The 57,671-nt window shown below is 70.1% G+C and carries 42 protein-coding genes and 1 pseudogene (1 of these 43 only partly in view); 23 read left to right on the forward strand and 20 right to left on the reverse strand.

Annotated elements, in window-relative coordinates; all coding sequences use genetic code 11:
• Nucleotides 1-427 precede the first annotated feature (427 nt).
• Entirely contained in the window at nt 428-877 is a 450-nt protein-coding gene (locus tag ACWD1U_RS09320; RefSeq protein ID WP_451105898.1) for a hypothetical protein, read from the forward strand.
• A gap of 29 nt (nt 878-906) precedes the next feature.
• Here ACWD1U_RS09320 and ACWD1U_RS09325 read toward each other — a convergent pair whose 3' ends face one another.
• The 5 genes from ACWD1U_RS09325 to ACWD1U_RS09345 form a co-directional block, all read right to left on the reverse strand.
• Complete coding sequence (locus tag ACWD1U_RS09325; protein WP_451105900.1) at nt 907-2,409, reverse strand: SDR family NAD(P)-dependent oxidoreductase; 1,503 nt, start codon at nt 2,407-2,409, stop codon at nt 907-909.
• Nucleotides 2,410-2,513: 104 nt separating this feature from the next.
• Nucleotides 2,514-3,857, reverse strand: a complete 1,344-nt coding sequence (locus ACWD1U_RS09330; RefSeq protein ID WP_451105901.1) for a wax ester/triacylglycerol synthase family O-acyltransferase — start codon at nt 3,855-3,857, stop codon at nt 2,514-2,516.
• A 414-nt stretch (nt 3,858-4,271) separates the two neighbouring features.
• On the reverse strand, nt 4,272-5,492 hold the full coding sequence (glgC, locus tag ACWD1U_RS09335) for a glucose-1-phosphate adenylyltransferase (RefSeq protein ID WP_451105903.1): 1,221 nt from the start codon (nt 5,490-5,492) through the stop codon (nt 4,272-4,274).
• 51 nt (nt 5,493-5,543) lie between these two features.
• Entirely contained in the window at nt 5,544-6,695 is a 1,152-nt protein-coding gene (glgA, locus tag ACWD1U_RS09340; protein WP_451105905.1) for a glycogen synthase, read from the reverse strand.
• A gap of 40 nt (nt 6,696-6,735) precedes the next feature.
• A complete protein-coding gene (locus tag ACWD1U_RS09345) occupies nt 6,736-7,491 on the reverse strand; it encodes a (2Fe-2S)-binding protein (protein ID WP_451105906.1) in 756 nt (251 codons plus the stop codon).
• A 210-nt stretch (nt 7,492-7,701) separates the two neighbouring features.
• Between ACWD1U_RS09345 and ACWD1U_RS09350 the strand changes: the two genes are divergently transcribed.
• A complete protein-coding gene (locus tag ACWD1U_RS09350; RefSeq protein WP_451105908.1) occupies nt 7,702-9,201 on the forward strand; it encodes a DMT family transporter in 1,500 nt (499 codons plus the stop codon).
• Here ACWD1U_RS09350 and ACWD1U_RS09355 read toward each other — a convergent pair.
• The gene (locus ACWD1U_RS09355; RefSeq protein WP_451105910.1) at nt 9,191-10,423 is read right to left on the reverse strand and encodes a transglycosylase family protein; all 1,233 of its coding nucleotides are present in this window, start codon (nt 10,421-10,423) and stop codon (nt 9,191-9,193) included. The two genes, ACWD1U_RS09350 and ACWD1U_RS09355, sit on opposite strands and share 11 nt — an antisense overlap.
• A gap of 348 nt (nt 10,424-10,771) precedes the next feature.
• On the opposite strand from ACWD1U_RS09355, the gene gndA reads away from it, so the two are divergent.
• Complete coding sequence (gndA, locus tag ACWD1U_RS09360) at nt 10,772-12,211, forward strand: NADP-dependent phosphogluconate dehydrogenase (protein ID WP_451105912.1); 1,440 nt, start codon at nt 10,772-10,774, stop codon at nt 12,209-12,211.
• A gap of 510 nt (nt 12,212-12,721) precedes the next feature.
• Here the strand turns inward: gndA and ACWD1U_RS09365 are convergent.
• A complete protein-coding gene (locus ACWD1U_RS09365) occupies nt 12,722-13,066 on the reverse strand; it encodes a GNAT family N-acetyltransferase (protein ID WP_451105913.1) in 345 nt (114 codons plus the stop codon).
• Between the two features lie 25 nt (nt 13,067-13,091).
• Nucleotides 13,092-13,511: an aspartate 1-decarboxylase gene (gene panD / locus ACWD1U_RS09370; protein ID WP_451105915.1), complete on the reverse strand. Its 420-nt coding sequence runs from the start codon at nt 13,509-13,511 to the stop codon at nt 13,092-13,094.
• 400 nt (nt 13,512-13,911) lie between these two features.
• Between panD and ACWD1U_RS09375 the strand changes: the two are divergent.
• Nucleotides 13,912-14,640, forward strand: a pseudogene (locus ACWD1U_RS09375) (DUF2625 family protein).
• 6 nt (nt 14,641-14,646) lie between these two features.
• Here the strand turns inward: ACWD1U_RS09375 and ACWD1U_RS09380 are convergent.
• Nucleotides 14,647-15,440, reverse strand: a protein-coding gene (locus ACWD1U_RS09380) for an IS5 family transposase (RefSeq protein ID WP_451105916.1) whose coding sequence is annotated in 2 segments (ribosomal slippage) — nt 14,647-15,105 and nt 15,108-15,440 — 792 coding nt in all. Because the reading frame shifts where the segments join, the coding sequence is not laid out codon by codon here.
• Nucleotides 15,441-15,563: 123 nt separating this feature from the next.
• Entirely contained in the window at nt 15,564-16,352 is a 789-nt protein-coding gene (locus ACWD1U_RS09385) for an MBL fold metallo-hydrolase (protein ID WP_451105917.1), read from the reverse strand.
• Nucleotides 16,353-16,443: 91 nt separating this feature from the next.
• On the opposite strand from ACWD1U_RS09385, the gene ACWD1U_RS09390 reads away from it, so the two are divergent.
• The 10 genes from ACWD1U_RS09390 to ACWD1U_RS09435 all read left to right on the forward strand — a co-directional run bounded on the left by ACWD1U_RS09390 (nt 16,444) and on the right by ACWD1U_RS09435 (nt 27,131).
• Nucleotides 16,444-17,043: a CGNR zinc finger domain-containing protein gene (locus tag ACWD1U_RS09390; protein ID WP_451105919.1), complete on the forward strand. Its 600-nt coding sequence runs from the start codon at nt 16,444-16,446 to the stop codon at nt 17,041-17,043.
• Between the two features lie 166 nt (nt 17,044-17,209).
• On the forward strand, nt 17,210-17,404 hold the full coding sequence (locus ACWD1U_RS09395; protein ID WP_451105920.1) for a hypothetical protein: 195 nt from the start codon (nt 17,210-17,212) through the stop codon (nt 17,402-17,404).
• 375 nt (nt 17,405-17,779) lie between these two features.
• Nucleotides 17,780-19,003: an ATP-grasp domain-containing protein gene (locus ACWD1U_RS09400; RefSeq protein ID WP_451105922.1), complete on the forward strand. Its 1,224-nt coding sequence runs from the start codon at nt 17,780-17,782 to the stop codon at nt 19,001-19,003.
• 16 nt (nt 19,004-19,019) lie between these two features.
• A complete protein-coding gene (locus ACWD1U_RS09405; RefSeq protein ID WP_451105924.1) occupies nt 19,020-20,249 on the forward strand; it encodes a lysine N(6)-hydroxylase/L-ornithine N(5)-oxygenase family protein in 1,230 nt (409 codons plus the stop codon).
• The gene (locus ACWD1U_RS09410; RefSeq protein WP_451105925.1) at nt 20,246-20,623 is read left to right on the forward strand and encodes a cupin domain-containing protein; all 378 of its coding nucleotides are present in this window, start codon (nt 20,246-20,248) and stop codon (nt 20,621-20,623) included. The genes ACWD1U_RS09405 and ACWD1U_RS09410 overlap by 4 nt, the downstream gene beginning before the upstream one ends.
• A complete protein-coding gene (locus tag ACWD1U_RS09415) occupies nt 20,616-21,719 on the forward strand; it encodes an NAD(P)/FAD-dependent oxidoreductase (RefSeq protein ID WP_451105926.1) in 1,104 nt (367 codons plus the stop codon). Before ACWD1U_RS09410 ends, ACWD1U_RS09415 begins: the two co-directional genes overlap by 8 nt.
• Complete coding sequence (locus tag ACWD1U_RS09420; protein ID WP_451105927.1) at nt 21,716-23,347, forward strand: class I tRNA ligase family protein; 1,632 nt, start codon at nt 21,716-21,718, stop codon at nt 23,345-23,347. The genes ACWD1U_RS09415 and ACWD1U_RS09420 overlap by 4 nt, the downstream gene beginning before the upstream one ends.
• On the forward strand, nt 23,344-24,591 hold the full coding sequence (locus tag ACWD1U_RS09425) for an ATP-grasp domain-containing protein (RefSeq protein ID WP_451105929.1): 1,248 nt from the start codon (nt 23,344-23,346) through the stop codon (nt 24,589-24,591). Before ACWD1U_RS09420 ends, ACWD1U_RS09425 begins: the two co-directional genes overlap by 4 nt.
• Nucleotides 24,584-25,861, forward strand: a complete 1,278-nt coding sequence (locus tag ACWD1U_RS09430) for an MFS transporter (protein ID WP_451105931.1) — start codon at nt 24,584-24,586, stop codon at nt 25,859-25,861. Before ACWD1U_RS09425 ends, ACWD1U_RS09430 begins: the two co-directional genes overlap by 8 nt.
• Before the next feature lie 70 nt (nt 25,862-25,931).
• Nucleotides 25,932-27,131 carry a threonine aldolase family protein gene (locus ACWD1U_RS09435; protein ID WP_451105932.1) on the forward strand — a complete coding sequence of 400 codons (1,200 nt, stop codon included), beginning with the start codon at nt 25,932-25,934 and terminating at the stop codon, nt 27,129-27,131.
• A gap of 182 nt (nt 27,132-27,313) precedes the next feature.
• Here ACWD1U_RS09435 and ACWD1U_RS09440 read toward each other — a convergent pair whose 3' ends face one another.
• From ACWD1U_RS09440 to ACWD1U_RS09465, 6 genes are all read right to left on the reverse strand, one after another.
• On the reverse strand, nt 27,314-28,216 hold the full coding sequence (locus ACWD1U_RS09440) for a carbohydrate ABC transporter permease (protein ID WP_451105934.1): 903 nt from the start codon (nt 28,214-28,216) through the stop codon (nt 27,314-27,316).
• A gap of 1 nt (nt 28,217) precedes the next feature.
• The gene (locus ACWD1U_RS09445; protein WP_451105935.1) at nt 28,218-29,129 is read right to left on the reverse strand and encodes a carbohydrate ABC transporter permease; all 912 of its coding nucleotides are present in this window, start codon (nt 29,127-29,129) and stop codon (nt 28,218-28,220) included.
• Between the two features lie 31 nt (nt 29,130-29,160).
• Complete coding sequence (locus ACWD1U_RS09450) at nt 29,161-31,221, reverse strand: beta-galactosidase (RefSeq protein WP_451105936.1); 2,061 nt, start codon at nt 31,219-31,221, stop codon at nt 29,161-29,163.
• 72 nt (nt 31,222-31,293) lie between these two features.
• Nucleotides 31,294-32,610, reverse strand: a complete 1,317-nt coding sequence (locus ACWD1U_RS09455; RefSeq protein ID WP_451105937.1) for an ABC transporter substrate-binding protein — start codon at nt 32,608-32,610, stop codon at nt 31,294-31,296.
• A gap of 548 nt (nt 32,611-33,158) precedes the next feature.
• A complete protein-coding gene (locus tag ACWD1U_RS09460) occupies nt 33,159-34,190 on the reverse strand; it encodes a LacI family DNA-binding transcriptional regulator (protein ID WP_451105939.1) in 1,032 nt (343 codons plus the stop codon).
• A 305-nt stretch (nt 34,191-34,495) separates the two neighbouring features.
• Nucleotides 34,496-35,824: an SGNH/GDSL hydrolase family protein gene (locus ACWD1U_RS09465; protein ID WP_451105941.1), complete on the reverse strand. Its 1,329-nt coding sequence runs from the start codon at nt 35,822-35,824 to the stop codon at nt 34,496-34,498.
• Between the two features lie 766 nt (nt 35,825-36,590).
• On the opposite strand from ACWD1U_RS09465, the gene ACWD1U_RS09470 reads away from it, so the two are divergent.
• From ACWD1U_RS09470 to ACWD1U_RS09500, 7 genes are all read left to right on the forward strand, one after another.
• Nucleotides 36,591-38,018, forward strand: coding sequence for an RICIN domain-containing protein (locus ACWD1U_RS09470; RefSeq protein ID WP_451105943.1), 1,428 nt, complete (start codon nt 36,591-36,593; stop codon nt 38,016-38,018).
• A gap of 135 nt (nt 38,019-38,153) precedes the next feature.
• Nucleotides 38,154-40,151 carry a DUF4978 domain-containing protein gene (locus ACWD1U_RS09475; protein WP_451105945.1) on the forward strand — a complete coding sequence of 666 codons (1,998 nt, stop codon included), beginning with the start codon at nt 38,154-38,156 and terminating at the stop codon, nt 40,149-40,151.
• Nucleotides 40,152-40,291: 140 nt separating this feature from the next.
• A complete protein-coding gene (locus ACWD1U_RS09480; RefSeq protein WP_451105947.1) occupies nt 40,292-41,989 on the forward strand; it encodes a substrate-binding domain-containing protein in 1,698 nt (565 codons plus the stop codon).
• Nucleotides 41,990-42,313: 324 nt separating this feature from the next.
• Nucleotides 42,314-43,441 (forward strand): Gfo/Idh/MocA family protein, encoded by a 1,128-nt coding sequence (locus ACWD1U_RS09485; RefSeq protein WP_451105949.1) that lies wholly within the window; start codon nt 42,314-42,316, stop codon nt 43,439-43,441.
• Complete coding sequence (locus tag ACWD1U_RS09490) at nt 43,434-44,357, forward strand: DUF6807 domain-containing protein (protein WP_451105950.1); 924 nt, start codon at nt 43,434-43,436, stop codon at nt 44,355-44,357. The genes ACWD1U_RS09485 and ACWD1U_RS09490 overlap by 8 nt, the downstream gene beginning before the upstream one ends.
• A complete protein-coding gene (locus tag ACWD1U_RS09495; protein WP_451105952.1) occupies nt 44,354-45,097 on the forward strand; it encodes a cupin domain-containing protein in 744 nt (247 codons plus the stop codon). The genes ACWD1U_RS09490 and ACWD1U_RS09495 overlap by 4 nt, the downstream gene beginning before the upstream one ends.
• Nucleotides 45,098-45,168: 71 nt before the next feature.
• On the forward strand, nt 45,169-46,659 hold the full coding sequence (locus ACWD1U_RS09500) for a family 43 glycosylhydrolase (protein ID WP_451105954.1): 1,491 nt from the start codon (nt 45,169-45,171) through the stop codon (nt 46,657-46,659).
• 297 nt (nt 46,660-46,956) lie between these two features.
• Here ACWD1U_RS09500 and ACWD1U_RS09505 read toward each other — a convergent pair whose 3' ends face one another.
• Nucleotides 46,957-49,332, reverse strand: coding sequence for a glycosyl hydrolase 53 family protein (locus ACWD1U_RS09505; protein ID WP_451105956.1), 2,376 nt, complete (start codon nt 49,330-49,332; stop codon nt 46,957-46,959).
• A 512-nt stretch (nt 49,333-49,844) separates the two neighbouring features.
• Nucleotides 49,845-51,083 (reverse strand): poly(ethylene terephthalate) hydrolase family protein, encoded by a 1,239-nt coding sequence (locus ACWD1U_RS09510; RefSeq protein ID WP_451105957.1) that lies wholly within the window; start codon nt 51,081-51,083, stop codon nt 49,845-49,847.
• Between the two features lie 723 nt (nt 51,084-51,806).
• Between ACWD1U_RS09510 and ACWD1U_RS09515 the strand changes: the two genes are divergently transcribed.
• Together ACWD1U_RS09515 and ACWD1U_RS09520 are read left to right on the forward strand one after the other, a co-directional pair.
• Nucleotides 51,807-54,125, forward strand: coding sequence for a rhamnogalacturonan lyase family protein (locus tag ACWD1U_RS09515; RefSeq protein WP_451105959.1), 2,319 nt, complete (start codon nt 51,807-51,809; stop codon nt 54,123-54,125).
• Nucleotides 54,126-54,676: 551 nt separating this feature from the next.
• Nucleotides 54,677-55,564 carry a helix-turn-helix domain-containing protein gene (locus ACWD1U_RS09520; protein WP_451105961.1) on the forward strand — a complete coding sequence of 296 codons (888 nt, stop codon included), beginning with the start codon at nt 54,677-54,679 and terminating at the stop codon, nt 55,562-55,564.
• 138 nt (nt 55,565-55,702) lie between these two features.
• Here ACWD1U_RS09520 and ACWD1U_RS09525 read toward each other — a convergent pair whose 3' ends face one another.
• Both ACWD1U_RS09525 and ACWD1U_RS09530 read right to left on the reverse strand, forming a co-directional pair.
• On the reverse strand, nt 55,703-56,854 hold the full coding sequence (locus tag ACWD1U_RS09525; protein WP_451105963.1) for an XdhC family protein: 1,152 nt from the start codon (nt 56,852-56,854) through the stop codon (nt 55,703-55,705).
• 137 nt (nt 56,855-56,991) lie between these two features.
• Nucleotides 56,992-57,671, reverse strand: partial view of a xanthine dehydrogenase family protein molybdopterin-binding subunit gene (locus ACWD1U_RS09530; protein ID WP_451105965.1) — the 3' portion only. Its footprint extends 1,525 nt past the window's final position; the window shows 680 of its 2,205 coding nt (coding positions 1,526-2,205); its start codon lies off the right edge, out of view; its stop codon occupies nt 56,992-56,994.

The raw sequence follows: 57,671 nt of genomic DNA on the forward strand, positions 1-57,671 counted from the left end.
GGGACGTACGCGCCGGTCCTGCTGCGCCTGACGCCCGCTCGGGCTCATGTGTCATGTGCAGTTCAGACGCGGTGGCGCCGGTCGACTCACGAGAGAGCAGGCCGTGGTGAACCGGCTTGTCCCACGACGGACCGTGGGTGTGGGTAGGACCCGTGCTGCTGTCCGTCCGCATCAGACTAACCAAATGAGCGGACACCCGCTCGATGGGGCTGAAAACAAGCGGTAACAATCACGCGTCATCTCCCGTTCGACTCACGTTTCCAAACCGGTTTGTCACTCAATAGGCGTTTTACAAATCACCCGTTCGGCGTAGGTCGGCGAGGGTCGCTTTCGAGACGGCCGCTCAGTTCAGATGCCGTTGGCCGAGTCGAAAGCTCGCCATGCTCTGCTGCCGCACGCAACGGCTGTCTCGCGAGAGGACGGGCGCATGGAGCTGCGCAGCGCCGAGGAGCTGATGGATCTGCTGTACGCCTGCCGGGGCACCCGGGACGTCCCGGACCCTGACCGCCCGCCGGTCGACCTGCACGACCACGCGCTGCGTACGGCGGCCCTGCTGCGCCGCGCGCGCCCGGCCGACAAAGAGCTCCAAGTGGCGGGCCTGGTCCAGCCGGTCGGCGGACTGCTGCGGCCCGGCGACCCGGCCGGACGCGCCGCCCACACGGCCGACGCCGTGCGCGCGCTGCTCGGCGAGCGCGTTGCCCGCCTCGTATGCCGCTGCCCCGGTCGCGACACCCGGGCCGAGGACGACCTCCTCACCCTGCGCCAGGCGACGGAGGAGGCCCGCACGGCCGGCTTCGACGCCGGGGTCCTGGAGGACTGGCGCACGGTGCTGGAACTGCTGGCGGCCCGGAACTCCCCCTTGGGGGCTGTCGACTGACGCCCCGCCGCCGGTCACGAGCGAAGGCCCTACCACTTCCCGGGCGCGTAGTCCTTCATGAAGACCCCGTACAGGTCCTCCCCCGCCTCGCCCCGCACGATCGGGTCGTACACACGCGCCGCACCGTCGACGAGATCGAGCGGCGCGTGGAACCCGGCCTCGGCGAGCCGCAGTTTGTCGTAGTGCGGCCGCTCGTCCGTGATCCAGCCCGTGTCGACGGAGGTCATCAGGATGCCGTCGGTCTGGAACATCTCCTGGGCGCTGGTCCGCGTGACCATGTTCATCGCGGCCTTGGCGGCGTTCGTGTTGGGGTGGCCCGCGCCCTTGTAGCCGCGGCCGAAGACGCCCTCCATCGCCGACACGTTGACGACGTACGCGCGCCTGCTCGCCGCCTTCCTCGCGGCCTCGGCCATCGCCGGCCGCAACTTGCTGATCAGGATGAACGGCGCCGTGTAGTTGCACAGCTGGGTCTCCAGCAGCTCCACCGGGGAGATCTGCTCGATGGTCTGCACCCAGGTGTTGCTGTCGACCACGTCGGGGACCAGCCCGCCCGCGTCGATCGCCGTGCCGTCGAGGTGCCGTTCGACGCTGGCGTTGCCCGCGACCAGGGCCAGGTCGGCGACCTGCTGCGCGTCGAGGCCGCTGGTGCCGAGGGGCAACGCGGCCAGGCCGTCGACCGCGCCGGAGTTGAACGCGCCGATGACGTGGTGGGCGGGCAGCTCCCCGGCGGGCAGCGGGGCGCTCTCGCCCTCGACCAGGGCGGCGTAGGCCGACGGCAGGCGGCGTACGGTCTGGGTCGCGTTGTTGACGAGGATGTCGAGCGGGCCCGCCTCGGCGACCTGGTCGGCGAGGGCCACGGCCTGCGCCGGGTCGCGCAGGTCGATGCCGACGACCTCCAGACGGTGCATCCAGTCCGCGGAGTCGTCCATCGCCTTGAAGCGGCGGATGGCGTCCTTGGGGAAGCGCGTGGTGATCGTGGTGTGCGCCCCGTCGCGCAGCAGCCTCAGCGCGATGTACATGCCGATCTTGGCGCGCCCGCCGGTGAGCAGCGCGCGCTTGCCGGTGAGGTCGGCCCGGGCGTCGCGCTTGGACCGGTTCGTACGGGCGCAGTCCGGGCAGAGCTGGTGGTAGAAGTAGTCGACTTCCACGTACCGGGCCTTGCAGGTGTAGCAGGAGCGCGGGCGCTGGAGTATCCCCGCGATCCTGCCCTCCTCGGTGTTCGACTGCGGCAGCAGGCCCTCGGTCTCGTCGTCGATGCGCTGGGCGGAGCCGGTCGCCGTGGCCTCCGTGACCGCCTTGTCGTGGGCGGTCTTGGCGGCCCGGCGCTCCTGGCGGCGGCGCTGCTTGACCGTGCGGTAGACGCCCGCGGTGGCCCGGCGCACGGCGATGGCGTCCGGGTGGTCGACCTCCAGCTTGTCGAGTTCCTCGAGCACGCTGAGGCAGACGGCCAGGCGCTCCGGGTCGATACCGGGTCCGTACGAGAGCCCGGTCGCCTCGTCCGTGGCCTGCGGGCCGTCTTCTGTCACCGTCATCGCCGCTGTCGTTCCCTGCTCTGCCGTCGCGGTGCGCCGGTCGCGCCCGCTTTCGAACGGCGAATTTTACGGAGCGCCGGGCCGCACCGCCAAACCCGCGCCGATCACGACCGGCAGGCCTTGATCAGCGCCGCCACCTCCTGGGAGACCGCCGCGGCGAACAGGTCCAGGTCGGGGACCGCCTCGCCGTCGGCGACGAGGCCGTAGTGGACGCTCCCCCGGTAGGTCGAGACGGCGACCGCCAGGGAGTGGCCGGGGGCCAGGGGGGCGAGGGGGAAGACGGCGGTGAGCGGGTGGCCGCCGAGCTTCAGCCCGAGGCTGGGCAGGGGCACGCTGGTCACGAGGATGTCGAACCAGAGGCGGGCCGCCTGGCCGACCAGGGGTCCGCCGAGCCGGTGGGCCAGGGCGGGGACATGGTCGGCGAGCAGGGCGACGGCGCCCGCGCCCCGGTTGGGGCCGGCGTCCTTGTTGCGGTCCATGGCGTCCCGGACCGAGGCGAGGCGGGCCAGCGGGTCCGGGTCGTCCACCGGAAGCCGTATCAGGTAACCGGAGAGCCGGTTGCCCTGGGGGTGCGCGGTGCGCGGGCGGCGCTTGGAGACGGGGATCAGGGCGCGGGGGGCGACGCCCTCGCTGCCGTCGCCGCGTTCGTCGAGCCAGCGGCGCAGGGCGCCCGCGACGACGGCGATGAGGACGTCGTTGACGGTGCCGCCGACGGTCTTGCGGACCCGGTGCACGTCGTCGAGGTCGAGCACCACTCCGGCGGTGCGGCGGGTGCCGCTGGGCTCACAGCTGAGCGCGGGGGTGGAGCGCACGTCGAGGGACGAGCGGGCGACGGCGGCGCCGATGTCCAGGGCGCGGCTCATGTCGGAGAGGGCGCCGCGCATGAGTCCGGGCAGGTCGCGCACGTCCGGGAGCAGGGCGCGCGGGGGCTCGGCGGGGCGGGGCCTGGGTGCGGGCATGTCCATCGGGTCCATGACGCCCGCGGCGAGGGTCAGGGCCCGCAGTCCGTCGGCGAGGGCATGGTGGAACTTGAACAGCACCGCGAAGCAGACCCCGTCCTCGCCCGGCAGCACGTGGGCCTCCCAGGGCGGTCGGCCGCGCTCCAGCGGGCGCTCCATGAGGCGGCCCGCCGCCGCGTGGAAGTCGGCGGTGGGCGAGTGGAGCCGGACGTGGTGCAGGGGGTCGAAGTCCGGGTCCGGTTCGCGGGCCGCGCCGCCGAAGGCGTGCGGCCGGCGCAGGGCGGAGGGCAGCGGCTGCCATACGTCGCGGATCCGCATCCGCAGTCCGGGGACACCGGCGGCGCGGGCCGCGAGCAGGTCCGCCGCGTGGGCGCCCGCGGCGGGCGAATGCGCCGAGAAGATCCCGAGCGCGCCGAGGTGCATGGGGTGTGCGGCGGACTCGATGTTCCAGAAAGCCAGGTCGAGAGGAGCGAGCAGGTCAGCAGTCAAGGGCTTGCCTCGCGTCGACGACGGGTGGGCGAGCAGTCAATCGCCCCCGGCCGATTACGGTCAAGTACGATCAGGCTACGTACAGTTAACAGCACATAAAGTCCCGCCCCGGCAAGAGGGGCGGGACTTATGGTGCATGTGCGGTCAGTCCAGCACAGGTTGCGGCGCCGGGCACTCCGTGGGAGTCACCCGGGAGGCGTCATGGATCAGCGCCTCGCGTGCGGCCTTCAGCCGGGCCCCTCCGGTTTCATCACCGCGCGGTCGTGGGCGGGGAAGCCCTTCGGCTCACCCTCGACGTCCGCGATGTGCGTGTACACCGCACCCTTGTCGTGCTCGTCCATGATGTCGCCGGTACCGCTGTCGGCGCCGAGGTTCGTTCCGGGCAGGCCCTCGACCAGGCGGGCGGAGTCCGCCTCAAGTGACCAGCTGGCCCTTCCCGAGGGCGATGACCCCGCCCTGGGAGACCGTGTACAGCTCCGCGTCCCGCTCCGGGTTGACGCCGATGGTCGCGCCCGGCGGCACCTCGACGTTCTTGTCCAGGACGGCGCCGCGCACCACCGCACCCCGGCCGATGTGCACGTTGTCGTGCAGCACCGAGCCCTGCACCACCGCCCCCGGGTCGACCACCACGCCCGGCGACAGCACGGACCGCGTGACCTGCCCGCGGATCAGGCAGCCCGCGCTGATGATGGACTCGCTGGCGATGCCGCCCGCGTTGAAGCGGGCCGGCGAGAGCTGGTACGAGTGCGTGTAGATGGGCCAGCTGCGGTTGTACAGGTTGAAGGCGGGGCGCTCGGCGATCAGGTCCATATGGGCTTCGTAGTAGGCGTCCAGCGTGCCGACGTCCCGCCAGTAGCCCTGGTCGCGGGTGGTCTCGCCCGGCACGTGGTTGGCGCTGAAGTCGTACAGCGCGGCATCGCCGCGGTCGGTGAGCTGGGGCAGGATCGAGCCGCCCATGTCGTGCACGGAGGACTCGTCCTCCGCGTCCCGCCGGAGCGCCTCGATGAGGGCCTTGGTGGTGAAGATGTAGTTGCCCATGGAGGCGAACACGCAGTCGGGGTCGTCGGCGAGGCCCGGCGGGTCGGCGGGCTTCTCCAGGAAGCGCTCCACCGTCTGGCCGTCCGAGCCCGGAGTGATCACGCCGAAGGACGAGGACTCGGTGCGCGGCACCCGGATCCCGGCCACCGTCACGCCCGCGCCGCTGTCGATGTGCTGGGCGAGCATCTGGCGGGGGTCCATGCGGTAGACGTGGTCGGCGCCGAAGACGGCGACGTACTCGGGGCGCTCGTCGTAGATCAGGTTCAGCGACTGCAGGATCGCGTCGGCGCTGCCCAGGTACCAGTGGGGGCCGAGGCGCTGCTGCGCGGGCACCGGCGTGACGTAGTTGCCGAGCAGGTTGGACATCCGCCAGGTCGTGGTGATGTGCCGGTCCAGCGAGTGCGACTTGTACTGCGTCAGGACGCAGATGCGCAGGACGTCGGCGTTGACGAGGTTGGACAGGACGAAGTCGACCAGGCGGTACGTGCCGCCGAAGGTCACCGCGGGTTTGGCGCGGTCCGCGGTCAGGGGCATCAGCCGCTTGCCCTCACCGCCCGCCAGCACGATCCCCAGAACCGAAGGACCACCACCACGCATGGCCGCTCCCCTCACGCCGATTTCCCGATGCCTGCCCCTGACCAGGACGAGCTAAGCCTCTTTGAGGATCTCCTCGTACAGACGGACCGTGCGGCGGGCCACCGCGTCCCAGCCGAAGTCGCCGACCGCGCGCTCCCGCCCGGCCTCGCCCATCCGCCGGGCGGCCTCCGGATCGCCCAGGACGGTGTCCATGGCCCGGGCGAGCCCCGCCTCGAAGCCGTCACCGGCCGGGACGAGCAGACCGGTCCTGCCGTCGTCCACGACCTCCGGGATGCCGCCGACCGCCGAGGCCACCACGGGCGTGCCGCAGGCCATCGCCTCCAGGTTCACGATGCCGAGCGGCTCGTACACCGAGGGGCAGACGAACAGCGCGGCATGCGTCAGGAGCTGGATCACCTCCGGGCGCGGCAGCATCTTCGGGATCCAGAACACGCCGTCGCGCACCCCGCTCAGCTCCGCGAACAGCTCGCGGAACTCCTGGTCGATCTCCGGGGTGTCGGGAGCGCCCGCGCACAGCACGACCTGCGCGGCCGGGTCGATGTCCCGCACCGCGCGCAGCAGGTGGGGCACGCCCTTCTGGCGGGTGATGCGGCCGACGAACAGCACGTACGGGCGGGAGCGGTCGAGGCCGACGCGGTCCAGGGCGTCGGTGCCGCGGTCGGGTCGGTACAGGCTCGTGTCGATGCCGTTGTGCACGACGTGGACCTTCTCCGGGTCCAGCGTCGGGTAGCAGCCGAGGATGTCCTCGCGCATGGCTCCGGAGACCGCGATCACCGCGTCGGCCGCCTCGATCGCGGTGCGCTCCGCCCAGCTGGACAGCTCGTAGCCGCCGCCGAGCTGCTCGGCCTTCCAGGGGCGCAGGGGCTCCAGTGAGTGCGCGGTCATCACGTGCGGGATGCCGTACAGAAGCTTGGCGAGGTGACCGCCGAGGTTGGCGTACCAGGTGTGGGAGTGGACCAGTTCGCGGCCTTCGAGGGCGGCGGCCATGGCGAGGTCGACGGAGAACGTGCGCAGCGCGTCGTTGGCGCCGTCGAGCGCGGACCAGGGCCGGTGGCGCCGCACGCCGTCGGCGCGGCCCTCGCCCCAGCAGTGCACGTCGAGATCGACGAGCGGTCCGAGTTCCCGGGCGAGGAACTCCACATGGACACCCGCCCCGCCGTACACATCCGGCGGGTACTCCCGGGTCAGCAGTCCCACTCGCACCCGCAACTCCCTGCTCTCAGCGGCCGTCCCCTTTTCATGGTCACCCAGAAGGGGCGTGCGGGGAAGAGCGCGGCGGCCGGGGGAAGCAGCAGTCGCCACACACGCCCCCGCCGGGCACCCGGTAGTAAAGGCAGCAGCTGCGGCGCCGGAAGGCCGTGCCGGCAAGGGTTCCGGCGCCGGCGAGCGCAGGGTGGGCGAGGAGTTCCGCGGCCAGGGAGCGGGCCCGGGCGCCGATCTCCGTACGGCCGTGCCGGTGCGCCCAGCGGTCGAGCTCGCGGGCGGCGCCGGCCAGGGCGGAGGCGGCGTTGCCCCGCAGCAGGCCCGGGGCCAGGCGGTGGTGGGTGCGCAGGGCCCTCGCCAGTGGTTCGAGGTGGCCGCGCAGGACGACGTCCGCGACGGTCGCCGTGTCCGCGGGGAGCGGCCGTACGTCCGTGAGCCACAGGTCGTCGGGGGCACTGCCGTCGGGGTCCCAGTACAGGTGCCGGGCGTCGAGGTCGGGGACGCTGCCGTGGAGAGCGGCGCAGGCCAGCGTGACGGACCAGAGCCGGGCGGCGAGCCCCTGGTGGGTCACGGAGGCGGCGACGCGCAGCTCCGGGACGCGCAGGGTGCTCGCCACCTTCCGTACGCGAAAAATCAGGGGATTTCCAGACATATGCGGTGACGCGGCGGCATAGGCCTGTGCGAGAGTGGGAAAGGACCGGGCCGGCGCTCCTTCGGTGCGCAGCACGAAGAAGCCGCCGAGCGGGCGGAGCGCGGCAAGGTCGGGGTCGAGGTCCACGGAGAGCAGTAATACCAAGGCCCCTAAGGGATGCGACCCGGTGGCCCCCGACCGGCGCCGCCCACCCTGGGGATGACGGGGTTCCCCTCGTACTCCATCGGCAGTAGGACCCAATGAGTGCTCAGGGACGACGACGGGAAGACCTGGACACGGCAGGGTGTTGGTCATGAAAGCCGACCTTTCGCCGCGCCGGGCCGATCGCCCCCGCCTGACGCAGAGGAACAGCCGATGAGCGCCCTCGCGTTGTCCGTCCTGCTGTCGCTCGTGTCCGCGTTCGCCTACGCGGGCGGGGCGATCGTGCAGGAGCGGGTGGCGGAGTCCTCGCCGGACGAGCAGTACGCGCCGCTGCGCCGGCCGGGCTGGTGGGCGGCGGTCGCGCTGAACGGTCTCGGCGGTCTGCTGCACGTGGTGGCGCTGGCCTACGGTCCGCTGAGCCTGGTGCAGCCGCTGGGTGCGCTGACCATCGTGGTGGCCCTGCCGATGGCGGCGCTGTTCGTCGGCCGCAAGGCGGGTGCCACGGCCTGGCGGGGCGCGATCATGGCGACGGTGGGCCTCGCCGGTCTGCTGTCCCTGGTCGCCGCGTCCGACGCGCAGTCGCTGACCACGGCGGAGCGGGTGGCCGTCGCCCTCGTCACCGGTGGGGTGGTCGTGGCGCTGATGATCGCCGGCCGGGCCGCGCACCGGCACCCGGCGGTCCGCAGCATGCTGCTGGCGACCGCCTCGGGTATCGCGTTCGGCATGTCCTCGGTGTTCACCAAGACGGTCGCGGTCGACTGGACCGGTGGCGTGTCCGCGGCCGACGTGCCGTCCCTCGCGGTGATCGGTGTCCTCGCCACGGCCGGCATGCTGCTGTCGCAGGCCGCCTACCGGGGTGCCGGCCTCGCGGCCCCGCTGGCCACGCTGACGGTGGTGAACCCGGTGGTGGCGGCCGCGGTCGGCATCACGATGTTCGGCGAGACCTTCCGCTACGGCACGACCGGTACGGCGCTCGCCCTGAGCTGCGGCGTGGTGGCGGCCGGTGGCCTGATCCTACTGACGACGGAGCGCCTCACGCACGAACAGCCCGAGCGCGAGGGCGCCGAGCCGGAGGTCGCGGGGACGGGGCTGCTTCCTGCGGACGCGGGGCTCGGGGTGACGGGTGCGGTGCCCGCCCCGGCGAAGGAAGCGCTCGGGAGCGTCCGGAACCTGCCGGAGCCGGTGGGCGGCGTGCCATGGGCCGGAGGGAGCTTGCCCGGGGTCGCGGGCGGCGCGCCCGGGGCCGGAGGGAGCTTGCACGAGACTGTGGAGGCGGTGCCCGAGCCGGTGGGTGCTGTCCCGGACGACCTGCGCGCAACCCCGGAGCCGGTGGGTGCCGTGTCCGTGGTCGGACGCGGCCTGCCCGACGGCCGAGGCCGAGTGCACGAGCCGGTCGGCGCTCCGCCCCGGAGCGTGGGCCGAGTGCACGAGCCGGTCCGGCGGCGGCCCGAGAGCGTGGGTGCGGTGCCCGAGAGTCCCGGCGGAGTCGAGGCGGAAGCCGTGCCCGCCGGTGGGTGGTCGCTCGTCGAGGATCTGCTCGTGCCGGGGCCGCGGGTCTCCCGGGCGTCTCCCGTCCCGGAGGTGGCGTACGAGAGCGGGGAGCCGTCGGTGTCCTCCGACGACGAACGCCCGCTCTCCTACGTGCCCTTCGACGGCATCCCGTACGTGCCGTTACCCACGGCCCACCGGCACCGCATGCGTGTCAGATCCTGACGCCGCCGGCCCTCAGGTACGCCACCGGGTCGACGTCCGAGCCGAAACCGGGCCCCGTCCGCACCTCGAAGTGCAGATGCGGGCCCGAGCTGTTGCCCGTGGAGCCGGAGCGGCCGATGCGCTGGCCGGCGGTCACCGTCTGCCCGTCCCGTACGGAGATCGCCGACAGGTGGGCGTACTGGCTGTAGCGGCCGTCACCGTGCCGGATGACGACCTGATAGCCGTAGGAGCCGCCCCATCCGGCACTGACGACGCTGCCCGCCGCGACCGACTTGACGGACGTGCCCGTGGGCACGGGGAAGTCGACCCCGGTGTGGTAGCCCTTCGACCAGGCGGAACCCGCCTTGCGGTAGGGCGTTCCCAGGGAGGCGCTGACGGGAGCGACGAGGCCCTGCCGGGTGGCGGTGGACCGGGCGGCGCGTTCCTTGCGCTCCTCCTTCGACCTCTGCCCTGACCGGTCCTCGGCACGTTCCTTCGAGCGGTCCGGGGAGGGCTTCTGCGATGACGGCTTCCTCGGCGTCGGCTTGGCCGTCTCGGACGGCTCGGGACGCGTCTTCGTCGCGCCCTCGCCGCGCAGCGCGAGCCGCTGGCCGGGCACGATCAGGTCGGGGTCGCCCCCTATGGTCGAGCGGTTGGCGGCGTACAGGCCCCGCCAGCCGCCCCGGACCTCCTGCTCGGAAGCGATGGCGGAGAGCGTGTCTCCGTGGACGACGATGTACATCTCGGCGCTGCCGGCGCGGGACTGCGGCGTGGACTGCGGCCGCACGTCCTCGATGGAGGTCTTCTTCTTGTCGTCCTTCTGCTTCGTGCGCTCGGTGGCCGGCCGGATGTCCGGCTCGCCTCCGCCCCGCGTCAGTCCGGCCCGCACCGAGCACGTCGGCCAGGCGCCCGGGCCCTGCCCGTCGAGCACCTTCTCCGCGACCGCGATCTGCTGGTCCTTGGTGGCCAGGTCCGCCCGCGCCGCGTAGGCCCGGCCGCCGTAGGACTCCCACGTGGACTGGGTGAACTGCAGCCCGCCGTAGAAGCCGTTGCCGGTGTTGATGTTCCAGTTGTTGCTGGACTCACAGGCGGCGACCTTGTTCCAGGTGTCCACGTCCGCCGCCTGAGCGGCGCCGGTGCCCATGAACGGCAGCGCCATGCCCGCGCCGCCCGCCGTGACGGTGAGTGAGGCGCGGTTGATCCTGTTCGGCTGATACCGGCGGTGCCGGCCGCGTACGGCCATCGATTGCCCCCCTAGACATGCGTCAGGAGGGGCAAAAGTAAGCGCTGCGAACCGGCCGGAACAAGACGGCTATCGGCCGCCCGGGGGCCCGAATGGCCGGTATGAGGCCCTTGTTGCGCGACGTGCGCCTCGGCGGTGCACCGCGTACGCCACGCGGTGCGCTGATGCGGCGCGCGCGGGCGCGCGTACGCCGGCTGAGTACCGCGGGGCCCTTCGTGCGTATCTGCCTGCGCGGCGTCGCACGACCCGCGCGTGCGAGCGGATGGGCGGCGCGTCAGGATGGTCGGACGGACCATGCCGGCGGGCCCGCCCGACGGCACCGATACCGAGGTTTCAGGAGCGAACCGAATGAGCAGTACAGCGCAGATCGGCGTCACGGGTCTCGCGGTCATGGGCCGCAACCTCGCCCGCAACTTCGCCCGCAACGGCTACACGGTCGCGGTGCACAACCGGACGCCGTCGCGCACCCACGCCTTGGTGGAGGAGTTCGGCGGTGAGGGGGAGTTCGTCGCGTGCGAGTCCGCGAAGGACTTCGTGGCTGCGCTGGAGCGGCCCCGTCGGCTGGTCGTGATGGTGAAGGCCGGTGAGCCGACGGACGCGGTGATCCAGGAGTTCGCGCCGCTGCTGGAGCCCGGCGACATGATCATCGACGGGGGCAACGCGCACTTCGCGGACACCCGGCGCCGGGAGCGCGAACTGCGCGAGCAGGGCATCCACTTCGTCGGCATGGGTGTCTCCGGCGGTGAGGAGGGCGCGCTGAACGGACCGAGCATCATGCCGGGCGGCCCGAAGGAGTCCTACGACTCGCTGGGCCCGATGCTGGAGAAGATCTCGGCCAAGGCGGCCGACGGCGCGCCGTGCGTCTCCCATGTGGGACCGGACGGTGCCGGGCACTTCGTGAAGATGGTGCACAACGGCATCGAGTACGCGGACATGCAGCTCATCGGTGAGGCGTACCAGCTGCTGCGGGACGTCGCCGGGTACTCCCCCGCCGAGATCGCGGAGATCTTCCGGACCTGGAACCAGGGGCGTCTCGACTCGTACCTGATCGAGATCACGGCCGAGGTGCTGTCGCACGTGGACGCGCAGACGGGCAAGCCGTTCGTGGACGTCGTGGTGGACCAGGCCGAGCAGAAGGGCACCGGCCGCTGGACCGTGCAGATCGCGCTGGACCTGGGGGTGCCGGTGTCCGGGATCGCCGAGGCGGTCTTCGCCCGTTCACTCTCGGGTCACGCGGCGCTGCGGGAGGCCTCACGCGGGCTGGCCGGCCCGAAGGCGCAGCCGATGGGCGAGGCGGAGGCCCGGGCGTTCGCCGACCGGGTGGAGCAGGCACTGTACGCGTCGAAGATCGTGTCGTACACGCAGGGTTTCCACGAGATCGACGCGGCGCGCGGCGAGTACGGCTGGGACATCGACCTCGGTGCGGTGTCCGCGCTGTGGCGGGGCGGCTGCATCATCCGCGCCGCCTTCCTGGACCGGATCCGCGCGGCGTACGACGCCCGGCCGGATCTGCCGAGCCTGCTGTCGGACGCGACGTTCGCCCAGGAGATCGCGGACGCCCAGGACGACTGGCGCGAGGTGCTGGTCGCCGCGACCCGCCAGGGTGTGCCGACGCCCGGTTTCGCGGCGGCCCTCGCCTACTACGACGCCCTGCGCGCGGAGCGGCTGCCGGCGGCGCTGACGCAGGGGCAGCGGGACTACTTCGGTGCGCACACGTACCGCAGGGTGGACCGGGACGGGTCGTTCCACACGCTGTGGGGCGGGGACCGGTCGGAGATCACCGCGTAGGCGCTCCGCGCCGAGGACGTACGAGGCCGGTGGACGCCTGGCAGGGCGGTGCACCGGCCCCGTACTCATGCCGTGGTCAGGACAGCGGCGGGCCGGGTTCGGGGTTCGGTACGGGTTCCGGCCCCGGAGGGATCGGGGACGGGTCGGGGCCCGGCACGGGGTCGGGGCCCGGGGGCGCCGGCGGGGTCGGGCCCGGCGGCGGGGTGGGCGACGGCGGAGGCGGCGTCGGCTCCGGGCCGGGCGGGGGCTGCGGGTTCGGCACCGGATCGGGGCGCGGCGGCTCAGGTTGCTGAGGATCCGGGCCCGGTGTCGGTGCCGGCGGCACGGGGTCGGGATACGGATTGGTCATCGGGTCCTCCAGCCAGTGGGTCGACTCCGGCTCTGGACTACTCCCCCGCCTACCCGGCCCCCGCCTCCACAGTCACTCCCCCGCAGGACGGGGAGGCGACCAGGTGGGGGTAACGGGGTGGGGGGCCGGAGGCAACGGAGCCGGGGCGGCGGGAACGGCCCTCAGAAACGGCCGGGATGGGCGCTCAGCCACTCCTTCGCCGCCGTGAGCAGGTCCTCGCCCACCGGCAAAGCCGCCTCGGGGTGGCGTTCGGCCCACTTGACTACATAGGGGCAGAGCGGGGCGACCGCGCTGTCCTCGCGGGCGGCGATGGCGTAGAGCTCGCGGGCCAGGGAGCCCGCTATGCCCTTGCCCTCGTGGGCCGGCTCGACGATCGTGTGGACGGGGACGAGCGCGCGCTCGGGGCTCTCGAGCACGAAGTACTCGATACGGCCGACGACTTCACCGCCGGCCACCGCCTCCAGCCGGCCCGCCGCCCGGTCGTCACGGATCTCCGGGTCGCTCATGCACACGCTCCTTCTTCGAAGTCGGTCAGGCGCTGACGGCCTGCGGGCTGCGCTGCTGGTCCGAGCCCGGAACCGGCTCGGACGGGTCGGCCCCCAGGGCCACGATCCGGTTGTCACGGTCCACGTGCACGACCCGGGGGGTGAGTGCCCGCGCCTCGGCGTCCGTCACCTGCGCGTAACTGATGATGATCACGAGGTCGCCGGGGTGGACGAGATGGGCGGCGGCCCCGTTGATCCCGATCACACCGGATCCGCGCTCGCCCTCGATGACGTACGTCTCCAGCCGGGCGCCGTTGGTGACGTCGACGATGTGCACGAGCTCACCGGGCAGCAGATCGGCGGCGTCGAGCAGATCGGCGTCGATGGTCACCGATCCCACGTAGTGCAGGTCGGCCTGGGTGACGGTGGCTCGGTGGATCTTGGACTTGAAGAGAGTACGCAGCACTTTGGACTCCTGGAAGACGGCTCCCTGCCGGCTTTTTGCAGGTCAGGGGCGTCGTTCACTTTACATCGGCATGCCTTCGACTCGAAGACCCACAACATCGTGCGCCGTGGCGAGCAGGGTTTTCACCTGCGCGATCTGCGCAAATCATGCTGCCGCGAAGCCGTCGAGCAGGCACGCACGGAAGGCTGTCTCGGACTGATGCCGATTGGATGCCGACTTCCCTGATGCATCGTCAGATAGGTGAGGGCCTCCAGTTACTGGGACTGCTTGTGCAGCGAGCGCTGCGTGAGGAGCATCCTCTCGGCCCGGGAGTCCACTTTTGAGGTCATCTTGATTGGCGGATGGAAGTGCCGGTGACCCGGCGGACTGAGCGACTGGGTGCTGGTGCGACGATGCGTGGATGCGCGAGGTCAATGAGCTGATCAACGTCGACGATCCAGCCTGGCCGCTCCTCCTTCAGGAGCTGGCCGCCACCGACGTACCGGTTGAGGTGCTGCCCGGCGATGCCGAGATGGGCCGCGCCTCCCTGCTGCAACTACAGGTCTCCGCTCGATCGACTTTGGGCGGCATCGTACTGAACTGCGGCGGTCTGCTCGTGGACAGCGGGTGATTGCGGATCTTCGGAAGCCCGAGTGGTGCCGACGTCGAAGGGTTGCCCGGCCTGGCCGAGATCAACGCGATGCCCGCGACGTTCGATCCCGCATGGCCGTCCGGCGCAGGTCTCGTGGTCGCGCACGATGTGCTGGGCAGGGTCTTCACCCTCAACGGAGGCAACCCCCCTGAGGCTGGGCGGCCCGGCGAGCCGGGCGAGATCCTCTACTTCGCCCCCGATGCCCTTGGCTGGGAGGCCCTGGGTGCCAGCCACTCGGCATGGCTGTCCTGGATTCTCTCCGGAGGGCTCCAGGAGTTCTATGAGGGCCTGCGGTGGGACGGCTGGCGCGAGGAAGTCTCGGTGCTGAATTGCCGACAGGGACTGTCGTTCTTCCCGCCGTTGCGGTCGGCCGAGGCCCGCCAGGATCTGCCGGCGACCAGCCGTCGTGCGGTGCCAATGGCGGAACTCCTGAGCCTGAGCCGCAACTCGTGCCTTCAGTTCGACGGCGCCGATCCGGGGTTCCTCGGAGTCGCATGACCAGCCTCACCCGCCCAGACGCCGGTAGCAGATGAGGGTGGCGGCGATGCCGGCGAAGGCGAGGAAGTGTTCGGCCTTGCGCTCGTAGCGCCGGTGCAAACGGCGGCACCCGGCAAGCCAGGCCACTGTCCGTTCCACAGTCCAGCGGTGGCGGCCCAGGCGCTGGGAGGGCTCGATGCCCTTGCGGGCGATGCGCGGGGTGATGTTCCGGGAGCGCAGCCACCGCCGCACTTGGTCGTAGTCGTACCCCTTGTCGCCATGGAGTTTGGCGGGGCGTCGTCGACGCGGTTCGAGGCGGGAGCGGATCGGCGGGATGCCGCGCACGAGGGGTTCGAGGCCCTGGCTGTCATGAGTGTTCGCGGCGGAGATTCCGATCGAGAGGGGCAGACCGGACCGCTCGGTGATCAAGTGGATCTTTGATCCCTTCTTGCCGCGATCTACGGGATTCGGACCCGTCAGGTCCCCCCTTTGAGGGCCCGCATGTTCACCGAGTCGATCGCGCACCGCGACCGGTCCAACTCCCCGCGGGCACCGAGTTCGTCCAGGACCATGCGGTGGAGCTTGCCCCACACCCTGGCCCGGCTCCACTCGGTGAACCGACGGTGTGCGGTCGGTCCGGACGGACCGAAGACCGGCGGCAGTTGCCGCCAGGTACAGCCCGTCGTGGCCACGAACACGATCGCAGCCAGCACTTCGCGATCACCGTACCGCCGTCGACCACCGCCCTGCGGGCGCACCAGAGCAGCCGGTGGCTCCCGCACCGCGGATTGCCGGCAGCGGGATCGAGCGGGCCCCGGCATCACGCCGGGACCCGCTAAGCGTTCAAGACCATGCGCTGAGCACTGACGGCTGCTCCCCTGCCCGCGAAGGCCCGGCCTGCGGGAAGCGTGCCGTGAGCGCCGTGATGGTCTCTGTCATCCGGCTCAGGGGCGCCGGCCCCAGTCCAAACGGTCGGCCAGGCCGGCGGAGGCGAATGCGGCTGCCAGCTCCGTGCGGCCCTCGGTGAAGTGGGCCCAGCTGTCGAAGTGGACGGGCACCACGCGGCGGGCGCCGAGGAGCTGGGCAGCTTCGGCCGCCATGGCACTGTCCAGGACGATCACCTTCCCGTCGAAAACCTCGGCAAAGCGCGGCGCGCCGGCGAACAGGATGGCGGTGTCCACCGGGGCGAAGCGCTCGGCGATCTCCTTGACTGCGTCGAGGGAGGCGTTGTCGCCACTGACGTACACGGAGGGCAGGCCCTCCCCGGTCAGGATGAATCCGACGACCTCGCCGCAGATCGGCTCGACCTCCTCGCGCGGGCCGGGGCCGTGGACGGCGGGCACGCCGGTGACGGTGACCGTGCCGCCGTCGGGGCGGCCGAGCTCAATGGATTCCCAATCGGCCAGGCCCGTGGCCTTCTCGCCGAGGCGCTGTCCGCCACTGGGCGTGGTGAGGGTGAGGGGAACATCGGCGAGCAGGGCCCGGCCGGAGGTGTCGAGGTTATCGGCGTGCTCGTCGTGCGAGAGGAGCACCACGTCGATGGGGCCGAGGTCGGCGGGGTCAACGGCAGAAGGGGCGGTCTTGGTCAGGACCACGGCGGGCGCCTGAAAGTCACCGGGACCGTCGAAGGTCGGGTCGGTCAGGAAACGCAGACCGCCGTACTCGAAGAGCGCGGTCGGGCCGCCGAAGACGCGGACCGCGAACTGGTCGGTGACCGCGGAGGACGAAGACACGAAGAGAACACCTCACGGATAGTTATCGCTTGAACCGTGAGACGACCGTAGCGGTTTCTCACGGAAGCACGCAAGCCGTACCATGAGAGTCATGGAGGAGTCCGTGATCGAAGAGTTCGCCCTGCCGCCCGCACAAGGGGAGGAAGAGCACCTTTCTCTCGCCCTCGCCAACAGTGCGATGACCCTGCCCGGCGGGCACACGGTCGACCGCTTGGGGACTCCTGCGCAGACCAACGGGTGGCTGACGGAGCGCGGTCTTGCGCCCGTCGACGCCGGCATGCAGGAAATGTGTGCGTCACAGCTGCGCTCGCTGCGCGAACAGATCAGGTCGCTGTTCGCCGCCCGCGTCGCAGGGCTCCCCGCCCTCCCTGCCGCCGTCACGGCCATCAATGACGCCATGACCCGCGTCCCTACAGCCCCGCTGCTGCAGTGGGACGACAAGAGCGGCCCCTACCGCACCACCCCCCACCCCACCACCCAGATCGTCGACCACGCCCTGGCAACCCTCGCCGCCGACGCCGCCGACCTCCTCACATCCCCCGACGCCGAACGCCTCACCGCCTGCGGCTCCCCACCCTGCAACCGCTACCTGCTCCGCCACGGCCGCCGGCACTGGTGCTCCACCCGCTGCGGCGACCGCGCCCGCGCCGCCCGCGCCTACGCCCGCCGCACCCGGACCACCGCCGACTGAGTTCGGCCGCCCCGCCCCACCGACGGTTCACGAGACCCACACCGGGGCGCGGCTTCGCGCACCCGCAAACCCCCGGCATGGATGGTCGCTCCACGCCGGGCTGACGGCCTTCGAGGAGGGGCTGCCGTCGACGTTCCCCGGGCGGGCGAGGCCCGGTACCGGGGGCGTGTCGCTGACCAAGACCGTCGTCTACGCGGCCGACGACCAGCATGCGGACGAGGTGGTCGACGCGGTGCGCGCGGTCTTCGGGCAGAGGCCTGGATTGCGCCAGAAGGTGGGCCGGCACCGTCTCACCCCGGACGAGGAACTGGTCCACGGGCGGGCCAGGGGCGCCGGTACGCCACGGCGCTGGAAGTCATGACGCGATCCTGCGACCTGTACCGGGAGGCGGCGGAGCCGGCGCTGGCCGCCCTCGCCGAGGCGACCGGCGGCGACGGCATGCCCCGTCCACCCGTGCCCGCCGGCCGAGGGGGACGTCTCGCCGCTGAGAGCCTTCACGAAGGCGTTCGGTCGCTTCCGGGAGTCGAACAGCCGCTGACGGGGCTCCCTTTCCGGAAAATGTGCGGCTCATGTCCGCTCTCGCAGATAATTTTGCGGTGATCCATTGACCGGGGCCAAGGCGCCCGGATAGAAAGATCACGACCAGGATCGCGATCGCGGGTCCGGTCCATACAGCTGCGCCCCGGGGGATTTCGCTTTGCCGCACACAGATGCACTTCGTCCTGCCCGCGTCCTCGTGGTCGAACCCGCCTCCTCCGGAGGCGCCACCCTGATCGGCGTCGCGGCCGAGATGGGACTGCGGGTCGTCGTCGCCACCGCCGACTCCGGCGACCGCCGGCTCTCCGACGCTGTGCGCGCGGCGGCCGACTCGGTGCTGACGGTGGAGACCAACGACCAGGCCGCCCTCGAAGCGGCCGTGCTCGAACTGCACCGGGCCGAGCCGTTCGAGGCGGTGCTGCCGGGCTCCGACATCTATGTGACGGCGACCGCGCGTGTCGCCGCGGCACTGGACCTGCCCGGCCTGCCCGTGGCGACCGTCGACCGGGTCCGGGACAAGAGCGTCATGCGAGCCGCCGTGGCGGAGGCCGGGCTGCGCACCCCGCGCTTCGCCCAGGCGACCACCGACGCCGAACTGCGCGCCGCGGCCGAACGGGTCGGCTTCCCCTGCGTGCTGAAGCCGGTCGCCTGCTCCGGCAGCATCCACGTCAGCCGCGCCGACGACCTCGACCAGCTCACCGCCGCGTTCCAGCGGCTCGTGACCGACCCGGAGCCCGACATGGGCAAGCTGCACGAGCACCGGGTGCTCGTCGAAGAGTACGTCCAGGGCCCCGAGTTCAGCGCCGACGGCTACGTCCTGGAGAGCGGCGAGGTCACCGTCGTCGCCCTCAGCCGCACGCTGCTCGGCCCCGAGCCCGACTTCGTGGAGCTGGGCCACCTCACCCCGGCGCTCGTCGACGACGCCACCCTGAAGAACGTCGAGGCGTACGTCGGCGACGTCGTCCGCGCCGTGGGCATCACCAGCGGCCCCTTCCACTGCGAACTGCGCCTGACCGCCGACGGTCCGGTGCTCATCGAGATCGGCGCCCGGCTGCCGGGCGACCGGATCGTGGAGCTGCTGCGGCTCGTGACCGGCGTCAGCCTGCCCAGGGTGGCCGTCGCCACCGCACTCGGCGTCGGCCCGGAGGCGGCCGGCGCCTTCGCGCGGCCGCAGGCCGAGAGCGCCGGCATCCGCTTCTTCTCCGCCGCGGGCCGCTCCTCGTACCGGGAGCTCACCGGGTGGCCGGAGCTGGAGGCACTGCCGGAAGTCACCGAGACCGCCGTGTACTTCGCACCGGGCGAGACCATCCCAGGCGTCGAGGACTGCCGCTCGCGCCTCGGCCACGCCCTGTTCACCGCCGACTCGCCGCAGGGCGCCCTGGACCGCTGGCAGGCTCTCGGCGACCTCGTCGTCCCGGCCTGACCCGGCGGTTCCCCCCATGAACGCACACATACTCGACTACGCGGCCGTCGGCATCGGCCCCGCGAACATGAGCCTCGCCGCGCTCGCCCATCCGGTCGAAGGGCTGCGCGGCGCCCACCTGGAACGCCGTGAGAGCTTCTCCTGGCACCCCGGACTGCTGCTGCCCGAGGCCACCCTCCAGGTCTCGCTGCTCAAGGACCTGGTGACACTGGTCGATCCGACCAGTCCCTTCTCGTTCCTGTCGTTCCTCGCGAGTGAGGGCCGGCTCTACCGGTTCCTGGCCGCGGACTTCCCGGCCGTCCTGCGCGCCGAGTTCAACCAGTACCTCCAGTGGGTCGCCGCGCGGCTGCCGAGCCTGACGTTCGGGGCGGACATACACAGCGTGGACTTCCACGACGGGGCCTTCCACCTCCGCACCGACACAGACGAAGTGACGGCACGTCATCTCGTGCTCGGCACTGGGCTCACCCCGTCCGTCCCCGAGCCGTTCCGTCCCTTCCTCGGCCCCACCGTCTTCCACTCCGGGGAGTTCCTGCAGCGGGTCCCCGAGGTGGCCGGACGGCAGGTCGTCGTGGTCGGCGGCGGCCAGAGCGGCGCGGAGATCGTGCGCCACCTGGCGGCCGGCGCGGCCCCCGAGAGCATCACCTGGGTCAGCCGGCGCTCGTCGTTCCTGCCGATGGACGACTCGCCGTTCGCCAACGACCTCTACACGCCCGACTACGTACGCCGCTTCCACGCGCTGCCCGCCGACCACAAGGCCCGACTCCTGGAGCAGCAGAAGTACACCAGCGACGGCATCGACCTCCAAGTCCTCCAGGACATCTACCGGTTGAGCTACCGCGACGAGTTCATCGAGAACAACCCCGGCAGGCTGCGCTTCCTGGCGGACTGCGCGGTCACCGCGATCGAGGGCGACCCCGACGAATGGAAGCTCGTCGTCGAGTCCTCGGGCCCGGACGCACCCGCCGTGCTCGCCGCCGATATCGTGATCCTGAGCACCGGATACGCCTACGCGTTGCCGGACTTCATGGCTCCGCTGGACGCGCGACTGCGGCGGGACGGCGGGATGCTCGTCGTCGGCGACGACTTCTCGGTCGCATGGGACGGGCCTGCGGAGAACCGGATCTACCTCCAGAACGGCGCCCGGCACTCCTGGGGCGTCGCCGATCCCAATCTCAGCCTGCTCGCCTGGCGCAGCGCGGTCATCCTCAACAGCATGCTGGGTGAGAGGAGGTATCCGGTATGACCGCTCGTCAGGTCTCGCAGTTCCAGGCCGAGGCGGTCGGCGTCCTGGTCCCGTTCGCTCCGACCGAGGTGGAACCCGACGGAGTGACCGTCGCCGAGGCGGACTTCGCCCGTTCGGTCTTCCCCCGCGTGCCGTTCGAGGCGGCCCGCTTCACCGTGCCGCCGGGCGGGACCAGCTCGCCCGACCAGCACGCGGTCCAGGAGATCTGGGTGGTCCACGCCGGATCCGGCACCCTGGATGTGGACGGCGAACGGTCGCTCGTCGGGCCCGGCTCCCTGGTGGGCTTCGCCTCGCAGGCCGTCCACGAGATCTTCGCCGACCAGGGCGAGGAACTGGTCATCTACTCCTTCTGGTGGTCGGCGCCCGATGAGTGAGCGCACCACCGGGACCAGTGAGGCGCCCCACTACGACCTCGCCGTCGTCGGCGCGGGCGCGGTCGGCGCCCTCGCCGCGTACTACGCCGTGCGCCGGGACCCGGGCCGCCGCGCCGCCGTGATCACGCATGCCGGACGGGGGACGGGCGCGACCCGTCTCTCGGCCGGGTTCGACACACCCACGGGGCACAACCCGGCCCAGCGCGCCCTGGCCGCCCGCAGCACCGCGCTCTTCGACGAGCTCGCCGCCGGGCTCGGCGACGCCGGACGCGCGCCGGTCGACGTTCGCTGGCTGGTGGCGCGCGAGAACACGGCCGCGCTCGACGCGACCATGGCCGACGGCGGCCGCACCCGCCCGGTCACCGGGGAGCAGCGGGCCCTGCTCGACCGGACGTTCCCCGGCCTCGCCCACGACGACGATCAAGTCCTGCTCGCCTCCGCCCCCATGACGGCGGGTCAGCCCCAATGGCTCACCGACCGGCTTCTCGACGAGGTCCTCGGCCGCCCGGACAACACCCTCCTGGAGGGCTTCCGGGTCACCGAAGTACGCCGTACGGGCAGGCGCGTCGAACTGGTCGCCGCCGACGGCAGCCGGATCACCGCCGCCAAGGCGGTCCTCGCGCCGGGCCCGTGGGCCCTCGACGGCCCGGTGGCGGCGGCGGCCCGCGAGCGCGGGGCCCGGGTCAAGAAGGTGGTGGCGTTCCACATCATGACGCCGCCCCCGCCGGGCGCCCCGGCACTCGTCCTGGAGGACGCCGACGCCTTCCTGCTGCCCCACCGCCCCGGCGGCCACTGGATCTTCAGCATCACCTCGCCCGACTGGGATCGCGGCCCCGACGAACCGCTCGCCATCGACGCCCGTGACCGGGAACTCGCCCGAGCCCTGCTCGCCCGGCACGTACCGGGATTCCTGCCGCACCTGCTCGGCGGCCGGGTCTTCAGTGACTGCTTCACCCCCGGCCATCTGCCGGTCGTGGACACGGTCGGCGGCGACGACGTGGTCATGGCCATCGGCGGCTCCGGCTCCGGCTATCGACTCGCCCCGGCCATGGCCGAGGACGCACTGAACCTGCTCGACGGGAGAGCGCGAGCATGAGCCTGCTGACCGGGGACACGCACACCCCCCGGCACTACCTCCTGGTGCCGCCCGAAACCACGCCCAACGGCCCCCTGCACCTCGGCCACATCGGTGGCCCCTTCCTGTGGTCGGACATGATCGCGCGGCATCTGCGGGTCCGGGGCGACCTGCCGTTGGTGATCACCGGCAGCGATGTGTACGAGTCGTACGTGACGCTCAAGGCGCACGCCGAGGACTCCACACCCGGCGAGGTCGCCGCCCACTACGGACGGCGCATCCAGGACGACTTGGCCGCGCTGCGCATCGGCGTCGACGCGTTCATCGTCCCCGATCAGCAGCCCTGGCGAGAGCAGTTCGAGCAGGAGGTCGCCGCCTCGATCGAGCGGCTGACGGCCCGGGGCGCGGTGCTGACGCGCACCGAGCGCGTGCCCCACTGCACGGCGTCGGACCGCTGGGTGGTGGGCGGCTGGCTCCAGGGCCGCTGCCCCGAGTGCGGTGCGGGCATCGCCAGTTACTTCTGCGAGGAGTGCAGTGCGCACTTCCTGCCCGAGTCGGTCGTCGAGCCGCGCCCCCTGCTGGACGAGGGGCCGCTGACCTGGCGGGAGATCTCCAGCCTCTTCCTGCGGCTGCCCGACCACGACCTCCTGGACACCACGCTCGTGGACCTGGGCGTCGCCGACCGCTACCGGGCGACCGTGGCGCGCTTCCTGGAGCGCGACGGCCTGACCGTACGGCTGAGCGCCCCGCAGACATGGGGGGTTCCGCTGCCCGGACCCGAGCCGGACGTGCCGCGCGCCCTCTTCCCGTACGCCGGGATCTTCATGTTCGCCCGCCTCGCCGGCGCCGTCCACGGCCGGCTCTCCGGCACCGGCGTGAACGCCTTCGACCCGGACTCCGGGGTCACCACCATCACCACCCTGGGAATCGACAACGTGATCCCTACCCTGGTCTCGATCGTCGGCACCAGCCTGCTGCACGGCGACATGAAGCCGTACGACCGGTGCCTGATCAACAACTTCTACCGGCTGGCCGGGCGGAAGTTCTCCACCAGCGCCCAGCACGCCATCTGGGCGGCGGACATCGCCGCGTCGCCCGCCATCGGCGTGGACACCGTCCGGTACTACCTCGCCGGGGCCGATCTGGAGTCAGGGGCGGCGAGCTTCGAGACGGCGGACTTCCTTCAGACCGCGAACGCCACGCTCGCCGACGGCCTCGGCAAGCGGATCGACGCCGCCTGGAGCCGGCTCCCCGAGGGGCCGCCGCAGGCCCCCGCCCCGGCCGCCGCCGACCTCCTGGAGTCCCTGCTCGCCGAGCAGTCCGCGTCGCTCGACGGCGCCCGTGTCTCGACCCGGCGCGCGGTCGCGGCGCTCGACCGCTGGTGCGCCGACGACGTGGTCGCCCACGCGGCTGAGGACGGCGCCTACTGGTGGCTCAAGGGCCTGTCCCTGCTGGCGTTCCCGGTGATGCCGGACCTCGCCGAGCTCGTCTGGCAGCGCCTCGGCGGCACCGGAGAGCCTCGCGCGGCGGCCTTCCTCGCCAGGACCCCGGCCCTCCGGGACCGGGCCGCGCCCGGCTTCGGCCGGGTGAGCGCCGCCGATCTGGACGCCTGCCTGCCCGACACCCTTCGACCGGGAGCGGACGCGTGACCGACCGGACCACCCCGCTGTACGTCGTCCTCAACCGCTCCGGCGACGAGTTCGGCGAATACCACCGTTTCCTCGACGGCCGTCCGTGCCGGACGGTGTACCTCACCACGCCCGGTGGGCTGCCCGCGCTCGACCAGGACGGGGCGACCGAGGTCCACGTGCGCGACAGCCTCGCCCACGACGACCTGCTGCCCCTCGTACGGGAGATCGCGGACCGGCACGGCACGCCCGAGGCCGTCTTCGGCCAGTCCGAGTACGACATCCTGACGGCCGCCCGGCTCTCGGCCGCACTCGGCGTCCCCGGCGGCTACGGTCTCGACCTCGTCGTACGGTTCAAGGACAAGCCCGCCATGAAGAGCGCGGTGGGCGCGGCCGGACTGCGGGTTCCCCGGTTCCGTCGCCTCGACGACGCGCCCACCGCGGAGACGGTCGTAGACGCCCTCGGCGGTCTTCCCCTGGTGCTCAAGCCGCGCGCCGCGGCGGGCTCCCAGGGAGTCACGGTCGTCCACAGCACCGACGAACTGCGCGACGCGCTCAAGGGCGTCGACCTCGAGGCTTACGAGTGCGAGGAGTACGTCGACGGGGACATTCTCCACGTCGACGGCGTCCGTCGCTCCGGCCGCCTCCACTTCGTGACCGCTTCGCAGTACGTCCACACCTGCCTGGACTACGCACACGGCCGCCCGCTCGGCTCGGTCCTGCTCGACCCGGGCCCCGAGCGCGACGAGCTCACCACGTTCGCCGACCGCTGTCTGCGGGCGCTCGGGCTGCGCGACGGCGCGTTCCACCTGGAGGCGATCCGACGTCCGGGGGGCGAGCTGGTGTTCCTGGAGGTCGGGCTGCGGCCGGGCGGCGCGCAGGTGCCGTTCCTGCACGTCGACCTTTACGGCATCGACCTGTTCGCCGAGGCGTTCCGGGCGGCCCTGGGCCTGCCCCCGCTGTGGCAGCCCTCCGAACCGGTCGGGCACCGGGCCGGCGGCTGGCTCATCTACCCCGCTCCGCGCGAGCTGCCCGGACGGGTCGTCGCGCGCACCTCGCCCAGGTCGGCCGTCCCCGAGGTCTACCACGAGGAACTGCCCGCGATCGGCCAGATCATGACCGGGCCCGGCAGTTATGACGAGGGCTGCGGGATCTTCCGGTTCCGGGGGCGGAGCGCCGCCGCGGTGCGCGCCGCCGTGCACGCCGCGATGGAGGTGTACGGGCTGCGGACCGAGCGGGCCGAGGGAGCTGAGCCGCATGGCTGAGGCACGCCGGTACGCCGCCGTGCTGCGCGCCTGGTTCCGGGAGACCCTTCCGGCAGCCGGGAACGCGCGCAGACTCGGCGTCCTCACGCTCATCCAGTCCCTGGGGCTCGGGGTGTTCCTCACCTCCAGCGCCGTGTTCTTCACCCGGACCCTCGGCATCCCCGCCCAGCGCGTGGGCCTCGCCCTGTCGGTCGCCGGGCTCTGCGGTCTGGTCTGCACCGTGCCCATCGGCCGACTCGCGGACCGGCTCGGCGCGGGCCGGGTGCTCGCCGTCAACTTCCTGCTCGCGGCCGCCGGCTTCACCGCATACTGCCTGGTGGACGGCTTCGCCGCGTTCCTCGCGGTCGCCTGCGCCATCGCGGTCCTGGAGACCTCGGCGGGCGCGCTCCTTGCGTCGCTCACCGACGCGCTGGTGGGCGAGGCGGAGCGGGTCAGGGTGAGCGCGCAGATGCGCAGCCTGTTCAACCTGGGCTTCCTCGGCGGCGCCGCGCTGGCCGGAGCCGCCATCGCGGCCGGCACCTCGACCGCCCTGTACGCCGCGGTCCTGGCCAACGCCGCCCTCCAGTTGGTCTCCGTCGCCGTGCTGCTCGGGATGCGGCTGCCCGCGGACGCCGGGCCCCGGGCCGCCGCCGAGGCGCCGGGCGGGGTGCTGCGCAGCGCCGCGCTGCGGGACGTGCGCTATGTGGCGGTCGCGCTGGTGTGCGGCGCTCTGGAGTTGTACCACCCGCTGCTGACGGTCGGTCTGCCGCTGTGGATCGTCACCGGCACCGACGCGCCCGCGCTGCTGGTGTCGGGGCTGCTCATCCTGGACACCGTCCTGGTGCTGCTGTTCCAGGTCGCGGTCAGCAGGGGCGCGCGTACCCCGGCGGGAGCGGCGCGTATGCTGCGCGGGGCGGGGTGGGCGCTGGGGGCGTCCTGCCTGGTCTTCGCGGTGAGCGGGGGGCACGGCGTGCTCCTGGACAGCGCGGCCCTGCTGGGCGGTGCGCTGGTGCTCGTCCTCGGCGAGCTGTACCAGGCGTCGGCGAGCTGGGGCCTGTCCTTCGGGCTCGCCCCGGCGGGCCGGCAGGGGGAGTACCAGGCGGTGTTCTCCCTGGGGCGCGGGCTCCAGCAGTTCGTCGGGCCGTGGCTGATGACCTCCCTGGTCGTCGGCGCGGCGGCGACCGGCTGGCTGGTCCTCGCGGCGCTCTTCACCGTGCTCGGGCTCGCCGCGCCGCCGTTGGTGCGCGGCCTGGAGAAGGCCCGCGCGCGGACGGAGCCGACGTTGGCCTGAGCGGACCGGCCGGCGCCCGTCCGGACCACATGTGTCACACCCGTCCGACCGAAACAAGTAGGCGAGCACCATGACCGTACAGCGACGACACGACCCGGACGAGCGCGGCTTCGCCAGCGACAACTACGCGGGGGCGCACCCCGAGATCCTTGCGGCGATCGCCCTGGCCAACGGCGGCCACCAGGTCAGCTACGGCGCCGACGTCTACACCGAGCGCCTCCAGGAAGTGGTGCGCGGCCACTTCGGCCCCACCGCGCACACGTACCCGGTCTTCAACGGCACCGGCGCGAACGTGGTCGCGCTGCAGACCATGCTCGACCGCTGGGACGCCGTGGTCTGCGCCGAGTCGGCCCACATCAACGTCGACGAGGGCGGGGCGCCCGAGAAGGTCGCCGGGATCAAACTCCTGACGGTGCCCGCATGGGACGGCAAGCTCACCCCTGAGCTGATCGACCGTCAGGCATGGGGCTTCGAGGACGAGCACCGGGCCCGGCCCAAGGTCGTCTCGATCGCCCAGTCCACCGAGCTCGGCACCTGCTACACGCCGGACGAGATCCGTGCGATCTGCGACCACGCGCACGGCCTCGGCATGCTCGTCTACCTGGACGGCGCCCGGCTCGCCAACGCCGCCGCCACCCTCGGCGTGTCCCTGCGTGAGATGACCACCGACGCCGGCGTGGACGTCCTCTCGCTCGGCGGCACCAAGAACGGGCTGCTCTTCGGCGAGGCGGTGATCGTGCTCAACGAGGACGCGGTGCGCGGCATGGCTCACCTGCGCAAGACGAGCATGCAGCTGGGCTCCAAGATGCGTTTCGTGTCGGTGCAGTTCGAGGCGCTGCTGGGCGGCGACCTCTGGCTGCGCTCGGCGGCCCGCTCCAACGCGATGACCCAGCGGCTGTACGAGGCGGTGCGCCACCTGCCGGGCCTGGAGATCCCCCGCCCGGTGCAGGCCAACCAGATCTTCGCCGTCCTGCCGCCGGCCGTCACCGAGCGTCTCCAGAAGCGTTTCCGCTTCTACACCTGGGACGAGCAGGCCGGCGAGGTCCGCTGGATGACCTCCTTCGACACCACCGAGGGCGACGTGGACGCGTTCGCGGCGGCGATCGCGGAGGAGCTGGCGGCGGAGCGAGGCCAAGGGCCGGCGGGCGCGCTGACCATGGCCGAGCGCGAGGAACTGGTGCAACTGCGCCGTAAGGTCCGCGAAATGGAAGAGACGATCGAAGCGCTGGGGAAAGAGCCTGCCTTCTCCGCGAACCGCAAGACGAAGTAGCCGGCGGCGGAAGCCTGGGAGGTCAGGCGAGCGCCCTGACCCCAAGGCAGCGTCGGTCCCAGCAGGTCCGGAATCTCGGACCGGCGCGCGGCCGGAACCGGCCTGGGCGTGGGCGCGGACAGCTCCGCAGTGCGGGGACCCTGCGACAGCGACGCTGTTCGCTGAGTACTCCATGCCAGGGTCTACTTCATTCCCGTGGTGGCGATTCCCTTGACGAGATAGCGCTGGCCGACGAGGAAGACGATGAAGACGGGGATCAGCGTGACGACGGACATCGCGAACAGCGAGCCCCATGAGGCTCCGCTGGTGGCGTCCACGTAGTTGCGCAGGGCCACGGGCGCCGTCTGCAGTTCCGGCTTGGTCAGGTAGATCAGCTGGCCCAGGAAGTCGTTCCAGGTCCAGATGAAGGTGAAGATCGCGGTGGTGGCCAGGGCCGGCAACGAGATCGGCAGCAGGATGCGGAAGTAGATACGCCAGTACCCGGCTCCGTCGATCTTGGCCGCCTCGTCCAGCTCGGTGGGGAGACTCCGGAAGAACTGGATCATCAGGAAGATGAAGAAGGCGTCTGTGGCCAGGAACTTGGGGACGATCAGCGGAAGGAACGTGTTCACCCATTCGATCTTGGAGAACATCACGTACTGCGGAATGATGAGTACGTAGATCGGCACCATGAGGGTCAGCATCATCATGCCGAAGAGGAACGCCCGTCCGCGGAACTTGAGCCTCGCGAAGGCGTAGGCCGCCATGGAGCAGCTGACCAGGTTGCCCAGCAGTGCACCCAGGACGACGACCGCCGAGTTCATGAGGTACACCCCGAACGGGTACGACAGTGCGTTCCAGCCGTCGGCGTAGTGGCTGAAGTCGGTCTTCGTGGGCAGCAGTGAAGGCTCACGGAAGATCAGGGCATCGGGTTTGATCGAGCTGGCGATCATCCACAGCAGCGGGTAGAGCATCACCAGCCCGGCGGCGATCAGAACGGCGTGCTTGAGGAGCGCCCGCATGCGAACCACCCGCCTGCGGCGGTGCGGGGCGGGCGCGGGGGCAGGGGCCGGCGAAGAAGCGTCATCGGCCTTCAGGAGTGTCATCTCACTTACCGTCACTGTAGAAGACCCATCTCTTGCTGAAGTAGAAGTTGATTGCGGTGAGGGCGCCGACGATCACCACGAGCAGCCACGCCATGGCCGAGGCGTATCCCATGCGGAGTTGGCCGAAGCCTTCCTCGTACAGGTACAGGGAGTAGAAGAGAGTGGAGTCCGAGGGACCTCCTGTCCCCCCGCTGACGATGAACGCCTGGGTGAACGACTGGAAGGAATTGATCACCTGCAGCACGAGGTTGAAGAAGATGATCGGGGTCAGCAGGGGCACGGTGACGTGCAGGAACTGGTGCCAGCGGCCGGCGCCGTCGAGGGCGGCCGCTTCGTAGTACTGCTCGGGGATCTGCCGCAGGCCGGCCAGGAAGATCACCATCGAGGAGCCGAAGGTCCACACGTGCAGGACGATGAGGCTGTACAGCGCGGTCTCGGGGTTGGAGATCCAGCCGGGCCCGTGGATCCCGAACAGTGCGAGGAACTTGTTCACCAGGCCCTCGGTGCCGAAGACCTGTCGCCACAGGACGCCCACCGCGACCGAGGCACCGAGCAGCGAGGGCAGGTAGTAGACGGAGCGGTAGAACGCGAGTCCCCTGATGCCCCGGTTGAGGACCATCGCCAGGGCGAGGGCGACCGCCAGCAGCAACGGCACGCTGAGGGCGACGTAGACGAAGGTCACGCTCAGGGACTTGAGCAACCGGGGGTCGTCGAGCATCTTGCTGTAGTTCGCGAATCCGACCCACTCGGGAGAGCTCAGCAGGTTGTAGTCCGTCATCGAGAAGTACAGCGAGGCGATCATCGGACCGAGCGTGATGCCGGCCATGCCGATGAACCACGGCAGAAGGAAGACCCACGCGGTCCGTTCTTCTTTTCTGGCCGCCTGGCTGAGGGGTCTGCGGAGCACAGTCATCGTCCTCGGGTTCTTGGATCAGGTGCGGGATTCAGGAGCCGCTCGACGACGGCTCGGCCTGCTGCGACGTGGCCAGGGGACTGCGCACGACGGCGACGTCCGCCGCGTCGAGGACGAGCGTCTCCCCCACGTCCAGGCGGCGTCCGGTGATCAGGTCGGTGCCGGAGCGTTCGAGAGTGACGGTCGCCTTGTCCTGCCGGTGGTTCAGCAGGAACAGGTACGCGCTTGTGCCGGTCCGTCGCTCGGTGACCTCGACGCCCCGCGGTGCGGCGTGCGCCGGTCGAACCCCGGCACGGTCCAGGACGTGACGCACCAGGGCTTCGAGGGCGTCGTCGTCCAGACGTGTGCCGACGTACACGGCACGGCCCTGGCCGAGTTCGCGCTCGGTCACCGCTGCTTTGCCGGCGAGATGGCCCGTGCGGTAGACGGCGAGCGGTCGGGCGGTCTCCGTTTCGAGGTCGTCCTGCCACACGGTGGCGGTCGCGAGGAAGCCGTTCAGTGCGGTCTGCTCGGCTGCCGCCTGGACCGGCACCGTTGCCTCGGCGGACAGTGGAGAGAACTCCTGGACGTGCGCGCCGATCACCTCGCGCAGGGCCCCCGGATACCCGCCTTCGACGATCCGGTCGTCCTCGTCGACGATCCCGGAGAAGTACGAGACGACGAGATGGCCGCCGTCCTCCACGAACGTCCGCAGTGCCGGGCTGTGTTGACTGGTCATCAGGTACTGGTTGGGGATGACCAGGACGCGGTAGGGAGACAGGTCGTCGTCGAGGGTGACGACGTCGACGGCGACCTGGCTGTTCCACAGGGCCCGGTAGTGCCGGGCCACGGTCTCCCGGTAGTCGAAGGTGTTGTCCGGGTGGGCGCAGCCTTCCACGGCCCACCAGTTCTGCCAGTCCCACACGATCGCCACCTGCGCGCCGGTCCGCGCCGTGGCGACCTCGTCGATGGACCGCAGCTCGTTGCCGAGCGCCTTGACCTCCTGCCACGTCCGGGTCTTCTCACCGCCGTGCGGGAGCATCGCCGAGTGGAACTTCTCCTGCCCCTGGCGTGAGGCCCGCCACTGGAAGAACATCACCGCGTCGGAGCCGTGCGCGACGGCCTGGTAGGAACCCAGGCGCATCCGGCCCGGCTGTTTGACCTGGTTAATCTTCCACTGGCTGACCGCGCCGGCCGCCTGCTCCATCAGCATCCAGGGCTGCCCGCCGCGCAGGGAGCGCATCAGGTCGTACTGGAAGGCAGCGGTGACCAGCGAGTGGGGCATTGCCGGGTCGGGGTAGCAGTCGAAGGCGACGACGTCGAGTTCCTTGGCCCAGCGGTGGCTGTCGGTCAGCCGGCACTGGAAGAAGTTGGTGGTCGCCGGCACGTCCGGCGTGATCCCGTGGAGCAGGTCGCGCTCCCGCGTGACGAGTTCCAGCAGGAGGTCGGAGGTGAAGCGGGAGAAGTCCAGCTCACGGGAGGGGTTGGCCCAGCCGCGCACGGGCCCGGGCAGGTGCACCTGGGACCAGTCGCTGTAGCGCTGGCTCCAGAGCGCCGTGCCCCACCGGTGGTTGAGTTCGTCCAGCGTGCCGTACCGCTGCCGCAGCCAGCCGCGGAAGCGGTCGTCGCACAGGTCGCAGTAGCAGTCGGAGTGGTACTCGTTGCCGATGTGCCACATGGCCAGTGCGGGATGCTTTCCGTACCGCCCGGCCAGTTCGGTGGCCATGCGCAGGCTGCGGTCACGGTAGACCGGAGAGGAAGGGCAGAAGTGCCCTCGGCTGCCGATGCCGTGCCGCACTCCCTGCCGGTCGGCCGACAGTGTCTCGGGGAAGTCCGTGGCCAGCCACGGCGGTGGTGCGGCGTTCGGCGTCGCGAGGTTGACGTGGATGCCGTTCGACCACAGCAGGTCCATGATCTCGTCGAGCCATGAGAAGTCGAACCGGCCGTCGGCCGGCTCCAGCATGGACCAGGAGAAGACGCCCAGGCTCACGAGCCGCACGCCTGCGGCTCGCATGAGCCGGACGTCCTCCTGCCACACCTCCCTCGGCCACTGTTCCGGGTTGTAGTCCCCGCCGTAGACGACTCCCGGCAGTCGACGGCGAAAGGTGGTCATGCGCGGGTCGTTCATGCGCGGATCGGGCACAGCGGGGGTTCCCTTCCGGAAAGCGCTACTGCACGTGGTTTCTCACATCTGGGACTTGATCTCGGAGATGAACTTCCTGGCCGCCTCCTTCGGCGACAGACGGTCGAACAGCACGTCCTCGTTGAGGCGCTTGAAGGTGTCGGGAAGCGCGGGGCCGGCCTTCGCGTTGGACATGTGCACCGCGGTCGGCTTCAGGGCGTTGATACGGGCCAGGTAGTCCGCGATCCGCTTCTCGGCAGGTGACAACACCGGCCTGATCGCCTTGATCACGTCGGGGTTGACGGGCACTCCGCGGTCGAACTTCTGGATCTTGTTCGCCTCGGGCGAGTTGACCAGGAAGTCGATCAGCTCGGCGGCCTCCTCGGGGTGCTCGGTACGTGCGGAGGCGCCGTACCAGATGCCGGGCTTGGTGTAGGCGCCGACCTGGGCGGCTCCGTCCTCGCCGGGGAAGAGGAGCAGCTTGGTCTCGCGCTGGCTGGCCGTCTCGAGCGCACCGAGCTGGGTGACCGACATCTCGGTCATGGCCGCCTTGTGGGTGGCGACCAGGTTCTGCTCGATGCCGGCTCCGGCCGCCTGTGCCTCGACCGCGGACTCCGGGCTGGTCGTGCCACCGCTGTCACGCAGCTTGAGGACCCACTTCCAGTAGTCGGCCAGGTTCTCCTCGGTGAAACCGATGTCGCTGCCGTCCTCGTTCCAGAAGTCCTCGCCGTGCTGCCGGAGCCAGACGCCCAGCATGTTGGGGTAGAGCTCCATCACACTGCCGACCAGACCGGGCTCCGCCTTGGAGAGGGCGGTGGCGGTCTTCACGTAGTCGTCCCACGACCACTTGGTGTCGTCCGGCACGGGCACGCCGGCCTTCTTGAACGCCGCCGGATCCACGGCCACACCGAACGCGCTGTCGCCGGCCGGGAGGCCGTAGAGACCGCCCTTCACGGTCGTCATCGCCATCGAGTTCTGGGTCAGCTTGTCGGTGTGCAACAGGTCCTTGTACTTCTTCAGGTCCAGCAGCTGCCCGTTGTCGATGTAGGAGAACATGAACGGGTCGGTGATCTGCAGGACGTCGGGCATGTCACCGGCGGCGGCACCGGTCGACAGCTTCTTCCAGTAGTCGTCCCAGTTGGAGTACTCGGGCTGGACGTCGATGTTCGGGTGCTCCTTCTCGAACACCGCGATCATCTGCTTGGTCATCTCGTGCCGGGCGTCGTAGCCCCACCAGTTGAACCGGATGACGGTCTTGCCGCTTTCGCTCCCGGAGGAGCCTCCCGCGCAGCCCGCGGACAGGACCAGGGCGAAGACCGAACAGGTCAGCCCGACGGCACGCAGTCGGGTGCGTCTGGTGAGGCGGGAAGGGTTGGTCATGATGAGGGCTCCTCTGCTGGATTACCCGGGCTGTGCGCCCGACCGGGGATACGTCGTGTCAGGAAGCCGGTTCCCGGCACCGGCCGTATCGCCGCGCGGTGGCGGGGCTGCACAGCTCGGGTGCTTCGGCCCGCGAAGACAGGTCTTCCTGCGGTCCGTGCGGATGGTTGCCCGCCCCGGCTTGTCGAACTCTCGGGCGGATTGCGACGGCTCTGACCAGTGTGGGTGTGAACGTGTGCTTGAACCTTGTCCTCGGCGTACTGAGCCGCTGGGCCGGATCGACCGCGAGCACCGCACCGGGTTGAGGTCCGTGTGACGTCAGTAATAGTGAACGTTCACGCGGCGAGCGTAATGACGGACCACATTCCGGTCAAGGCTCTGGACGACAACGCTTGTGACGTCAGTGGAAGTTCAACGCCCCGGCACGTTCCGGAAGGCGGCGGGGGCGTGGGAACGCGCCCGGACGGCCGCGTCCGGGCTGGTGGGGAGGGGAACGCAGGGTGCCGCGAGCGGGGCCCCTGGGATTGCGGTGAGGGATCGATCGAGCTCTAGCGCATGACGTCGCCGGTCCTTGCCGGGCCGGCCGACTCGCGCAGCACGAGGCGTGAGTTGAGGTCCAGGTGGAGTTCCGGCTCCGCCTCCTGGTGAATGCGGGCGAGCAAAGCTTTCATGGCCTGCCGACCCATGGCCTCGCGGTCGAGGTCCACGGTCGAGATGGAGGGGTTGAAGTACGCGGTGAACTCCTGGTTGTCCCAGCCGAAGACGCTCACGTCCTGCGGGACCCGCCATCCGCGGTCCTGGAACCCGCGGATGACGCCCATGGCGACGTCGTCGTTCGCGGCGAGCACCGCGGTGACGCCGGAATCGGCCGACAGGCTCTGAGCCGCGTCGTATCCGGACCGCACCGACCAGTCGCCGTCGATGACGGCGTAGTTCTCCAGGCCGCGCTCGGCGATCGCCCGCAGATAGACCTCGCGTCGTTTACGTGCCGACATCCAGTCCGTGCTGCCGGCGACATGGATGAACCGGCGATGGCCTATGGAGGCGAGGTGGTCGATGATTTTGGCGGCCGGCTCGCCGTCTGCCGTGATGCCATGGGCCCGCATCTGGTCGTCGTACTCGCCGACGACCACGGTCGGGGTCTGCTCGAGTCCGAGCTGTTCGATGTCGCCGATGGGGGTGAAGGTGAGCACTCCATCGGCCTGACCCGAGTCGAGCAGATCACGGACCCGGCCCCCTCGAACCCTCTCGTCGCCTTCCAGGCCGACGATGTCCAGCATGTATCCGGCTGTCTGTGCTTCCGCGGAGGCTCCCCGCAGGATCTGAGAGGGCACGAAGGTCGTCATGGACGGCAGGACCACGGTGATGCGGTGCGACTTGCGGGTACGCATCGACCGCGCCACCAGGTTGGGGCGGTAGTCCAGGTGAGCCACGGCCTGTTCGATGCGGACCACAGTCTGCGGTTTCAGACCTCCGTTTCCCCGCAGGAAGCGGGAGACGGTCTGATGGGACACCCCCGCGTGCGCCGCGACGTCGAGGATGGTGGGACGCTTCTTGCGGGGATTCTTCGGTCTCTCCACATTCCGCTCCGATCGCTCCGGTCTCGCGTCCGCGTCCACAGTGCTTCCCCGCCGCCTCTCTCCGCCCCGCACGGCCGTCGGTACCTTACTGCCGAGGCTCTGGCGGCCGTGTGCGCCGTGACTCTCGTCCGTCTCATCGGTACGCCTCGGCCGACCCTGCCGGTTGACTGCGCCCGCGCCCCGGACTTCTCCCTCGGCACCGCTGGCTCCTCGCCTCGCCGGCCGAGCGGAGGGCGCAACTGCCCACGGACAAGCAGGCCTCCGAGCCCGGTTGCCCGTGGCATGGCCGGGCTCAGAACACCACGTCACGTCGTCGGAATGAGCTGGGACAGCTGGGCGGTCAGCTCCGGCACATAGAAGTCGGTGATGCCCAGCACGTTGGGGTGGGTGCCGCTGCCGCCACTGCCCGGGTAGCCGTTGACGAGGCCGTCGAAGGTGTACGCCACTCGTTGGGCGTCGACACGGGTGTCCAGCGTCGTGTTCGCGAAGACGTCGGCGACCGCAACGCCCCACTTCTGGGCGGCCTGCAGGTTGATCTGGCGCAGGGCGAGCTGCGTGTCCCAGTCACGCGAGCCCATCTTGTGTGCGGCCACGTACACGAGTTGGGCGGTCGGCCACTTCTGCCGCATCGTGTGGATGGTGTTCTCCAGCGCACCGGCGTAGGTGCCCGTGTTGAACGTGGCGGGATCCTTGGAGCCGCTGATGGTGCCGATCGCGTACGTGTGATTGTCGTGGACCTCGATCGCGTCGTTCGTGCCACCGTCGAAGACGACGAAATCGGGCGCCTGTGAGCTGGCCGACCGCACCTGAGTGATGATCTGCCCACCGCTGGCGTTGGGCGCCGGGCCCACGGTCGCGCCGTTCCTGGCGTACTTCGTCAGCGTCATTCCTTCCCGCTCGGCGACGAAGTTCAAGAAGCTGCGTGAGTACTGGTGCCCGTAGACGATGCTGTCGCCGAAGGCGTAGACGGATGTGCCGGCGAGGGAACCATAGGCGGAGTTCGCGGGCCGGACCAGCCGGAAGTTGTCGATCGACTGCTTGCCGGTCCCGTAGTAGTTGCAGGCGACGAACTTCGCGAGGTTCGTCCCGGTGATGGACCCGGTGGCGGAAGCCCTCACTACCGGCGCGGCCTCCTTGCTGATGATCGAGTACTGGACCTTGCCGAGGGTGAAGTCCATGTGCAGATCGACCGTGTACCACTTGCTCCGGTCGAAACTCGTCTTGATCCAGGTGGGGTTGAGCGAGTCCGGGGCAGAGGTGGAGTTCGAGACGGGCCCGGTCACGGCGTAGCGGAGTTCGGTGCCTGTCGCCGCGATCGCGAAGACGAGACGCCCGCCGTCGTCACGCAGTTCCAGACCGGTCTTCATCCCGCTGCTGGCGATGTCCGTCTTCCAGTCGAAGCGCAGATCGAGCGTCTTCTCCTGCACGATGGACGACGCGAACGGACGTACCGACGTCGTGTAGTTGCCCATGCCCTGCGTGACGTTCAGAACGCCGCCGCTGATGCCGGCTCCGACGGGGAAGCCGAAGTTCGGAGGATCGGTCTGCGCGTCGAAAGTCTCGTTGACCAGCGTGGCACCGGAGGTCTCGGCGGCCGAGGCGGCGTGTGGAGTGAGAAGGGCGGACAGGAACAAGGCCCCGGCGACGAGGGGGCCGGCCCATCTTCGGGACCGGGAACCCAGTCCACCTGTGGCGGTATACACATTGATCTCCCTTGATCTCCGGTGGTGTCGACCGGTGCCCGGCGGGGAGAGGGATTCCCGGCCAGGCATCAACAGAAAGGGCGCTTCGCCCGGTTTTGCGGCTTGTTGTGACCAAGCCGGCTTCTTCACGATCAGCCCCGCGCCGGAGCGCTCGCCGCCGTCCGGACTCAGGCCACACCTAACGACCCGGGCACGACACCGACGCCCACCGTCCCGAACCCTCGCGAGGCAGCGCGGGTACACCGCAGTGACGGCATGTGCTGGAGCCGACCTCTCTCGTGGCAGCGGCACGACCGTGCTCGCCCGGGGCACCTGATCAGCAGGGAGAACCACCGGCAAGGACGTGCCGTCCGACGACTGCGCAGGAAACGTAGTGATCGATCACCCCAGGGGTCAAGATGTCTGCGCGTGATCGTTCACATCGCCGCACCGCGGCCACCTCACGAGGAGGGCCTCCACGGGCTCATCACGACCGCTCAGCGGCCGCCGGCTGGGCCGCGTAGCCGCGAGCCGCGGTGAATCCACCTCGTTAACACCATTGACACACCAACGGTCCCGCCAGTCTCATGTGCGACAGCGTTCGTTTCAGTCAACTTCTGATCGGTTGCGCTCTGCCATCTCGGGCCAACCTCTGATCGCTCCTGTCCTGCCGTGTTGCCTTGATCTGCAAGCGGCAGCCGAAGTGGAGGCACATCCCATGCGCCGCGCCTGGCTACTCACCCTTGCCGTGCTCCTCGCCCTGCTGCCGCAGACGCTCCTGGCGGGCACCGCACACGCCGCGACCGTCACCATCGCCAACGGAACCCAGTTCACCGACACCACGGGCGCCGTGGTCCACGCCCACGGCGGCGGGGTGATCAAGGTCGGCACGTACTACTACTGGTTCGGTGAGAACCGCAACGAGGACAACACCTTCCGGTACGTCTCCGCGTACCGCTCGACCGACCTGAAGAGGTGGGAGTTCAGACGCCATGTCCTGACCCAGGCGACCGACCCCGAACTGGCCGTGGCCAACATCGAACGCCCGAAGGTGATCTACAACAGCACCACCGGCAAGTTCGTGATGTGGATGCACAAGGAGAACGGCAGCGACTACAACCAGGCCCGTGCGGCGGTGGCGGTCTCCGACACCGTCGACGGTGACTACACCTGGCAGGGCAGCTTCCGCCCGCTCGGCTACATGTCCCGTGACATCACCCTGTTCAGGGACGACGACGGCACCGGCTACATGGTCTCGGCCGCGAACAACAACCGCGACCTGCACGTCTACCGCCTCAGCGCCGACTACCTGACCGCCGAGAGCCGGGTACAGCTGCTGTGGCCGGGTCAGCTGCGCGAGGCGCCGGCGATGTTCAAGCGCAACGGCGTGTACTTCCTGCTCACCTCCGGCGCCACCGGCTGGAACCCCAACCAGCAGAAGTACGCCACCGCCTCCAGCGTCACCGGCACCTGGAGCGAGCCGCAGAACATCGGCGACTCCACCGCGTACGGCTCGCAGACCGCCTATGTGCTGCCCGTGCAGGGCACGTCGGGCACCGAGTACCTCTACATGGGCGACCGCTGGGGCAACTCCTTCGCCCAGAACGTCAACGCCTCCAGGTACGTCTGGCTGCCGCTGGAGTTCCCCACCGACACCACCATGACCATGGACTGGTTCCCGCAGCTCTCCATCGACACCGCCACCGGCAAGGTCGACGGCGTCGGCGGACCGTGGGAGACCCTCGCCGCCCGCCACAGCGGCAAGTGCGTCGACGTACCGAGCAAGTCCGTGGACAACGGGATCCAGCTCACCCAGTACACCTGCAACGGCGGTACAAACCAGGCCTGGTGGTTCAAGGACCTCGGCAACGGATACGTCCAGCTCATGGCCAAGCACAGCGGCAAGTGCATGGACGTGGCCGACAACTCCACCGCCGACGGCAACAAGATCATCCAATGGCCCTGCTCCACCGGCTCCAACCAGCAGTGGCAGCTCCAGGACGCCGGCGACGGCTACGTCCGCCTCGTCTCCCGGCTCAGCGGCAAGTGCCTGGAGGTCAGCGCCGCGTCCACCACCGACGGCGCCAAGCTGGTCCAGTTCACCTGCGGCACCGGCGCCCACCAGCAGTTCCAGCGCGGAGCCTGACCACCCGCCCGCCTTATTGAGCGGAATCCTTCCAGTGCTCTCCCCCCGGGGTGGAGTCCACGCGCAAAAGCATGACTGACGACACCAGCAGTTTCATCAGGCGGCGGCTGATCGCCGTCACACGGAGGTAGTCCAATGAAGTCGAACAGCGATCTGTGGTCGCGCCGCAGATTCCTCACGACGACCGGAGCAGCGACCCTGGGGGGTTTCGCCCTCAATCTCGCCGGAAACCTCCCGCAGGCCTCGGCGGCCAGCGTGGTTTCCTACGTCGACACCTCGAAGTCCACATACGACAAGCTCGTACTGATGGTTGACGGCAAGCCCTTCTATCACAGTGGGGTCCAGTTCCGGTACGAGAAGCACAAGTACACGTTCGGCTGGACGGACGCCCAGCTTAAGCCCGTGCTCCAGATGATCCGCGACGACGGATTCACCGTGGTGAACATCCCGATCTGGTGGTCGCAGGTGGAGACCTCGAAGGACGTCTTCGACTGGACCGACATCGACCGATACCTTGCCTGGTGCGGGGAGTACGGTCTCAAGCTGGAAATCCTGTGGTTCAGCCACGAATCGACCGGCTCCTCCCTGGCGGCCCGGATGCCGGCCTACGTGATGAACGACTACCAGTGCGTGGTGAGGTCCGACGGCACCAAGCTGACCCTGAACGGCAACCCTCTCCTGGACAAGACCGATCCGAACATGCTCGCCAGGGAGAAGTACGTACTCGGCCGGCTCATGGCTCATATCGCGGCCGTCGACACCGCTCACACCCTCATCGGCGTCCAGGTGCTGAACGAACCGAACGTGGCGAAACAGCAGGGCGGATCGTCCATCGACCGGAGCTACAGCACCTACAGCACCGACCGCTGGAACAGCGGCGGGTACACCGACGCGACGAAGTTCCGCAAGGACGTGCTACTGGACTACCTGACCCAGTTGGGGCAGGTGATCAAGCAGTCGAATCACTCGGTGTACACCCGGACCAATATCGCCGGCAGCGGGGACACGGTGCCGGTCGCCGAGAACGAGGTCCTCAGGGCCCAGGGGACGTCGACCATCGACTTCTTCGGGAAGGACCCGTACACCACGGGCCTCGACACGCTCTACAACTACGGGAGGGACGCCGTCTGGGCCCAGGGGAAGAACTTCCCCATGATCATGGAAAACTTCGGAGGAACCCCGGCGGCGGACGTCGAGAAGTTCAACGCCATCGCCGGCAACACCGCCTTCAATCTGTACGCCGCCCTGGACCCGGACTCCAGCACGGGCAGCAGCAACCACGGCCTGTACGACTTCAACCCCACCACCAAGGTCGTCACCCGCAAGGCCGTCTCGGACAAGGTCGCCCGACTCAACCACGTGCTGAACAAGATCCACCGGGACCTCGCCAGCAGGCTTCCGGTGGAACGCGGCGGAACCAACCTGCAGACGTTCAACCGGAGCGCGGCCGCCGGCGTCACCACCACCAAGCCCGTGGGCGGCGTCAACGTCACGTTCACCACGTCGAGCGGTGCGCAGGCATTCGGTGTCAGGCGCGGTGCGGCCGAGTTCGCTTTCACCACCACGACCCAGGCCACGTTCACACTGCCGGGCGCCACCGGCGTCGTCCGGTCCGTCGAGGCCGGACGCTACGACGGAAACGACAACTGGGTGAAGGACGGCACCAAGACGTACGGCACGGCCTCGGGGAACATCGTCGTCGACCTTGCGGCCGGCGAATGCGTGCGGGTCCTCTACCTGGTCAGCGGCGCGACCTACAAGCTCAGGCACTCCTCCTCGGGCCTGTACCTCGACACCGACCTGAACGGTGCGGTCATGCTGGCGGCCAAGACCGTCTACGACGACCAGGACTGGATCGTCGCCCAGGACTCCTCCGGATCCTGGACCATCAAGAACGCCAGGTCGGGGCGCTTCTACCTGGAGACCCAATCCACCGACAACAGCGTGATCTGGAATTCCGGCACCATCTCGGACAGCTCACTGTGGACCGTGGAAGGGGTTGCGGCAGGGGGACTCCGCGTGAAGAACGACCAGACGGGCAGGGCATACCTGTACAGGACCTCCGCGGGCGAGGTGAAGTGGAACACGGGAACGCAGGACTCGAGCACGGTCTGGGTGTTTGAACCGAAGTAGGCGGCACCCCGCGTCGCGGAGACGGACACCCTTGTGCCGTCTCCGCACACCCGCCTGTGCATCGGTACATGGCGGGCACCGATCACCGAAGTGTCCCTCCACTCGGATATTCGAACGTATGTCTGTGTAATGATTGCCGAATGGGGCAGGGTGATGTGCTGAAGGCGCTGAAGGAAAGGGCCGCCGACCAGTGGGGGCTGGTGACCACCGCCCAGGCGAAGCTGGACGGGGTGCAGGGTGTTCAGCTCCTGAGGCTGGAACGCGCCGGGCTGCTGGAGAGCGTCGGCCACGGGGTGTACCGCATGGTCGCCTCTCCTCCGCCGGAGCACCTCAGGATCAAGGTCGCGTGGCTGCGGCTGGATCCCAGAACGCCGCTGCGGCACCGCGGCGCCGAGGGCCCCAAGTCGGGCATCGTCTCGCACGCCTCCGCCTGCGCGGTGCACGGACTGGGCGACCGGCCCACCGATCGCGTGGAGCTGACTGTTCCGGTACGCCGTACCACCCGTGACGAGAGCGTGGTGCTGCACTGCGCGCGGACCGATGCCGACGACATCACCGTCGTCGACGGCCTGCCCGTCACCACGGTGCAGCGGACCGTCGTCGACCTGCTGCGCGTCCGTGCCGACGCCGCCCGTGTCGGCGCGGTCGTCGCCGAAGCCGCTTCCCGCGGCCTGGTGAATGTCGACGACCTGGCGGCGCGGGTCGGGTCCTTCACCGGTGCCTACGGCCTGCCCGCACAGGCGTCCGGTGCGCAGTTGCTGGAATCCCTGTGCGAGCAGGCGGGACGTCCCCTGCTCGTGGGGAAGACCGAGCGGGCCGCCGGGGAGGGAACCGGACCGGAGAAGAAGCGGGCGACCATCTGGGAGGTGGCCCGCAGGGCCGGGGTGTCGCACCAGACCGTCTCCCGGTATCTCAAGAACGACGGCGGCATGAGGCCGGCGACGCGGGCGAGGATCGAGCGTGCCGTCGCCGAGCTGAAGTACCGGCCCAACCTCATAGCGCGGTCCATGCGCACCCAGCGGTCCAACCGGATCACCATCGTGCTGCCCGAACTGAGCAGCTTCGTTCCGATCCCCTTGTTGAGGGGCGCGTCGGCCGCCGCGCACGACGCCGGGTACCTGACGGACGTCATCGGGCTGGAGGGCGGGAAGTCACGGCGAGCGCAGACTGTGATGTCCCTGCTGGACACCCGGCAGGCGGACGGCGTGCTGTCGCTCGTGCCGTTGGCGGACATGCCCGACGGCGCCGACGCCGGCCAACGGCCCGTCGTGGTGCTGGGCGAGTACGACGACAATCTGCACTCCCGGGGACGACTGGCCGACGGGCGGCCCGCCGAGCAGATCCTGCGTCACCTCGCGGACCAGGGACACCGCCGGTTCCTCCACGTCGCCGGCTCGCGGGAGTGGGCCTCGGCGCGCAACCGGCGTGCGGTGTACGTGGAGGCGATCGAGCGACTGGGCCTGGAGTCCTACGGCGTCGTCGACGGGGACTGGTCGATGCGCTCCGGATACGAAGCCGCTCAGGACCTGCCGTCCGATTCCGGCGTGACAGCCGTGCTGGCCGCCAACGACTACGTCGCCATGGGCGTGATCCGCGGCTTCCAGGACCGCGGATGGCGCGTCCCGGAGGATGTCAGCGTGTTCGGCTGGGACGACGAGGAGTTCACCCGGTACTTCTCGCCGACCATCTCGACGGTGCACATCAACAAGGAGGAGGTCGGCCGCCGGGCGATGCTGTCGCTGCTCGCCCTCCTGCGCGGCGAGCCCGCGCCCGTGGCTGACGTCGACGACCTGTTCCGGATCGTTCCGCGAGATTCGAGCGGCCCGGCCCACCGGTAGGGCTCGCCCCCGCCTGGCATCCGGCCTGGCCTTCACCTTCGAGGCGCACCGGCCATGAGTCGGCGGGGCGAGACTTTCAAAGCAAAATGTGATCGATCACTGCGTAACTCTTGACCCCAAACGTGACCGATCACTACGTTCTTGCTGCTGCCACGTCGTGTCGGCGAGCGCCGGCTTCATCCACGTGCTGTCGTTCTGGTCGACCGCACCCCGGTGAATGCCCCTGGTGGCACATCGACGTGTCGGAGAGGGAGACATGGCGCGCCGAGGCCGGGACCCGGTGCCGCGCCCACCGCAGCACCCGAGCTTCTACGAGAGAGCCACATGACTGAGGACAGACAGCCCGTGAGGGTGGCGATGGTCGGCGCCGGAAACATTGCCGGTGGCTGCCACATGCCCGCCGTCCAGGCCCAGAACGGCGAAGCCACCGTCATCGCGGTCGTCGACGTCGACCAGGAACGCGCCCAGGCCTTCGCCGCCCGGTGGGACATCCCCGCCGCCTATGACGACCTCCGGCAGATGCTTCGGGAGGAGCGCCCCGATCTCGTCATCGTCTGCACGCCCCCGGTCGCCCACCGCGAGGCCGTCACCGCCTGCCTGGACGCCGGTGTGTGGGTGTGGTGCGAGAAGCCCCCCACGCTTTCGGTGGCCGAGTACGACGTCATCGGCGCCCACGAGGGCGAGGGCGGCCCGTACGTCTCCTACGTCTTCCAGCACCGGTTCGGGTCCGCCGCCCGAGCCCTGCGGGAGCACATCCGCACCGGCAGGCTCGGCGCGCCCCTGGTCGGCGTCTGCCACACCCTGTGGTACCGGGACGACGCCTACTTCGACGTCCCCTGGCGCGGCAAGTGGGAGACCGAGGGCGGCGGTCCCACCATGGGCCACGGCATCCACCAGATGGACCTCATGCTGGCCCTGATGGGGGAATGGACCGAAGTCCGCGCCGCCATGGGCACGTTGGCGCGGAACGTGGAGACCGAGGACGTCTCCATGGCGATGGTCCGCTTCGCCAACGGCGCCCTGGTGTCCATGGTCAACAGCCTGCTCTCCCCCCGCGAGACCAGCTACCTGCGCTTCGACTTCCCCGAGGCCACGGTCGAGCTGTCCCACCTCTACGGCTACGACAACTCCCATTGGACGTGGACCCCCGCACCCCACCGGGCCGAGGCCACGGCTGCCGAGCTCGGGGCACCGCTCGACGACGAGGCCAGTTCGCACGCCGCGCAACTGCGCGTGCTCCTGCGGTCCCTGCGCGCCGGACAACGCCCCGAGGCCAGCGGCGACGACGGCCGCCGCGTCCTGGCCTTCATCGCCGCCCTGTACGAGTCGGCGACGACCGGACGACCCGTCACCCCGGACATGATCACCCCGGACAACCCCTTCTACCACTCCATGAACGGCCGCCTCCGCGCCGCCCAGGACAATGCCGACAAGGAGAAGACCGGTGTCTGACACTCACTTCCGGATCGAGCACGACGAGGCCGGAACCGAGTTCGTGGTGTCGGCCGCGGGCACGGACCTCGCCACGTACGTCTACCGGCCGGACAGTCCTGTCGAGGAATCCCCCAAGCCGTATCTGTACCCGTTGAAGACCCTCTCCGGTGCGCCCGTGGGCGTCTATCGGCCCTGGGACCACCGCTGGCACAAGGGCCTGCAGATGACCTGGTCGCACCTGTCCGGCGACAACTTCTGGGGCGGTCCCACCTTCGAACAGGGCGCGCCCGGCCACGGCTACGTCTGGCGCGAGAACCACGGCCGGCAGGTGCACCGCGGCTTCGACCGGCAGGACGACAGCGGCAGCGAGGTGTCGGTCGCCGAAACCCTGGAGTGGGTCGCCTCCAGCGACGAGGTGTGGATCGACGAGACCCGCGTCCTGAGCTTCCACAGCGCCGACACCGACGACGGTGTCTGGGCGCTGGACTTCACCACCGCCCTGACCAACGTTCACCACGAGCCCCTGGAACTGGGCAGCCCGACCACACACGGCCGCCCCAACGCCGGCTACACCGGGCTGTTCTGGCGCGGGCCCCGGGCCTGGACCGGCGCGGACGTCATCGCCGACGGGGGGCATCAAGGCGACGCCGTCATGGGCACCCAGGGGGCCTGGGCGGCCATCACGGGCGAGCACGACGAGATCGACGGCGGGGCCACGGTCCTCGCCTACGCCGGCACCACCACGGCCACCGTCCCCCTGAAGTGGTTCGCCCGCAGCAGTGCCTTCGCCTGCCTCAACCCGTCGCCCGCCTTCGACACCGAGATCAAGCTCGAGCCCGGTGAGACCCTGTCCCTGAGCCACCGCTTCGTGTTCATCGACCGCGTGGTGGACCGCCGTGAACTGGAGCCCATCGCCCAGAGGTTCGCGCCGTGACCGCCCTCCCCGACTTCCCCGGAGCCGTGGGACTGAGCCGGCTCGAGGTGTACCCCTGGCCCACGGCGGACGACGAACACGGCGGCTCGCCCCACATGCACCTCGTCTGCTCGGAGTGCTACGTCGTCGTCAGCGGCCGCGGCCGGCTGGAGACCCTCAACCACAAGGGCCACACGACGACCGAGCTGCACCCCGGAGACACGGTCTGGTTCACGCCGGGCACGATCCACCGCGCCATCAACGACGAGGACCTGCGGGTGATCGTCGTCATGCAGAACAGCGGCCTTCCTGAGGCGGGCGACGCGGTCATGACCTTCCCGCCCGCGTACCTCTCCCCCGAGACCTATCCGGGCGCGGCCTCGCTCCTCGACGCCGACGGGACCCCCGACCCCGAGCGTGCCCGGGCACGCAGGGACCTGGCCGTCGAGGGGTTCAGGGAGCTGACGCGGCAGTGGCGGCGCGGCAACCGCTCTGCCTACGAGGACTTCTGCGCGGCGGCCGTGCGACTGGTCCAGCCACGCCTGGACGTCTGGGAGAAGACGGTCGACGACGGTGCGCTGGCCGCCGCACAGGCGGCGCTGCGGCAGATCAGTTCGCTGCGCGACGGCGACCTCAACCACCTGTACGAGGCGACCGTCTCACGTATCGCCCGACCGCCCCGGCAGACCCTGGGCATGTGCGGTTTCCTGCGCGCCTACGACCCGGCCCGCCGGGCCGGCGCATCGGCCGAACCTCAGTGACGCCCCACCATCCGAACGTGCCCGACGGCTGCTGATCTGCCCGGGCTCGAGCCAAGGAAAAAGTGTTTCGCATGAGTTCGATGCTGCCGGAAAACGGTACGAGCGCCGACGCGGCGACCACCCCGATCTTGTCCGGGATGTATCCCGATCCATCGGTGTGCCGGGTCGGCGAGGACTACTTCCTGGCGAATTCGTCGTTCGAGTACAGCCCCGGCATCCCGATCTGGCATTCCCGGGACCTGGTGACCTGGTGTCAGATCGGCAACGCCCTGACGAGGGACGACCAGTTCCCCGCGGGCCGGTCGCCGTCGAGCCGCGGCATCTACGCCCCGACGCTGCGCCACCGAGAGGGACGGTTCTGGCTGATCACCACGAACATCGACGATGCTCGCGGTGGTCATCAGATCTACCACGCGACCGACCCGGCCGGGCCGTGGTCAACGGCGTTGTGCCTGACCGGACTCGACGGCATCGACCCGGACCTGGCCTGGGACGACGAGGGAACCTGCCTGGTCACCTACTGCTCGTGGTCGGAGACCGAGATCGGCATCAGGCAGGTCGCGGTCGATCCGGAGCAGGGCGTGCTCCTCGAACAGCCGCGGTGGATCTGGCACGGCACCGGCCTGGCCCATTCCGAGGGGCCGCACCTGTACCGGCGCGGCGACTGGTGGTACCTGGTCATCGCCGAAGGCGGCACCGACCGGGGCCACGTGGTGTCGGTCGCCCGCTCACGCGGTCCCCGGGGGCCGTTCGAGGCCGCCCCGCACAATCCGGTCTTCAGCCACCGCAGCACGGCTCATCCCGTCCAGAACGTCGGTCATGCCGATCTGGTCGAGCGCCCCGACGGGACGTGGGCAGCGGTGTATCTCGGCACACGGCCGCGAGGCCGCAGCCCGCGCTTCCACGTCAACGGGCGTGAGACGTTCCTCGCCGAGGTCTCCTGGGCGCAGGACTGGCCACACTTCGAGCCGGCGAACCTGCGCGTCCCCACCGGACAGCGGGACTTCGAGGACGACTTCTCCGCGTCCGGACTCCATCTCAGGTGGGTCTCGCCAGGAGAGCGTCCCGACCGGTTCGTCCGCAGCGTGCCGGGAGGGGTGGTCGTGGGACACGCACCGAGCGAGACCGGGGAGCCCTCGGGCCTGTTCACCCGGGTCGGCGCAGACCACTGGGAGACCGACTTCCTCATCGATCCGGGAGAGGGTGCGTTCACCGTCGCGCTGCGGCTCGATGGTGCTCATTGGTACGGGCTGCGTGTCGCCGACGGCGAAGTCACTGCCGTCGCACGGATCGGACAGGTCCAAACGGTTCTCGGCTCCCGCCCGCTGCCCGGCTCCCCTGTCACCCTCCGCATCCGATCCACGCAGCCGACCTGGAACGGACCGGACGACATCGAACTGGGGGTCGGTCACGAAACCGGCACCGATGTCCTCGCCCGCCTGGACGGACGCTATCTCTCCACCGAAGTGGCGGGCGGGTTCACCGGGCGCTCGGTAGGTGTGTGGGCCGAGTCGCGGGAGGTCCTCGTCCGCCGGGTCCGGTTCGCCGAGCAGGGCGCGTAACCGCCCCGTGACGGACGTGCTCCGTCCCCCAGGCTCTGCCTCATGAGGCACTTTCCCGACTCGGAGTCCGGACCCTGATCATCAGGGACGTGACCTTCGCCGAGGACGCGTCCACCGTCCACGCGGGGACCGCACCACGGGCCCTGGCGACCCTTTGCACCTCGCCATCGGTGTGCTGAAAACCCTCGGAGCCGACAACGCGCCGAGACAGCCGGCGGTGTCGCGGGGTCCGTGAGCGCGCTGCCGGGCCCGGCCTCCCGGCCCGGCAGCGCCCCGAAACAGCCGGACGTCAGATCGCTACAGGTCGCGGCATTGCTCCGACTTCGGACCACTCACCTTGTTGGCAGATCCGTTGTTCACCGGTGGCCGAGCGTTTCCCCCGCACGTCAACGGGCCGTTGATCGTGTTCCCGGCGATCACGTTCCACCCGTGCGTCCGCGTCACCGTCACCGGGCCGCTGATCGTGTTCGGAGCACAAGCCAGCACCGGGTTGCCGATCGTCACCGAGGAGGTCCCGGCCAACGTCACCGGGCCGGAGATCCGGCTGTCGCAGATCACCACCCCCGCCGCGCCGTCGGCCCGCACCGGGCCGGCGATCACCGCACCGTCCGCCTGGAGCGAGGCACCGGCACGCACCGACACCGGGCCCGACACCGTCGCTCCGTCCAGGCAGGTCACGCCCTCGGTCACCGTCAACGGCCCGGCATGCAGGCCGTTGATCACCCGGTCACAGTCGAGGCCGGCATACGTTTCGACCACGTCGAGCATCGCCGTCACCGGACCGTATTCGGTCGAGCCGCGGACCGTGAGCCGGCCGGCCTTGTCGGTGGCGCCGTCCGGTACCGGGTCCCATTCCACCGGGACCGGCTCGGTCGAGCCATCGGCCATGGTCAGCGCCCGCACCGAATCCGGCAGCGCCACCTCGTCGCCGACCAGTGCGGACGCGTACACGGTGTCCTCCACCACGTGGGACGCGCGACTCTTGGTGAAGATGTCGATCGACGCGTTCGGCTCCCAGGTGCGCGTCATGCCCGGTACGGCGGTGAACATGGACTGCCATCTCGCCGGCTCCCACGCCAGCACGCCGAGGCCCTGGTTGTTCGGGATGTCGTTGGCGATCTGGAACACGCGCTGGAGAGCGTCCGCCTGGCCCTGAACGGTGCGCGGGTACGTCGAGTTGGGCATGGGGGCCCCGCCGCCGCCCGACGCCGGGTACGAGGTCTCGGCGATCTCGATCTCGTACCCCGGGTGCGCCGCCGCCACCGCGTTGAGGTTGGACTCGTAGTGGTCCGGCGAACCGTGCCACTCCGGGTAGTACGAATGGGCGAGAACATCCGGGTCGGCGCCCTTGGCCTTGACCCGGGTCAGGTATTGATCCCAGAACTCGAGCGTCTTGGCGCGCCGGTCCTTGCCGATGATGATGTGCGTCTCGACGTCGATGTCCTCGCCGTGGTCGGACGACACGTCGCGGACCGCGCGGATCCCCGCCGCGGACAGCGTCGTGAACCGGTCCCACGCCTCCTCGTAGAGCCGCTGCTCCTTCGGGTCGTCGGAGCCCCAGTACTTCCAGAGCAGGCCACCGCCGGGCTTCGACCGGTAGATCTCCGGCTGGTTGCGGAAGTACGCCGGATCTGTGGTGCCGATCAACGCCGCCTCACTGCCGTACATGAAGCCATTGACGATCTCGTTGCCGATGGCGACCTTGTCCGGCGTCGTGCCCTGCTCGATCAACTGCCCGACGTAGTCGTAGGTGTAGTCGTACACCGCCTGGGTCAGGTCGTCGAACTCCAGCCGGGCCCACGCCCGCGGCTTCGGCTGCTTGGCCGGGTCGGCCCACGAGTCCGCGTAGTGGAGGTCGATCCCCAGGCCCATGTCCCGTTCGGCCTTGATCCACTTGGACACCTCGAGTGACCGCTCGGGGCCTTGGTACGGGACGGCCAGTACGTCGCCCGAGGATTCGCTGCGAGGCTCGTTGAAGACCCGCAGCCGGACGTAGTCGACGCCGCGGTCCTGGAGCACGTCGAGCAGGTGGGGACCCGCGCCTTGGTCCTCCTCGGTCGGACTCACCCAATACTTGCGTCCTTCGGCGACGTCGTTGTCCACCCAGGAGGCATCGGCGCCGAGGATCAGGTCGTCGCGCAGATAGTTGTAGACGCTGAGCTCACTGATTCCCAAGGTTGCGCCGGGCGAGGCTCCCGTGAACGTCACCCGCACGAATCTGGTCCCCGGCCGGGTGAAGAGGTCGACCGATCCGCGGGAGGGCTGGTGGTTGGCCGAGTGGTCGGCGATGACGTTCCACCTGTCGCCGTCCGCGGACGACTCGACCACGTACTGGTAGGCGGCCCCGGTGCCCGGGAAGACGACCTCGACCTTCCTGACGTTGTCGTAGGCGCCGCCCAGATCGAGAGTGAGCCACTGGTTCGCGGACGTGCCATCCGCCGTCCACGCGGTCTTGTCGTCCTGGTCGATCGCCAGGTCAGCGGTGGACGCCCCGCTGCTGACGTCGACACTCGCCCAGGATTTCGCGCTGATGTCGCTCTCGATCGGCGAGATCTCGGCCTTGCCGAACTGTGCGGAGGCCGGGGCAGCCGGCCCGAATGCCGCTGCGCCGCACGCCAGAACGACCGCGGTCGTGATGCTGAGTGCCGTGCGGACAGGGTGTCTTCGCGTCATTGCCTACTCCTCATCTCCGCACCCCCGAACAGGAGCACGACTGTGTTCCAGCGAGCCTTCCGGGTCTTGTCCTGTCGCTCATGCCGGAGCGGCTCGCGTCTCCCCCAGACCCCACCGGGCCTGAAGGATGTGCTGCGCAGGGCGCCGGATCGCCAGTCGCACTTGTCCGTACCCGGGCGATTCGGCAACGCAGCGAGGCGCCGTAGCCGGCGGAGCGAGCCCGGCGAGATCTGCAGGACAGCACACCCAGCCGCTCGGCCCAGGCCGGCCCGGCGAGCACCCGCTCAAGCAGCAGGGCGTGACGTGGGCCAGGCCGCACTGGAGCGGGGGCAGGGCCGAGCCGGGGGCTGAACAGGCGGGCACAGGGCACGGCAAAGGAGCGCGGCTCCAACGGGCCCTGTCCGGTGTGCCCCGCATCGGGCCCGGAGCAGACCCGGGCGTCGGCCGGAGTGCCGGACGTGCCGCCCCGCACTCCGGCTTGAGCCGGCTTCGGGCCGCGGGGCCCGCCCGTTTCATCCGTGAGCCCACCGCTGGTTGGACCCGCCGTTGCAGGTCCACAGGACCAGTTGGGTGCCGTTCACGGTTCCGGCCCGGTACGCGTCCAGGCACAGGCCGGACCGGGCGCTGGTGATCGTGCCGTTTGCGTTGACTGCCCATTGCTGGTTCGAGCCGCCGTGGCAGTCCCAGATGATGACCCGCGTGCCGGCGGAGGTACCTGAGGCCTCGGCGTCCAGGCACTTGTTTCCGTACGCCCGCAGCTCCCCGGCGCCGGTGAGTGTCCACTGCTGGTTGGGCCGGCCCGAGCAGTCCCGCAGCTGCACCTGCGTCCCGTTGGTCGGCGAGTCGTTCGTCACGTCCACGCAGCGGCCGGACCGGGCGCCGACGATCGGGCCCTCGTCCGTCGGCGGGGGCGTCGGCCCGCCGGGCAGGTACGGGCATGTGTTCCGGTACCGGGAGACGCCGGTGGGGTCCGCCAACGTCGAGCACAGGAACCGGGTGTAGCGGGTGTCATGGTCGATGAAGATCTTGAGCCAGGGGATCACGCGTCGCGTCACGTTCGAGTTGCCCCATGTGGGGAATCCGTGGCCGCCGCTGGAAAGCTCGACGAAGGCGCCCTCGGTGCCGGCGGGCAGGGTGGCGTAGAGGGTGTCGAGGGAGGACGGGGTGATGGTGCCGTCGTCCCGGGCGCCCATGACCACCGTCGGCACCTGGACCTTGGACAGGTCCTGCGAGAACGAGGCGGGCGCGAACGGGACGGCCGCCTTCAGTGACGGCCGCCGCTGGGCCGCGCTGATCGCGCCGCCGCCACCCATGGAATGACCCATCACACCGAGCCGCCGGGGATCAACCCGGTCGCGCACCGGGCTGCGCTGGGTGAGGTAGTCCAATGCGGCCAGGAGCTGGGTACCGCGGGCCGTGTCCCAGTCGGTGGGACTGTTGGTGTCGATGCCGATGACGACGAAGCCGAAGGACGCGATCCAGTGGCCCATCCAAGCGCCTTCGGCGTTCCAGGTGGCTGTGTAGCCGGGCACGACCGCGACCGCACCCCAGGTGCCCAGGCTGGTGTCCGTGGGGTAGTAGATCCTCCCGCCGTTGAAGCCGTTGCCGGGCGGCACACTGACCTCCGCGGTGGCGAACGTTCCCCTCTGGGCGGCGACGCTGCTCACCGTGGGGTCCGGACCTCGCTGGTAGGGGCTGTCCTGGGCCGACGCCGCCGGCATCGCGACCAGGGTGCTGATCAGGCTGATCACGGCGACCACGAGCGAGGCCAGGGGCGTTCTCCGCCGGGGTCCGGAGCCGGTTCTCCCGGACGGTGCGCTTTTGGTGGTTCGTGATCGCACTTTTTCCTCCTCGTGTAGGGCGTGTCCGCGGCCCGCCGTGACAAGGGACGAGCACCCAGGAGGACGCGCCCATGACAAAAGCGGGGCCTCTGTGCGGGACTCCAGAAGCACGCCATCGCAGGGGTGGATTCGGCGAGTTACGAGACCGGCACGCCGTCCGGCCCGGGCGGGTTCGTCGCGACGCGTGCGGCTCGTCGTCGCGACGCCGGGAGAATCCGTTGATGTTCTTCCGATTCTGTTGACAATTGAGGACGGTACTGAGGCACCAGGCATACGGCAAGGCATCAGCCCGCCAGGTTCCCGAGTCTCGCCGCAGGGCGGAAACCAGCGCTGATCAGGCAACGACCGCCCCCTACTCCCAGGTTGGGATCAGTCGACGGACTGGCGTGAATCGGTCGCATGCCGGAGACGGCCAACCGTGACCCGCGTCAGGGAACCCACTTGATCAAACAGATTGTCACATTCAGCCCGTGCAGAGGTCTTGCCGCCCTTGAAGGCCCCTTCTAGCCTCACTGGGAGCGCTCCCACCCTCCAGAACAAGACCCCTCCCTCGTGCACGGAGTGGGTGAATCGTTTCATTCACGGTGTCGGGGACCACGCGAGCCCCTACCCGCCCACGTGAAGGAGCCGCACATGTCCGTCCGAAGTCTGCGAAGAACCCGCGGGCCGGTCCCGTTCGTGCTGGCGGTGTTGCTGGCCGCCGTCTCGCTGGTCGCTCTGCCCGCGTCCAGCGCGAGCGCGGCCGTGATCGACACGTCCGCCTACTACCAACTGGTCTCACGCCACAGCGGCAAGGCCATCGACATCTCGGAAGGCTCCACCGCCGACGGCGCCAAGGTCGTCCAGCGGGCCCCTGGAACCGCCGCCAACCAGCAGTTCCAGTTCGTCGATTCGGGCAACGGGCACTACCGGATCAAGGCTCGGCACAGTGGCAAGGTGCTCGACGTCGAGGGCTGGTCCACGGCCAACGGCGCGAACCTGCTGCAGTGGACGGACAACAACGCCGTCAATCAGCAGTTCAGCGTGGTCGACATCGACAGCCAGTATGTGCAGCTGATCAACCGCAACAGCGGCAAGGCCCTGGACGTCTGGGAGCAGTCGATGGACGACGGTGCCCGGATCTCGCAGTACGACGACGTCGACGGCTTCAATCAGCAGTGGCGGCTGGTCAAGGTCGGCGGCGCAGCCCCGGATCCCGATCCGCCGGCCGGTGAGGCCATGCAGATGGAGGACCTGAACCGGGGCCTGGTCTCGGTGCGTTCGGGTTCGAACAACTTGGTGTCCTGGCGGCTGCTGGGCACCGAGGGCTACGACACGGCGTTCAACGTCTACCGCAACGGTACGAAGGTGAACGGTTCGCCGGTCACCGACTCCACCAACTACCTGGACAACGGCGCCCCTTCGGATGCCTCGTACACCGTGCGCGCGGTGGTGAACGGCGCGGAGCAGCCGGCTTCGGAGTCCTCGCTGCGTTTCACCGGCGGCAACTACCTCGACGTGCCACTCTCTTCGCCCGGCTCGGGTTACACACCGGTGGAGGCGAGCCCGGGTGACGTGGACGGCGACGGGCAGTACGAGCTGATCGTCAAGTGGGACCCGAACAACGCGAAGGACAACTCGCAGTCCGGCGTGACCGGCAACGTCTACATCGACGCCTACCGGCTGGGCGGCCAGCGGCTGTGGCGCATCGATCTCGGCCGCAACATCCGGGCCGGGGCGCACTACACGCAGTTCCAGGTGTACGACTACGACGGTGACGGCCGGGCCGAAGTGGCCATGAAGACGGCGGACGCCACACGCGACGGCCGGGGCACGGTCATCGGCAACGCGAGCGCCGACCACCGCAACTCCAGCGGCTACATCCTGGCCGGGCCCGAGTACCTGACCATGTTCGACGGTCTGACCGGCGCCGCGATGTCCACCGTCCCCTACGACCCGCCGCGCGGCAACCTCTCCTCCTGGGGCGACAACTACGGCAACCGAGCGGACCGCTTCCTGGCCGGCACCGCCTACCTCGACGGACAGCGGCCGTCCCTGATCATGGCCCGCGGCTACTACACCCGCGCGGTCATCGCCGCCTGGGACTTCCGCAACGGGCAGCTCGTCAAGCGCTGGACGTTCGACTCCAACTCCTCCGGCAACGGCGCCGCGTACGGTCAGGGCAACCACCAGCTGTCCGTCGCCGACGTCGACGCCGACGGCCGCCAGGAAATCGTCTACGGCTCCGCGACCATCGACGACAACGGCCGCCTGATGTATGCCACGGGCTTCGGCCACGGCGACGCCCTGCACGTCGGCGACTTCGTGCCCAACCGGACCGGCCTGGAGGTCTTCTCCATCCACGAGGCGAGCAACCAGCCCGGCTCCGACCTGCACGACGCCCGCACCGGACAGGTCATCCACCGCACCCCCACCAGTGGCTCCGACGAGGGACCGGGCCGCGGCGTGGCCGGTGACATCCACGCCGGCAACGCGGGCGCCGAGTTCTGGGGCTCCGGACCGAACATGAGCAACCTGCGCAACTCCTCCGGCGGCAACGTCGGCCGCAACCCGTCCTCGGCGAACTTCCTCGCCTGGTGGGACGCCGACCCGGTGCGCGAACTGCTGAACGGCACCCAGATCGACAAGTACGGCACCGGCGGCGACACCCGGCTGCTCACCGGCAGCGGCGTGGCCTCCAGCAACGGCACCAAGTCCACCCCGGTGCTCTCGGGCGACCTCTTCGGCGACTGGCGCGAGGAAGTCATCTGGCGCCACTCCGGCAACAACGCCCTGCGCATCTACGCCACGTCCACGCCCACGACCACCAAACTGCACACCCTGGCCCACGACGCCCAGTACCGCACCGCCCTGGCCTGGCAGAACACCGCCTACAACCAGCCGCCCCACCCCAGCTACTTCCTCGGCGCCGGCATGACCCGCCCGCCACAGCCCGACATCTACGTGCGCTGACGGCACCCGCCGGCACACGGGAAGGAACAGCACCCCAGGCCGGCCGGGACAGCCCCGGTCGGCCTGGAGGTACCCGGACGCACGCACGTGACCGGACCGGATCACACCAGCCGAGCTCGCCCTGGCCTTCCTGGCCGCCGGCGCCGCCGGGGCGGCTGCGGACCAGCCCGCCGATCCGCACCGCCCCACCCGAAGCAGTGATCCGATCACGCGGACCGTCCCGGAGGTCCGCCACCTGCTCCCCGTCGCGTTTGCCCACCAGCCACCTCCGCGGCCGGACCGCCGCACGAATCCAACTGGCGCAGACGCCACCGGGCAAAAGCCCCCGCAGCCGCTACAGACGACGATCCGTCGACGAACCCGCTGGACGGATCACGAAACCGCACTGGAGTACTGGAGACCCGGCGACGGGTACGTACCCGTGGGCGCGCAGTCCGGCCGGGTGGAGGCGGTGCCACGCGGTGCCCGATCTCGTCAAGCTGCGCGCCAACCAGCCGGAGAAGCTACGCTGCTGCCCATCTGCGAGCATGTTTGACAAACGGAGGACAGCGATGTCTTCACATGTGGCGCCCGGTGACCAGGTGACTGCCGGACTTGACCGCCGCGCCGAGCTCAGGGAGTTCCTGCGTTCTCGCAGGGCCCGGCTCAAGCCCGAGGACATCGGCCTGCCCTCGTACGAGCGGCGGCGGGTACCCGGTCTGCGACGCGAGGAGCTGGCGCAGCTGGCGGGAGTGTCATACGCGTACTACGCGCGCCTGGAACAGGGTTACGGCGAAACCATGTCGGCAGAGGTGCTGGACGCCGTGGCCCACGCCCTGCGCCTGACCGAGGAGGAACGGGAGCATCTGATCCGGCTGGCCCAGCCCGGCCGCAACCGCGCACCGCAGGCCCCGCCCCCGCCGCAGCGGCTGCGGCCCACCGTCCAGCACCTCCTCGACGCGCTCGGCGTACCCGCCTACGTCGTCAGCCGGCGCCTGGACATCCTCGGATGGAACCGGCTCGCCACCGCCGTCTTCGGGGACTGGGCCCAACTTCCGCTTCAGGAGCGGAACGTGGCCCGGCTGATCTTCCTCTCGCCCGAGGCGCGCGACCGGTTCGCCGAACCGGACCGCACGGCTGCGAAAGTCGTCGGCGCTCTGCGGATGAACGCCGGCAAGAGTCCCGAGGACGCACATCTCTCCTCGCTGATCCGCGAGTTGTCGCAGAAGAGCGAGGACTTCCGGCGATTGTGGGAGCGGCATGAGGTGAGTTGCGGGTCTGTCGGCGACTCCGTGCGCATACGGCACCCGCTGGTGGGAGAGTTCGACCTCGTGCACGAGCCCATGGCGCTGCCCGGGGGCGCACCCATGCGGCTGAACACCTACCACGCGGAGCCGGGCTCCCGGTCGGAGGAAGCCCTGCGGATGCTGGCCAGTTGGGAGATGGAGCGGCAGGCCTGAGACATGGGTCCGGCCAGGGTGACGCCGCTGGGCGCCGACCCGCTCGTCGTCGGTGAGCAGGTCGGGCCGGGCCCTCTCCTCAGCGCCTTTCGATTCTCGCGGCTCGTCGGCGAGCGGGCAGCGCCTCGGCGCGGGCCGTCACGCGGCCGGCGCCGAGGCCGGTGACACCGGGGCCACCGGGACGGAACCGTGGATGGGGCCGGGGACGCGGGACAGGGGCAGACCGGTGCCGCTGTTGACGTGGGCGATGATCTCGGCGGTGATGGAGATCGCTGTCTCCTCGGGGGTGTGGGCGCCGAGGTCGAGTCCGATCGGCGAGTGCAGGAACGCGAAGTGCTCTTCGGGCACGTCGGCCTCGCGCAGACGCTCGAGGCGGTGTTCGTGGGTACGCCGGGAGCCCATCGCGCCGATGTAGCCGACCGGGAGACCGAGGGCCAGGCGCAGCAGGGGGATGTCGAACTTGGCGTCATGGGTGAGGACGCAGATCGCGGTACGGGCATCGACTTCTGTGCGCTCCAGGTAGCGATGGGGCCAGTCGACGACGACCTCGTCGGCGTGAGGGAAGCGCTCGGGTGTGGCGAAGGCGGGGCGGGCGTCGCAGACGGTGACGTGGTAGCCGAGGAAGCGTCCCGCCTGGCTGAGGGCCGCGGCGAAATCGACGGCGCCGAAGATCAGCATGCGGGGCCGGGGCGCTTGGGTGTGGACCAGGAGCGTCACCTTCTCCGGGCAGGTGCCGGCGTCCCCGCCGATCTCGATGCGGGCGGTCCGGCCCGCTCGCAGCAGCGTGCGCACCCGCGTGGCCACTCTACGGTCCTCCTTCCGGTCGCCCAGTGTCCCGTCGTACGCGCTGCCGCCCCCGAGAACGGACAGGGTACGGCCGAGGAGGCGCTGCGGACCGTGCACCACCTGTGCCACGGCGACGGGCAGGCCGGCCAGCACGTCCTCCAGGGCGGTGGTGAGGTGGGGCCGGCCGGCGGGGTCGATCCGCTGGACCAGGACCTCCAGTTCGCCACCGCAGGTCAGGCCCACGGCGAAGGCGTCGTCGTCGGAGTAGCCGAAACGGGTGCGCACCGGGGGTCCGTCCGTCTCCAGCACCTGTTGGCACAGCTCGTAGACGGCGCCTTCCACGCATCCTCCGGAGATGCTGCCGATCGCCGCACCGGTGGTGTCCACGGCCAGTGCGGTGCCCAGTGGCAAGGGTGCGCTGCCGCTGACCTCGATGACGGTCGCGAGGGCGAAGGGGCGGTTCTCGCGGCACCAGCGGTACAGCGTGTCCGCGATGTTCAGCATGAGTGGCTCTCCTGGGGAGGTTGGAAGGCCCGCCGCCGCGCCGACAGGGGGGATCGGAAGGCACGGCGGCGGGCCGGTCGGTGGGACGGTTCTCAGGACCCGCCCGGGTGGCGGGAAGGGCCCTTGCCGTCCGGGGTTCAGAGCAGGGCTTCGGCGGTGATGGGCAGTTCGCGGACGCGGCGGCCGGTGGCGTGGAAGACCGCGTTGGCGATGGCGGGTGCCACGCCGATCTGCACGAGTTCTCCGAGGCTCTTCACGCCGATGGGGTCGGCCTTGTAGTCCTCTCCGTCGAGGTAGACGGCCTTGAGGTCCGGGATGTCGGCATTGACGGGCACGAGGTAGCCGGCGAGGTCGGCGTTGACGATCCGGCCGTCGCGGTGGTCGGTGACCGTGTGCTCCAGCAGGGCCTGCCCGATGCCGCCCACCATGCCGCCGACGGCTTGGCTCTCGGCGAGCTTGGGGTTGATGATGCGCCCCGCGTCGTACACACCGAGCATCCGCCGCACCCGGACCAGGCCGAGCCGGGCGTCGACGGCGACCTCGGCGAACATCGCGGCGTAGCCGTACATCGAGAACCGGCTCTCCGCCTCCGGGGTGTACGACCCGCGCGCCTCCAGGTGGGTGCGGTTGTTGCGGGCGAGGAGCTGCCGATAGGTCTCCCCACGCGCGGCGTCGCCCTTGACGTGCAGCCGTCCGCCGCGGACCACGACATTGTCGGCCTCGACGCCGTGCAGCGGTGAGCGCTCGTCCTCGACCGCGAGCTTGACGGCCTGCTGCCGCAGCTTGTCGCAGGTGTCCTGAACGGCGGATCCCACAC

It is taken from the genome of Streptomyces sp. NPDC002788, from assembly GCF_053592115.1.

Excerpts from the sequence above, each read along its gene's own strand:
- ACWD1U_RS09320 (WP_451105898.1), top strand. The coding sequence starts at position 428 with ATGGAGCTGCGCAGCGCCGAGGAGCTGATGGATCTGCTGTACGCCTGC.
- ACWD1U_RS09325 (WP_451105900.1), bottom strand. The coding sequence starts at position 2,409 with ATGACGGTGACAGAAGACGGCCCGCAGGCCACGGACGAGGCGACCGGG.
- glgC (WP_451105903.1), bottom strand. The coding sequence starts at position 5,492 with ATGCGTGGTGGTGGTCCTTCGGTTCTGGGGATCGTGCTGGCGGGCGGT.
- ACWD1U_RS09350 (WP_451105908.1), top strand. The coding sequence starts at position 7,702 with ATGAGCGCCCTCGCGTTGTCCGTCCTGCTGTCGCTCGTGTCCGCGTTC.
- ACWD1U_RS09355 (WP_451105910.1), bottom strand. The coding sequence starts at position 10,423 with ATGGCCGTACGCGGCCGGCACCGCCGGTATCAGCCGAACAGGATCAAC.
- gndA (WP_451105912.1), top strand. The coding sequence starts at position 10,772 with ATGAGCAGTACAGCGCAGATCGGCGTCACGGGTCTCGCGGTCATGGGC.
- ACWD1U_RS09365 (WP_451105913.1), bottom strand. The coding sequence starts at position 13,066 with ATGAGCGACCCGGAGATCCGTGACGACCGGGCGGCGGGCCGGCTGGAG.
- ACWD1U_RS09390 (WP_451105919.1), top strand. The coding sequence starts at position 16,444 with ATGGAGGAGTCCGTGATCGAAGAGTTCGCCCTGCCGCCCGCACAAGGG.
- ACWD1U_RS09405 (WP_451105924.1), top strand. The coding sequence starts at position 19,020 with ATGAACGCACACATACTCGACTACGCGGCCGTCGGCATCGGCCCCGCG.
- ACWD1U_RS09410 (WP_451105925.1), top strand. The coding sequence starts at position 20,246 with ATGACCGCTCGTCAGGTCTCGCAGTTCCAGGCCGAGGCGGTCGGCGTC.
- ACWD1U_RS09415 (WP_451105926.1), top strand. The coding sequence starts at position 20,616 with ATGAGTGAGCGCACCACCGGGACCAGTGAGGCGCCCCACTACGACCTC.
- ACWD1U_RS09420 (WP_451105927.1), top strand. The coding sequence starts at position 21,716 with ATGAGCCTGCTGACCGGGGACACGCACACCCCCCGGCACTACCTCCTG.
- ACWD1U_RS09430 (WP_451105931.1), top strand. The coding sequence starts at position 24,584 with ATGGCTGAGGCACGCCGGTACGCCGCCGTGCTGCGCGCCTGGTTCCGG.
- ACWD1U_RS09435 (WP_451105932.1), top strand. The coding sequence starts at position 25,932 with ATGACCGTACAGCGACGACACGACCCGGACGAGCGCGGCTTCGCCAGC.
- ACWD1U_RS09440 (WP_451105934.1), bottom strand. The coding sequence starts at position 28,216 with ATGACACTCCTGAAGGCCGATGACGCTTCTTCGCCGGCCCCTGCCCCC.
- ACWD1U_RS09445 (WP_451105935.1), bottom strand. The coding sequence starts at position 29,129 with ATGACTGTGCTCCGCAGACCCCTCAGCCAGGCGGCCAGAAAAGAAGAA.
- ACWD1U_RS09450 (WP_451105936.1), bottom strand. The coding sequence starts at position 31,221 with ATGACCACCTTTCGCCGTCGACTGCCGGGAGTCGTCTACGGCGGGGAC.
- ACWD1U_RS09455 (WP_451105937.1), bottom strand. The coding sequence starts at position 32,610 with ATGACCAACCCTTCCCGCCTCACCAGACGCACCCGACTGCGTGCCGTC.
- ACWD1U_RS09470 (WP_451105943.1), top strand. The coding sequence starts at position 36,591 with ATGCGCCGCGCCTGGCTACTCACCCTTGCCGTGCTCCTCGCCCTGCTG.
- ACWD1U_RS09475 (WP_451105945.1), top strand. The coding sequence starts at position 38,154 with ATGAAGTCGAACAGCGATCTGTGGTCGCGCCGCAGATTCCTCACGACG.
- ACWD1U_RS09480 (WP_451105947.1), top strand. The coding sequence starts at position 40,292 with ATGGGGCAGGGTGATGTGCTGAAGGCGCTGAAGGAAAGGGCCGCCGAC.
- ACWD1U_RS09485 (WP_451105949.1), top strand. The coding sequence starts at position 42,314 with ATGACTGAGGACAGACAGCCCGTGAGGGTGGCGATGGTCGGCGCCGGA.
- ACWD1U_RS09500 (WP_451105954.1), top strand. The coding sequence starts at position 45,169 with ATGAGTTCGATGCTGCCGGAAAACGGTACGAGCGCCGACGCGGCGACC.
- ACWD1U_RS09505 (WP_451105956.1), bottom strand. The coding sequence starts at position 49,332 with ATGACGCGAAGACACCCTGTCCGCACGGCACTCAGCATCACGACCGCG.
- ACWD1U_RS09515 (WP_451105959.1), top strand. The coding sequence starts at position 51,807 with ATGTCCGTCCGAAGTCTGCGAAGAACCCGCGGGCCGGTCCCGTTCGTG.
- ACWD1U_RS09520 (WP_451105961.1), top strand. The coding sequence starts at position 54,677 with ATGTCTTCACATGTGGCGCCCGGTGACCAGGTGACTGCCGGACTTGAC.
- ACWD1U_RS09525 (WP_451105963.1), bottom strand. The coding sequence starts at position 56,854 with ATGCTGAACATCGCGGACACGCTGTACCGCTGGTGCCGCGAGAACCGC.